Consider the following 57,671-nt stretch of genomic DNA (forward strand, 5'->3'; position numbering starts at 1 on the left):
TACGCTGATAAAATCAATATAAAAGTAAAGATTTATATAGAATGACCAAGACCATAGCCCCGATAGAAGCGGTTACCCCGCAACTTGCAGGGAATAAGCCCTGGAGTGAGGAGTAGAAGCGGAGAGCGGGAAATGGCTCCTAGAAAAAAATGAAAAAACTATAACCTAACTAGAAAAACCGCTTAATTAACAACTTGTATATATAATAGCCTAACAAACATCCTAGAGTATCTGCTACAATATCCAGAGTTTCCATTGACCTTCCCAATCCCATTTCTTCCTGGAAAATCTCGGTAAGGAATGCATATATAAGTATTATTTGAAAAAAGTAAGAAAATTTGATTTTGGGAAAAGCTGCTTTCAAACAAAAGCCTAGCATAGCAAATATGCCTAGGTGCAGCACTTTATCGATTCCATTGAACATGAACCAATATTCATGGTTTTCTTCTCCCGGCTTGAGAAGCATATAAGTAAGAAATGCCCAATAAATGGGCAAAATCTTACTAAATATTTTTGAAATATTATCCAATGATTGCTTGGTATTCTTCTGCAGATAGTAATTCTGACTGATCTGCTCCATCAGCAACTTCTAATTTAATAATCCATCCGTTTCCGTAAGGATCTGAATTTAATAATTCCGGCTGATCTTCTAAGTCTGAATTAAACTCAATAACTTTCCCAGAAATTGGCAAGAATAAATCTGAAACTGTTTTTACAGCTTCTACACTTCCGAAAACGTCTCCTCCATTAAGATCATCATCTACTGTATCTACATCTACATACACGATATCACCTAACTCTCCTTGCGCGAAGTCTGTAATGCCAATTGTAGCAACATTACCTTCAATCTTAATCCATTCGTGATCTTTAGTGTACTTTAATTCTGATGGTGTGTTCATTTTTAAATTTTTATTTTTACAAATGTATTCAAAATTCTATAAGCTTCAAATACCACCAATAAAAAAGTCTCTCAATTTTGAGAGACTCTAATTAATTTATTTTAGTTTTTAAAAACCACCTCCGGAATCACCAAAAGTAAACGTCGCAGAAATACCCGCTCTGATCGTAGACAATGGGAATGCTGTTGAGATTTTATACTTAGAAGTCATTTGCTCATAGAATACTCTCAAGTTAAGATTTTCTGATACATTGTAATCGGCAGAAACTTTAATATTCATTAATCTTTGACCTCCTGTGATTTGAGAATCATTTAAAAGAATATTGGTAATACTCGTTCTGCTATCTCTCAACGAGAAGTCTCCTCTGATATTAAGATCGCTTCCTTTTCCTTTACCTCTTCCTCTTACATTAGTCATCCCCATTCTGAAGTTTCTGATAATATATCCTACTCTTACAACATATTCACTGTTTGAATCTTCAGTAAGCGTATGATTTACCAATCCTAATAATAACATTCTGTTTCTATTGTACTGTAAACCAAACTGCATATTATTTCTCATCGTAACATCAACTCCGATAAGTGGTGAGAAAGATTCTACATAACCAACCTGAGCAAAAGTAAACGGATTGATAAAATCACCATTAACATCAAACCTCTCTTCAATAGGCTGTGACAAACTATTAAAATAATCTATACTTGATTGTATTCCCGTAGCTGTATATGTTGCTGTATAACTATGTAAGATATCAAACTTAGAGAATTGACCGTTAATAATCGGAACGTTTCTTAATCCTGAATAGGTAACCCTCCAGTTTGGCATTGGCAATCCTGCTTTTTTAGCATCACCTATTGGTTTTGCAGATTTACCTTCAACTGCTGCTCTAAATGCAGGAATTAAAACATAAGCATTTGCAATACTATTACCTTCCGTAAATCCGTCTGCACCGATCGTTCCTCCCATTTGCTGAGATATAGCTCTTGCATTTTCTCTAATAGATTTATAAATGGAAGCTCCATCTTTGAAAGCAGTTTTCAAAAGAACAACTGAGTTTGAATACGTCACAAAATCATTTGCAAAAACATAATCATGATTCGGAGTAGCCAGATTTTCTCTTAAATTATATCCTACCTGTGAAAAGTTTCGGTTATAATTATGCAAGGCATTAATATCAATTCTAAGGTCATTCATTGGTACAACCTGTAAATTTGCTCTCAACTCTTTTGTGGATGTCTGAACATAAGGATCTGTCATATATGCCGAATCACCTATCCAACCTTGTTCAATCGCCGTTCTTCTGATATCAGCCTGAGAACCTAATAAGAACCCAATAGTTGGACCTCCAACCGTTTGCCCATAACCATACCAATTCGGTGCAGAAATTAAACCTGGAAGTACTGTACCATTATTTTCAGAATAATTAATATCCAATTGTTTCAAAGAAGTCAATAGGAATGCAGCACTTTGCATAACTGTAAGCTTATTTTTAAACTTATATTTTTTATATCTAAACTTATTCTTCTCCCATTGCTGAGTATAAACATTGTTTAGTGAGTCAATTTCTTGCTTACGTTTCTGAAGTTTTGTAGAAATATTTTTGAAATATTTGAACTGACCAAAGAATTTAGGGAAATCAGCAGAAGCTGTAGCCTGAATAACATTTGTATTCTGACCAATAGAACCTAAACTTACACTCCTGTTTGTTTCAGGATCATAGAAACTACTCATTACTGTAGACCTCGCATTCCAATTATAAGTAAAACCATAACCTAATTCCGCATCAATAAAATCTAAATAAGGTAAATACTGGAACGGAAGTTTATAATTTAACTGTACTCTATGATTATATAAAACAGGACGACCAGCTCTGAATACATTTCCAAAGATTGAACTATTATCCATAGTATTCACATCAACTTGATCATTTAGCGTTCTCATCGCTGAATTAATCTCTAGTTTCAATGATTTCGTAAAGTTAAATCCTAAACCATACTGCCATCCGAAATAGAAGTTTCTATTTTTAATCGCAGCAAAATCTTCGCTATAATTACCGTTTAAAATACCTTCAATATTTCTAAACTCAAGCTCATTATAATTTCTATCAATCTCTGTTCTGAAAGATAATCTTGTAGGAACAGGATTAAAATTAAATTCTTTCACCCATCTCAAATATTTAGTAGACTTAGCCGTATCACTAATCATTTTATTGAAAGGTTTTATCACCCAAGGTTTGAAGGTATAGTTATAATCTATATATCCTCTCAGATATTGTCTCAAATTTTTCTTGGTATAAATATCTCTGTAATAATCATCGTTATAAACAGCGGTTACCGAAACGTTTTCAATATCGTAGAATTTAGGTTTCTTGTTAGGATTCATCCTTTCCTTGTGCATATTAACAACTCCTAAACTTCTTTGCTGAGTATATGTTCTGGCAACTTTTTTCAATTGTTCTTTATTCGCTGCTTTATTAAACTCAACATCTGTATCCAAAGGATTATATTTTGGATCTTCGATGGTTTGAGCATAAGAATAATTGACAGGAATCTTAACTCCACTTTTTTCAGGAAGGAATTTATCTACGTTCACAGAAGCATTGATACTAAATGCCGACTGCGTAGACTGATTTCTTTCTGCCGGTTTAGAATCAATATTTCCAAATCCTACGGAAGTATATGAAGCTGCTGTATTGATAACTGCAAAATCTCCAAGGTTGAAGTTTAAACTTGCGTTTCCGGCATAACCTCCGTCATTTTCAATTTCAGAAAGACGAATTTCGTTTATCCAAAGAACTCTACCGTTTGCCCCAAGTCTACTATCTTTGGTGTTTCTAAAACCAACCATAATAGTGGTAATAGCTCCCAGACTTGGGCGACCTTTAATATAGATATTTTTATGGTCGTCCTCATCTCCATACACAGGATCTTGATGTCTCTGAGAAATCTGATTCGGATTATTTTTGTCTCTTCTTATTTTTGCATCAACAAAATTTTGAATATCTAAATCAACTTCATTCTCCATTGGCCAAATTTCCATCGGAGTAGTTGCCGTATTTGGAGTATACTTTAATGATGCTTCATATTCATAATAGTTATCTGTTGCATCACTACCAAAACGAATGAAGAATTTTTCATTCTTATCATAATTATTAGATGAAGGAAGATCTTTATTTTCAGCATGTACAAAAAGTTTCAACTTTTTATATCTTCTCATATCTAAAGATGTATTTTTAAACACCCCTCTAGCTTCATTGGAGATATTCGAAACTTTCATATATAATGACGATTCGTTTTGTCTTTGTGCCCCTGCATTACCACTTAAAACCTGTCTGTCAATTCCCGGAGGTAAAACATAAGGAGGTTGGTTTAATGCATTCTCTTCAATATTAACACTTCCTACCTCAAAATTTGTAATATCTGTCTCTACAGAACCTTCATTTGTAGCAGGATCAGGTATAGTAGGAGGTGCAGTAGAAATATCACTATGTTTTGCAATATTCTTAGGATATCTTCTCCAGTCAGATCTTACTAAGTCCATTGTTCCGAATCTCAATGTAGAAGTTTGATCAAATCCTGTCAACATTAATCTTGCAAATCTTACATTATTTAAGACAGAAAGACTATGTTCACCCGCAGTATCATCGTATTTTGAAACCGGAATTCTGAATAGGTACCATTTTACATCTTCAGACTGACCGTTCTGAAACTGAGCTTTTACAGTTTTTACATCAACAATATTATTATCACCCAATGTTAAACTTGCCTGATCTAACTTTATTTCATACTGATTATAACTTTCAGTCTGATCTAAATTGTAATCTTTGTTAACATCTTCCGTATCCGGAGTTTGAGATGATACTTCTAAAGAATTACTTCTTGAATTCCCTTCTGGTCCTCTGAAATATTTATATCTCTGAACAAGTGAAGACGCCATACCTCCTGTGAACTTATCAGACATATAAAATACAAAGTCATCAACAGCAGGGTCAGCTAAATTTGTAACCGGGTTTACAAATGTATTCCCGAATCTCATAGATTCCTGATCTGAGCTTAAACCATCATATCCCAAATCCTGAGCTGTTCTATCTTCTCCTTCAGAAGAGAAAGCATAAAGAATCGGCGGTTGTTTTGGCTGAATCCCCCAATTTGAATTGGTAGTTGTAGGTGAAGTAGATAAAGTAGGCAATCCGTTTTCATATTGCATGTATCCATCTTTCAAAACATCTTCTGATACATTTCCTAAGTGTAATAGTAACTTCGGATCTGCTCCTAAAGTTCCACCATCAGCATACGGATCCATCATCCAAAATTCTACATATTCAATATTTGAATTTACAAAGTTGGAAACACTGATTGGTCTCATAATTCCCGCCCATCTTTGCTGAGTTGTTTCATTAGCAGGGTTTACATTGTAAGGCCCTTTTTCTTGCGGATAATATGAAATATCAAACGTGTTGGTATAGGTTTGTTCACCTGCTACAAAATCTCTGTTATTATAAATTTCAGAAAACAATACTCTTCTGGATGCATGATTAGAAACCGACTGCGGCGTAATACCTGTCGGCGCTTTACCTCCAACTCCCCAGAATCTAGGATCAATATTATACCAAGATAATAATCCTCTTCCGTAACCACTCGTAATATCATTATTACTTACCCCTGTTCCGAAAACTCCTCCAGATTTTTCAGGTCTGGAAGCTAAACTCCATGCTGTAGGTTCTTTTAATGAAATTTTGGAAGTCGTTTGTTCAAAATCATCAATATATGACTGATCATTTGTTCCTTTATTAATACCCGGAAGTAAATAAGCTGCTTCCATCTTAAAGTTTAAGTTTGATGGAGCTTCTGTTTTTACTAAAGGTATTTTGTCAGTAAGTCTTGTAAGGAAAGGTAATTGATTATTATACATCAAATTAATCCCTGCCATTGTGTTATTTACAGCTTCCTGACCATAATTTACTTTTTGTGTAAGTGGAGATTCTGAATAGTTTACAACTGTTCCTCCTAAGATAAAGTTTTCGTTAAATCTTCTCTCCAAATTCAATCCCAAGAATCTTTTTCTCTGAGTATTAAATGTCAACTGGTTTTCTAATGAGATATTAATTGCCTGTCCCGATTGTTTTACCTGCTCATTAAGAATAGTAACCGAACCAAGCATATAGTCTACGGTATAGTCTACCCCTTCTGTAAGCTGTACTCCATTCGCCATCACTTTTACAGAACCTTGAGGAACGTTTACAGCTCCTAAAGAAATACCTTGTCCCTGAGTTCCTTTGTATCGTCCTTCCAAGGTATATCGTTGAGCCAAGTTATTAGAAGTTGCCACTTGTTTCTGCTGACTATATAAATCTGAAAATACGTATTGAGGATCATTACTTCCCAAAACCTGCTGCATATGGCTACCAAAAGGCTGAACTTTTGTAAAGATCACTCTTCCTGTTTCCGGCCTTATCGTAATCCCGTTTACAAAGTCAAAAATACCATCACCTGTAGTTCCTCCATTTGATTGTAAGTCGCCATTCATATTCAAACGATCCCAATTAAATAATTTAAGTAAATTGATATCTTTTACAGCTGTATCAGGAAGATAGTTTACCTTCCCTCCCGTTTTAGGATCTTTATACAATACATTAAGAATAAATCCGTCCTGATTTACCTGACCTGCATCCAATGAATAAATATTCTTCATCATCAGCTGCCACATCGGTGAGCTTGTGTTAAGATTATTGTTAGCCCTTAAAACTTTTGTTACTAAAACAGGACTTTCCTCAGAAAATTCTCCAACTTTATAAACTTTATTATCTCCGTTGGTATATGAAAATGAAACAGCCAAAAGCTGGTTAACATTTAGCTTTTGGTTTAATGAAATATACCCTAACTGTGGCTGAAAAGTATATTCATTAGCATTTAATCTTCTTGCTTTTGTGTTATAAATAAAATGTTCACCATTTTGATAAGTTTCTGTAGCTCCAGTAGCTGTAGGGAAATTTTGTCCCTGAAAAGTGCCTGCATAGTTTGTCCCTGCATCTCTGGGAGTTCCCATAGCAGTCGTAACAGCACTGTAAAGTCCGTTTTGAGAATTATCCGGTAGCCCGGCTCCCTCTCCTAAATCTCTAATCCCCACAATAGGTTTTTGATAAGCCAAATTACTATTTCCTTGATCTAAAACCCAAACCTCTAACCTTGTGATATTAACTTTAGAGTTAATTTGAGGGTAATTGAGTAAAGCACCATCATACTTATCTAAAAAATAATGCCCCAAAAAGTAATGCTGATCCTCTTCATAATCAATAGCATTTATCTTAAAGGTATTCATTACACCTCCTCCTTGTACAACAATATTTCTAGCTTCACCTCTTTGTTGAGAAAGAACAACTGTTCCGTAAGTCTTACCCAACTGAAACTCTGTTTTAACCCCAAATAAAGACTCAGAACCTCGAATTAAACTTGTTGAAAGTGGCATATTCACATTACCAAATTCAACTCTTTTGATAATCTTATCCTCTCCTCCTGCGCTTGGTGAATTAACATCATTTAAACCTTTCGACTGAAGATCTTTCCAGCTCCCTTTCGCCTGCCAAACCAAGTTCATTCTGTTTTCAAAAGCAAAACCACTTTGTGTATCATAGTTCGCTTTTAGTTGAAGATTCTCTCCTACTTTACCCAATAATCCCAACTGGATTCTCTGGTCTATATCAAACGTGAAACTCTTCCTGTTCTGAGGAAGAATCATTGGGTTGTCTATTTTCTGATACAAACCTGCAAAATCGAAAGAAGCATATCCTGAAGGAATAATTTCAATCTTATTACTACCAAAAATTGTTTCGAATAATCTGTTTCGGATGATAAGTGACGGAATTAAGCCTTTTCTGGCTGCATCACTTTTATCTTTTCTGAAAAGTAAACTGTATTTGTCTGACTTTTCTTTATAGTAAGCCCGCGATTGGGTTGCAAGCATAAATTCTTTGTACTCTTCGGGAGACATCGCTGTAGGAGGTCCCGTTACTGTATTTCCTATTTTAGGATATACATAATACATTCCTGTTTTTATATCATAATAGGCTTCATACGTTGTAGGATCGGCCAACTGATAGTCTTTCTTAATAATTGCTGTGTCGCGCACCTGCCTCTGTTGTGCAAAAACACCACCGGAAATGCATAAGAACGACAGGAACAAAAATATATTGAGGTATTTATTATTTGCCACCAAATGTTAAATGTTTTTTAAAATTTGTTTCACCAATTCTTCTACAGAAATACTTGGTTCTTGTTTTATTATTTTATCTGCAAGTTTCTCGCTCATACGTTTAGGAATCCCTAAAACTTCTAATGCTGATAACGACTCTTCCTTAATTTTATTATCTACAAATGTAGAAATATTTTCTTCCGGATTGCTGAATTTTTGGACTTTATCTTTCAAGTCAACTATAATTCTTTCAGCGGTTTTGGCTCCAATTCCTTTAGCTTTTTGAATCAATGCACTGTTGCGCGAAAGTACTGCAGAAGCAATCTCTTCAAGACTCAATGTTGATAATAAAATAAGAGCAGAAACAGCTCCTACTCCGTTAACGCTTATTAACAGATTAAACATTTCTTTTTCTAAACGAGTGTTAAACCCAAAAAGTAAATGCGCGTCTTCTCTGATAATTTGTTGAATAAAAAGGAAGGTTTCCTTATTTAAAGTCAGTGTTTGTGAGGTCATTAAACTAATACCTACATAGTAACCAACTCCTTGTACGTTGATCACTGCGTAAGTTGGCGTAAGTTCCTGAACATTGCCTTGTAGTGAAAATATCATTATTAATTTTTAAAACTCCCAAATATAGCAAATTAAACTAATTAATATTTTTATTTCAGGTGCGAATGGTTTTTAACTTAATTTTAGTTGATACATTTAAAGATTTTCAATAAAAACAAAAGACTCCAAAATCTGGAGCCTTTATTATTGAAATATTTCTATATTTTGCTTACATTATTTTTTCTCTCTTCTTTGAGCATCAAGCACTGCAATTGTTGCCAAATTTACAATTTCATCAACACTTGAACGCATTTGCAAAACGTGAACAGGCTGTTTCAATCCCATTAATATTGGCCCAATAACTTGTGCCACTTTCATACCTCTGATGATTTTGTATGATAAATTTGCACTTTCCAAGTTCGGAAATATAAAGGTATTGGCAGGTGTTGTTCCTAATTTTGAGAAAGGATAATCACTCAAATGATCAGAATTCATTGCAAAATCCGGTTGAATTTCTCCATCTACAATCATTTTAGGATATTTTTCATGGAGAATACTTACCGCCTTTGCTACTTTTTTAGAACTATCGGAAATAGCTGCAAAATTTTCAAATCCCAACATAGCTATTCTTGGTTCGATAGCAAAAGTTTTAACGGTAATTTCCGCCATTTTAGCAATATTCACCAAATCTTCGGCTGTCGGATTTTGATTAATTGAAGTATCTGCGAAGAAAATAGGTTTCTTCTCAGACAAAATCATCATCATTGCAGCCACTTTATCTACTCCTTTTTCTTTTTCTATAATTTCTAAAACAGGTCTTAAAACCGAAGTGTAGTTTTTAGAGAAACCAACAATCAATCCATCTGTATCACCATGCTTCAACATCAACGGACCAAAATAATCTCTCTGACGAACAAACTTTTTCGCTTTATATTCGTTCATTCCTTTTCTTTGACGAAGTTTCCAAAGAGTTTCTCTGTATTTTTGTCTGTTTTCTTTCTGGTCATCATCACTTGGATCAATAATAGGAACATCTAAATTTATTCCGAAGCGTTCCATTTGTTCCTTAATGTATTTTTTCTCTCCCAAAAGACTAGGATAAGCAATACCTTCTTCGTAAAGAATTTGGGCAGCTTTCAATACATTATATTCTTCGGCATTCCCTAAAGTAATTCTCTTCGGATTAGCTTTAGCACGGCTTTGCATCATTCTTACCAACTTCTCATCTCTTCCCATTCTGTCAAGAAGCTGATTTTCGTACTCTTCAAAGTCCGTAATCGTTTTTCTTGCAACACCGCTTTCAATAGCTGCTTTTGCTACAGCACTAGATACTTTGGTAATTAATCTATTATCAAACGGTTTTGGAATAAAATATTCTCTACCAAATTGCAAATTTTGTACGTTATAAGCTAAAATTACAGCTTCAGGAACCGGTTCTTTAGCCAAATCAGCAATAGCATGAACGGCTGCCAATTTCATTTCCTCATTAATACCTTTCGCCTGAACATCCAATGCTCCACGGAAAATATACGGAAACCCTAAAACATTATTAACCTGATTAGGATAATCGCTCCTTCCTGTCGCCATGATAACATCTTTACGAGTTTCAAATGCTAAATCATAAGCAATTTCAGGATCAGGATTAGCCAAAGCAAAAACAATAGGATTTTCACTCATGCTCAACAACATTTGAGGAGTCATAACGTTTCCTTTTGATAATCCTACGAAAACATCTGCCCCATTTAAAGCATCTTCTAAAGTATCAATGTCTGTTTGAGCAATAAAATCTAGTTTTTCAGGTGTAAGGTTTTCTCTTTTGTGGTTGATAACCCCTTTACTGTCACACATTAGGACATTCTCCCTTTTCAATCCTAAAGAAATGTATAAATTGGTACAGGCAATCGCAGCAGCTCCTGCTCCGTTTACAACCATTTTTACTTCTTCTATATTTTTGTTGGCAATTTTCAGGGCATTGATTAAAGCTGCTGCAGAAATAATTGCAGTTCCGTGTTGGTCATCATGCATCAAAGGAATATCCAGCTCTTCTTTTAATCTTTGTTCAATATAAAAAGCTTCAGGAGCTTTAATATCTTCTAGGTTAATACCTCCAAAAGTTGGAGCTATACCTTTTACAATTTCAATAAATTTTTCAGGGTCTTTTTCATTAATTTCAATATCAAAAACATTGATATCAGCAAAAATCTTGAACAAAAGCCCTTTCCCTTCCATTACAGGTTTTGAAGCCTCTGCTCCGATATCACCCAAACCAAGAACCGCCGTACCATTTGAAATTACTGCTACTAAATTTCCTTTTCCTGTATAATCATAAACAGTTTCCGGCTTATCGTGAATTTCCATGCAAGGAACAGCCACTCCCGGAGAATACGCCAAAGACAAATCTCTTTGAGAAGAGTGTGGTTTTGATGGTATTACCTCTATTTTCCCTTTTGGTTCTACCTTATGATAATCTAATGCAGCCTGTTTAAAATTATTTTCGTCCCGATTTGTTTTACTAGACATAAAGATTCTTTTTTGTTAAAGTATATATTTAATATGGTAATTGACTAAACTTTCAATCGGCTTTTGTACAATGTTACCAATATTTAAATTAAATTCTGCCGCAGCAGCTCGTAATATATTTTCGTAATAATAAGCAATAGAGCCAATAAAATTGATTTCCACATCTTTCGCTTCCTCATAAGGAAGTACCTGATAACAGAAAAATTCTTTCATTTCATCAAAAACCATCTGCTGAAAATACGGATGCTCTTTTCGGTCTACTACAAATTTATTGAAGTCTGCTAAATATGCGTTAGGTCTTGTCTTATGATACATATTTTCAAGAGCCTCTTCAATAGTAAGGTTGTAAGTTTCTGTAAATTGCTGATGTAAATCCTCAGGTAATTTTTGCATGAAAAACCTGCGTACCAATTGCTTTCCGATTGCACTTCCGCTTCCTTCGTCTCCCATAAGAAAACCTAAAGATGGTAATTTTATTTTCAGACTCTTTCCATCAAAAAAACAAGAGTTGGAACCTGTACCTAAAATACAAACAATAGCTGGTTTTCCGTCAAATGCAGCGTATGCAGCTGCCATCAAATCTTCTTTAGCAACAACATTTGCACCTGTGAAAAACTTATTAATTTCACGTTCGATAATTGCACGATTTTGAGGAATACCACAGCCTGAACCATAGAAAAAAACTTTAGTAATAGAATTTTTAACTGAACTAAGACTAATATTTTTCTCTATTTCCGGTACGATAAGTTCTGCTGAGATATTATTAGGATTAAAACCAATCGTTTGCGTTTTTAAAAAGACCTTGTTAAAGTCATCCAAAATTACCCAATCGCATTTAGTAGAGCCACCATCAACAATAGCAACCATATTTTACATTTTAGTTTAAGGGTGCTAAATTATGAATTTATCTTTAAACAGCCCTTAAAAACACCTCAGAAGCTTTCTAAAATTACGAATGTTTTGTATCAGTTTTTTTTTCATTGAATTGTAGAAGCCAATCTTCTATCTCATCTTCTAAGTATGATGTCTGAAGAATCATTGCATTAATAAAATCATCTGGAACAGGTTCATTATTAGAATTTTCAAGATTCCAAAGTTCATCCGACATATTTTCGTATTCTGAATACACACGTTTGAAGCGAGAACTTTCTCTCTCAAGAGCCTCAATATTTTTCTGTTGAAGCTGAAATTTTCTGTATTTGTTTTGACGTTTCATACAAATAGACAATTATTAAGTAGCAATAAAGTGGTTACAATTTGAGGAATATGACAAGCTGTCACGCCTTACAAGATAGAAAAAACCATCAACACAAATAGTTGAAAATGAATTTATTATCAGGTTGTATCATTCAATCTCCAGTTGAATAAATTTATAAATAATTTTGATTCAAAAAAATTATTTAACATCTTTTTTTACTGTTTAACATATAGTTATAAATTTGCACATCATATAATATTGAATGAAAGAATTAATATTACGCCAGAAACAGATTTTGTTTTTCATTGTTGCAGGAGGATTGAGTGCAGTCATAGAAATAGGAAGTTTCAAAATATTCAGCATGTATCTTCCCAATATCATTTCCAATGAACAAAACTTTCATGGCATTCACTATCCTTTAAGTAATATTCTCTCTACATGTTGCGGAATTATCAGCAATTATTTTCTGAGCATTTGGTTTGTTTTTGAAAGAGGAAAACATTCTAAAAGAAGGGAGTTTGCTTATTTCATGATTGTTTCATTTATATCAACTTTACTGAGTCTTGGGTTCTTCCAAATATTCTACAGCTTTGTTTTTAAAGACAACATTAATTTGATAGTTTATACTTTAAGCCCTGAGATGATTAGTAAAATTGCAGCAATTTTATTAGTTTCGATTCTTAATTATTCTATAAAGAAGAAAATAATTTTTAACGGTTAAGCTGTGGGAAAGATTTTAAATTATCTATGGAGAGGTTGGCTTATATTGCTTGCTTTTATATTAACAGTGATTTTAGGAATTCCTGTTTATATCTTATCATTTAATAAAAAACATTACAAATACGCTTACAAATTCATTAGAATTTGGAGCTACGGAATGTTTTACGGAATGGGGCTGAGATATGAAATAACTAATCTTTCTGACCAAAAAATTGATAAGAACCAACAATATGTAATCATATCCAACCACACTTCAATTATGGACATTATGCTGACTTGCATTTTGTTTCCGCATCATCCTTTATGCTTTGTCGGAAAAAAAGAACTGGTGAAAATCCCGATTTTTGGTACAATATATAAAAGGATATGTGTGATGGTAGACCGAGGCAGCGCAAGAAGCCGTGCAGATGTCTACAGAAGATGTGCAGAGAAAATGGAAGAAGGAAATAATATTGTTATCTTCCCGGAAGGCGGTGTTCCTGACGATACTTCGATTATTTTAGATGAATTTAAAGACGGAGCGTTCACTTTATCTTCAAAACATCATTCGCCTATTGCAATTCATACATTTGTTGGTTTAAAGGAAATTTTTCCGTTTGACAATTCAAAAGGTTATCCTGGTAAAGTAAAAGTTTATTTTAACGGAATTTTAGAACCTACTGATTCTCCAAAAGAATTAAAATTGTCTTCTTTTGAGACAATAAAAAAAACATTGACAGAGCAGAGTTAAAGAGAAATGTTTATATTTGTTATTAAGAAATCTTTAACAAATATGTCAAATTATTCAAAACAAACTAATTGGGGACAATTTATACCATTAGTTACCGTGTTTTTTTTCTGGGGATTTGTGGCAGCAAGTAATGACATTCTCATCCCTGTTTTCAAAAAGGCATTCAATTTATCTCAAACCGAAAGTATGTTGGTTCAAATATGCTTCTATGTAGCATATACTGTCGGTTCTCTTATTTACATGTTCATCTCAAAAGGAATAAAACAAGATTTAATCAACAAAATAGGCTACAAAAATGGCTTAATTGTAGGTTTACTTATTTCCGCAGCAGGAACATTATTATTCTATCCGGCTGCCAACATGGGTTCATTTCCACTTATGATCTCCGGTCTTTTCATTGTAGGTCTGGGGTTCTCTTTGCAACAAATTGTTGCCAATCCTTTAGCTATTGAAATCGGACCTTCGGAAACAGGTTCTCAGAGGTTGACTATGGCAGGAGGTATTAATAACTTGGGAACAACTATCGGTCCTCTTATTGTTTCTTTTGCAATTTTTGGTTCAGCTACCGCAGCGAGTAATGATATAAGTATAGAAAGTGTAAAAACACCTTATCTAATATTAGGAGCAGCGTTTGTTTTAGTAGCACTTATGCTTAAATTTTCTTCACTTCCTACGGTTACTCCTACAAATATTGAAAGTACAGATGATTCTACTTTAGGAGAACATAGAAAATCGGCTTTCCAATATCCACAATTAATCATGGGTATGATTGCAATCTTTGTATATGTTGGAGTAGAAGTTTCCACTGCAAGTAATCTACCTGCTTATATGGAAAAAGATCTAGGTTTTGAAACTAAAGATGTAGCGCCTTATATTTCATTATATTGGGCATCTATGATGATTGGTCGTTGGACAGGAGCTGTTGATGCTTTTGATTTCAATGCTGGATTCAAAAAAATATTAAGATTTTTAGCTCCTTACTTAGCTTTTGGAGTCTTCCTTTTAGTTAACGCTATTGCAAAACATGATTTAGAGCCTTTCTATGTTTACGGATTGATTATTATTGCAATGATTATCTGTGACATCATGAGTAAAGGAAACCCTGCAAGAATGCTTTTGATTTTCTCTGTTGCAGGTATTACAGCATTATTGATAGGTATGTTCACTACAGGTATGGTATCTGTGTATGCTTTTACAAGTGTAGGTCTGTTCTGCTCTACCCTATGGCCTTGTATTTTTGCTTTGGCAATCAACGGACTTGGAAAACACACCAATCAAGGTTCAGGATTATTGATTATGATGATTATGGGAGGTGGTATTGTAAGTTTAATTCAAGGGTATGTTGCTGATTTAACAACTATTCATACAAGTTATATCGTTGGAGTAATTTGTTTTGCTTATCTTGCATTCTATGCAATTCGTGTAACAGGTATTCTAAAAGCACAAGGAATTGATTTAGATAAAATATCAAAAGGTAGTGGCCATTAATAATATAAAAATAATACATAAAAAAAGATTTTGGGCAGGTTTATTACTTGCCCAATTTCTTTTGTTTTTCATTTTCTCAAAATTAGAAATTATGATTTCATTTTTTGAGAACTTCTTTGAAATTCAGAAAAGTTTTCATCAGATTTTATTTTCTTGGACTCCTTTTTCCTTTGGAGACATTTTGTATATATTATTAGGTATTTTTCTTTTGCTTTTTATAATTAAATCTTTTAAAAAGAAAAATAGACATTCATCCATTTTAAAGATTCTAGTATTGACCAATATCTTTTATTTTAGCTATCAGTTTTTTTGGGGGATGCTATACTTTCAGACTCCCATAATAGAAAAATTACCAAAAGGAGAAATTACTTTAGATAAAAAAAAGAAATTGGCTCTAAAATATCTTGAAAAATGTAAAGAAACCAGAAAACAAGTAACTCAGGATAAAAATGGAGTTTTCATTGTAACAAACCTGAAATCACTTCAAAAAGAGATTCTTTATAAGCAATCTAAACTTCCAAACTACATTTCTGATAAAAAAGCTCCACAAATAAATTCTTTTAAACCCAGTATTTTTAAAAACATCATGAGCTTTACCGGAATTTTGGGATATTACAATCCGTTCACAGCAGAAGCTCAATACAACTCAGAACTTCCTTCTACCTATATTCCTTTTACATCGGCTCATGAAAGCTCACACCAGTTAGGATTTGCAAGAGAGCAGGAAGCAAATTTTATTGGATACTTAATTGGAATTGATTCAAATAATTTAGAACTAAGATATAGCACAGAATATTTTACACTAAAAAGCCTTTTAAATTCTATCGTAGATGAAGATGAAGATTTTGTAAAAACTGCCCTAAAAAATTATTCTCCAGAGATGAAAAAAGACAGATTATATGAAAGAGCATTTATTCATAAACATCAAGGATTTTTGGATGATTTTTTTGGATTTACCAACAACTTATTTTTGAAAAGCAATCAGCAGGAAGGCACTGTTACTTACTCCTATTTCATTGATTTGTTGATACATTACGAACAGCAAAAACAAAAAGAATCGTATCAGGCGATACGATTCTAAAAACACAAATGATGAAAAAAAATTTATTACCTTGACTTGTTCCCTCATTCAAGGCGATGTAAAAGTACAACATATTTTATAAATACAAAAACTTTTCTATTCTTTTTTTCCACTTTATGAAAACTTTAAGATTCTTTAAGTTTAGATAAATTCATTTTATCAAGTTGAGATATTAAAAAAACCTTCAATACTCAGTGAAAAACAAATAGAATCAACAATAAAACAATATTTATATTTAAAATATTGCAATTAAAAAAAATAAATCAATTCATTCCGAATAAAATATTTTTTAAATATTATCTCTCTATATAAAGATTAAATTTTGCAAAAAACATAAAGCGAAAGCTTTTTGATGTATCAAAAATGGCATTTTTAAGCAACTAAAAATTGAGTAAAATCTCCATCAATTACATATTCTGTTATGAAAGGTACAAAACATATTTTGCTCAATTTTAGCACCTAAAATACCAATAAGTCACTTATAAAAGAAAAAATTTGTTTTTTTAAAACATCTACGTATTTTAGATGAAAATATTATTATGAGATTTGACAAATTAATCCATTATTTAAAATTAGATAAGCAAGAGTTTCTTTTCCAATTCAACTCACACCCAAATTACCCTTCTGCATTAGCTTTTAGTGACACCTTAAATTTTATGGGGTTAAAAAATGATGCCTATGAGCTAGAAAAACAATATTGGGATGAGTTGCCTGATGAATTTATTGCTATAGTAAATAATTCTTTTTCTCTAGTAAAAAAAACAGGAAATAATTATTCTGTTTACTCAGACAAGGTCAAAAATTTAAATAAAAATGAGCTTCATAGTAACTCCTCTGATTTCATTCTATTATTTGAGAAAAACGAAAACACAGAAACCAAGTCAGCAAACAACATAAAACCAATAATATATATTGCTCTTGGTCTCATTATCCTTTACAGCCTCCTCAATCAGACTTGGTATGAAAGCATTTTTAATATTTTATCATTAATCGGACTTTATATCTCCCTAGAAATTTTCAGCCAAAAATTTGGAAATACATCTACTGTAATTGGAAGTATTTGTGGAGACACTTCTGCCAATCAAAATGTAAATTCCTGCAACAAAATCATTAATCAAGATAAAACCAGCATATTAGGATTAAAATTTTCAGATTTTTCATTAATTTATTTTACAGGAATTACTTTACTTGGGCTTTTTCTTCCAACAACTGCATATATCATTAAAGGTTTTACGTTGGTTTCAATTCTCGCAATCGGATACTCTTTATATGTACAGGCATTTGTAGAAAAAACATTTTGCCGAGTTTGCCTTTTAATTATTGCAATTTTGGTTGCGCAATTATTAATAAGTACAATCTTATTCGACAATCTATTTTTAGAAACAAAAACACTTTTATTAAGTTTAATTCTTTGGATAATCGTTTTTGCTTCAACTCTCTATGTAAATAATATTCTTCAGGATAAGGAAAAATTACAAAAATCTAATGCTAAAAATTTAAGGTTTAAAAGGAATTACGATCTTTTCAAAAGAGAATTAACAGAAAACGAAAAAATAAGTTTCACTGACAACCAAACCTTCTCTTTAGGTAACAAAGACGGTAAACTTCATATTGCCATCGTTTCAAATCCTTATTGTGGTTTCTGTAAAGATGCCCATAAAATACTTGAAGATATCCTGAAAAAATATCCTAATGAAATTTCTGCACAAATAAGATTCAATTATACAACTGAAAGAAGTAACGAGAAATACACTAATCTTATCTCTGATTTTGTAAATATTTATAAAAACAAATCCCAAAATAAATTCATGGAAGCTGTTGAAGATTGGTTTGAAAATAAAAGTGAAGAAAGAATCAATCAAAAATCAAACAGAGGAACTGCCACAGAAGATTTAACTCCAATTATTGAAATGTCAAAAGAAAACGCAAATTCAGGATTAAATTTCACTCCGATATTTCTTATTAACGGGCATCAGTTCCCTGAAAAATATGACCGCGATGACATTTGGTTTTTCATTGATGAGCTTTTAGAAGATGAAGAATTATAGATAAAACTTTCAAAAATTAATAGATTCAAATAATACATATATAAATTAAAGACGATATATTTAGTGTCTTTAATTTTGATTAGAATTAATGAAGAAAAAATTCCCAAATTATATTCAACCCGATTCCAAAGATTGTGGCCCTACTTGTCTCAGAATTGTAAGCAAATATTATAAAAAAAGTATTTCTTTACAGCAAATCCGGAATTTATCCGAAACAACAAGAGAAGGGAGCAGTCTTTTGGGTTTGAGTGATGCTGCTGAAAATCTTGGATTTCGCTCTTTAGGAGTACAAATCGATTTTAATACTCTCAGAGACGAAGTTCCTTTTCCATGTATTGTACACTGGAATAAAAACCATTTTGTAGTTGTTTATGATATTGATAAAAGTGACAAAGTTTTTATATCAGACCCAAGTTACGGGTTAATTACATACACAAGAGAAGAGTTTATAAAAGCCTGGATTGGTGAAAATGCCAATGAAAGCACAGAAGAAGGTATTGCACTTATTTTAGAAACCACTCCTGCATTTTTCACTACCGAGTTTGATGATGAAGAAAGTAAAGCCAGTTTTTCTTTTCTTTCAAAATATTTATTGAAATATAAATCTTTGGTCATTCAATTGGCCGTTGGTTTATTAGCAGGGAGTTTACTTTCCCTTATTTTTCCTTTTCTTACCCAAAGTATTGTAGATGTTGGTATTCAAAATCAAGATTTAAATTTCATTTATGTAGTATTATTGGCTCAAATCATGCTGTTTTTGGGCAGAATGGGTATTGAAGTCATTCGAAGCTGGATTTTACTGCACCTTTCTGCTAGAATTAATATCTCTATCATTTCCGATTTCTTTATTAAATTAATGAAACTTCCTATTAGCTTCTTTGATACAAGAATGACTGGAGATATCATGCAGAGAATCAACGACCATCACAGAATTGAGCAACTTCTTACAAGCTCATCTCTGAATACATTATTTTCGTTGGTAAACCTTATTATTTTCAGTATTATTTTACTTTTTTATGATTACCGATTATTTTTGGTGTATTTGGTAGGAGCTGTTTTATATGTAGGATGGATAAGTTTTTTCCTAAAAAAAAGAAAAGAACTCGACTACAAAAGATTCTCTCAGGTTTCTCAAGAACAGAGCAAAGTGATTGAGCTTATCAACGGAATGCAGGAAATAAAAATGCATAATGCCGAAAAGCAAAAACGTTGGGATTGGGAGTTTGTTCAGGTGAAATTATTTAAAATCAGAATAAAATCTCTTTCTTTAGAGCAATGGCAATCTGTCGGAGGAAATTTCATTAACCAAATGAAAGATATTTTGGTAAGTTTCCTTTCTGCAAAATTGGTTTTAAGCGGAAATCTCACCTTAGGAATGATGCTTTCCGTGCAATATATTATCGGGCAATTAAACAGTCCTTTATTACAACTCATAGATTTTATCAAGCAGACTCAGGATGCTAAAATTTCATTGGAAAGATTAGGTGAAATCCATGATAAAGAAGACGAGGAAAGCAAAGATGAACAGTACGTTTCTGAAATTCCGGAAAAAGACCTTGAAATTACCAATATGTCTTTCAGATATATCGGTTCTGATGTTTTTGTTTTTGAAAATCTGAATTTAACAATACCTTATCAAAAAACTACTGCAATTGTAGGAGCCAGCGGAAGCGGAAAAACCACTCTTTTGAAACTCTTAATGAAGTTTTATGAACCTAATGAAGGCGAAATTAGAATCGGAAACGCCAAATTAAGTTCTGTTTCACCAAGATTTTGGAGGGAACGTTGTGGTGTTGTAATGCAGGAAGGCTATGTTTTCAACGATACTATCGCCAACAATATTGCTATCGGAGAAGATTATATCGACAAGCAGAAATTGAGAAAAGCCGTAGAAATTGCTAATATTAAAGATTTTGTTGAAAGTTTACCTTTAAGTTACAATACAAAAATAGGAAACGAAGGATTAGGTGTAAGTGGCGGACAAAAACAAAGGCTTTTCATTGCGAGAGCCGTCTACAAATCCCCGGAATATATTTTCTTCGATGAAGCTACTTCAGCACTTGATGCCAATAACGAAAAAATTATCATGGAAAATCTTGAGCAATTCTTTAAAGGTAAAACAGCAATAGTTATTGCACACAGACTTTCGACAGTAAAACACGCAGACAAAATTATCGTTCTAGATAAAGGAAAAGTAGTAGAAGAAGGAAATCATGCTGAACTTGTTGCTTTAAAAGGTGAATATTACAGACTAGTAAAAAATCAATTAGAACTTGGAAATTAAACAAAACTAAATACATAATAGCGGAATCCGAAAAGCTTACAGAGTAGGAAAACTAACAACAAATTATTTTATTATGAAAAATTTAAAAAAAATTTCAAGAAATCAGCTTAAAGCTGTGAAAGGCAGTGGTTGCGGAGATTATTTCCCAAACCCAACCGATCCCGACCCAACAAGCTGTGATTGTAACTTATGGTATTGTGAAAAAATGGGAGCATGTATACATTCCAGTTTTTGGACAAATGAGCGTTGCGTAATTGGTGAGCTTTAAAATTTATTGTACAAATCAATAAAAGTTCACAAATTATTTAAACCAAACTTAAAAACAGTAGAATCCAGAAATTTTACAAAATAAAAAAATTAAAACAAATTATTCATTATGAAAAATCTTAAAAAAATCTCACGAGAAAATCTTAAAACATTAAAAGGAGGTGGCTATGATGAAAATGATTGGGGCGTATGTCGTATTAACGGAGAATGGATACCTACAAAGTGTTTAGACCGATGTCCAAATGGAACAGATCCAATATGCCTAGCTCCCAATATTTAGTTCTACTTTAAACAATAAAAGCGGAATCCGAAAAGCTAATAGAGTAGGAAAATCAAAACAAATTATTTTATTTTTATGAAAAATTTAAAAAAATTAACACGAAAAGATTTAAAATCATTGAAAGGAGGTGGTATTGGAGATGGATGTTTTGCACACATAGTTCCTGGAGATGAACTACCAGCTCCTGGAGATGCTTATGATTGTGGATGCAACAGACTAATGTGGTGTCCAGCAATGGCAGCTTGCATTTTTACAAGCCAGTATACTCCTGAAAGATGTGAAGGAATATTGTAAAAACAATTTTATAATTTTAGGAAACTCTCAAATGAGAGTTTCCTATTTTCAACTAAATGGAAAAAGATATTTTAGATAACATTGAACTTCGTTCTGAAAGTGTTCAGGACATTCTTACCCAACCACCACATTGGATGATTCGTTGGGGAAATACAATCATTTTTATAATCCTTTTGGTTATTTTAATCATGAGTTACATTATAAAATATCCTGAATTTGTACCCGCTCCAATTATTGTGACTTCACAGAACCCACCTGAAAAAATTGAAGCCAGAACGAATTCTAAAATCGAGAAAATTTTCATCAAAGACCATCAGGAAGTCAAAAAGAATGATGTTCTTATGGTTATGCAATCAACCGCTAATTTCAAAGATGTTTTAGAGCTAAAAAAATTGGTTGACTCAATCACTCCAAACATTCTAAGTTCCTTTCCTATTAATACCACCTCTCATTTCAAATTGGGTGAGCTACAGGGAGATTATAATAATTTTGCCAAAGCATTTCAAGACGAGCAGCTTTTTACAAGACTACAGCCTTATGCTCCGGAAAATATTGCTGCCAATCAAAGTATTTCTGAATATAGGAGTAGAATCATTACATTAAAACAGCAAAAAAGTTTAGAACAGGCAAAATATGACCTGACCAAGAAGAATTACCAACGTTCACAAGAGCTCTACAACCAGGGAGTAATTGCAGCTGTTGAATTAGAAAATGAAAAAATAAAATATCTTCAGGCTCAACAAAATCTCGAAAACATTAATATATCTCTATCTCAAATGGTAGAAGGGATTTCTAATTTTAACAGAACCAAAAGTGGAGCTGCTATCAATACCGAAAAAGATAAAATCACATATTCCTCCCAAACTCTACAATTATTTGAACAATTGAGAAAATCTTTAAAACAATGGGAACAAAATTATCTTGTTGTTTCATCAATAGATGGTATTGCTAGTTTTCAACAGTTTTTCGGAGAAAACCAGTTTGTAAAGACTGGAGATGTTATTCTATCAATTCTTCCAAAAAATAAAGAAAATTTAGTAGGAAGAATGTCTGTTCCTTCTACAAATTCAGGTAAAATTGTTCCTGGAGAAAAAGTTTTAATTAAACTAGATAACTATCAGTTCCAAGAATTTGGTATCGTTGAAGGTAAAGTTCAAAACATATCTCTATCTCCGGATAAAGACGGAAATTATTATGTAGATGTCGTTCTTCCGAAAGGTTTAAAAACATCTTATAACAAAACCCTTCCTTTTGATAAAGAGCTTAAAGGTAATGCCGAAATTGTAACTAAAGATTTAAGATTGATTGAAAGATTTTTCTATCAAATGAGAAAGCTACTCGGATATCAGAGTTAATCCCGTATTTTACTTGTCCTAAAATTAACTTTTACAACTTTGTAAGAGTTTTTTTTGTTTTTATTAAAAAACGTCCAAACTATTTGTAAGATGGCGTAAAATATATGTTAGAATCAAAACTAAATTTTATTGTAAAAAGAAAAATCCGCAAAATGTTTTATAACATAATGCGGATTTTTGTAGCGAAGACGGGATTTGAACCCGTGACCTTTGGGTTATGAATCCAACGCTCTAACCACCTGAGCTACCTCGCCGTTTTCGTGGTGCAAATATAGGAAAATATTTGCTACCACCAAATTTATTTTAAATTAAAATACTCTAAAACATTAGCAACATGTTCTGGTTTGCTGATTATCTTATTGTTAGCATCTAAAATAAAATATGTAGGAGTTGCATGAATATTGTAAGTTTCTGTATAACTACTATTCCATCCTCTCAATTCGGAATCATTAATCCATGGAAATGCGGAAATTCTCTTATTATAAGATTCTTTATCATTATCCAACGACATTCCAATGACCTGAATATTTTTGGCTTTTAAGTCGTTATATTTTTCTAACAATTTAGGCAGTTCATTTTCACAATGCGAACAAGTCGAAGACCAGAAAACAATTACTTTTTTATCTGCCTTCACATCATAAATAGATTTTGAAGTAGTATTTACTGCAGATTGGAATTTATAATTAGGAAAAGAAGCTCCTATTTCTACATTTGCATTAGATTTAAGTGTTGATGCCAATCTATCTGTGATAGTACATTTAAGGTTTTTAGCAAGACCAAGATACTTATCTTTTAAATCTTTCATTTCATATACATCAAAGATATCTATAAGCTCAGATAAAACCGTTTGTCCTCGAGGAGTTTCCACCTTTAATTTATCCAATAATTTGTCTACAGAGCCTGATACATTAGAATTTCCTCCAGCGTTCAAATAAGCCACCAATACAGGCCTTAACAACGAAGACGTTTCAAGCATGTCATTTGACTTATCTATAAAATTAACAATATCATCCGGACTCACCTTTTTAGAGGAATCATTAGAAAGAAATTTAGCATAATTAGTATTGTAATAAGAAATAAATGGATGTGAGGTAGGATTCAAATCATTGTTCGAACCAGATAACCTGTCTATTTCTATTTTCAAAGCCTTTCCAAATTCAGAATTTTCTTTATAATAATCTTTTATTTGGGTTAGTGCCGGTAAAATAAGTTCTTTCTTTTGTGAGCTTTCTTGTATTTTAAACATTAAATTATTCGCCTCATCCAAATAAGTAATGTCTTTTACTTTATTATTCTGAACCTCTAATTTGATATCAACATTTTTATTTTCAGAAATAAAACTTATTGTATTATTAGTATTCGGAAAATACACTTTCATCATCCCCAAATAATTTTTAGGATATTTAAAAGTAAATACATTATTCTTAGGAGATTCTTTAGAAACAATTATATCCTTAGAGCCATTTAAAGTATATAAAATTGCATCTTGTTCTTTGAAATCTGTCGGTACCTGAATCGCTATATTAAATTGTGCTTGCAAAGAAAAAGCAACAAGTAAAGCTGAAATTATATAAATCTTTTTCATAGCGTAAAAATAAAAAAACTCTCTGACTAAATCAGAGAGTTTAATATTATTTTAATAAAATTTATATTTTTTGAGCTTTATACTTTTTAGCAAAAAATACAGTTAACATTATCGCTACAATTGCTAATCCGATAATATACATATCAATTGGTGACGCAGGAACTCCCGGCCCTGTTGTTCCACCACCATCATCCTCTCCTGGAGGAGGCAATACAGGCGTATCAGCATACCCCAACGTAGCGATGAATAAAAAAAGAGACAATACTAGTTTATTTATAGTTTTCATATATTTTATTTTAAGATTTTAGTGTTAACAGTTTCTCCTTTATCAGAAACAATTTTTACAACATAAGAATTTTTAATTGCGCTATTCAACTCAATAACAAAATCTGTAGATGCATCAACTGCTTTCTTAGAGATAACTAGTTTACCGCTCATATCATAAACTTCAATATCTGCTTTTTTCCAGCTAGGATCAAATCTAACAATATAGTTTGTAATTTCAGGATTATAAACAACCATTGTTCTTGATGGTTTAACAGCTGGTGTTTCAACTGCTAAAACTCTTGCTGGAGCACCATAATATAAATCATAATCAGAATTAGTAACAGGAATCACTTCTCCTTGTTTTGCTTCCATTACAGAACCATTTGCAGCTTTATAATAAAAACCAATTCCAGAAGATAACAAGTGTGTTCCATCTGCAACTAAAGCAGCATTTTCTCTAATTTCAAATTTATAAGACTTAACTTTATTAAGGTCATAATTAATCAACTTAATATTTTTCCCTTGAAAGTCTGTTTCATTAGCTTCATTGATATATAACCAATAACTATTACTATAGTTAGGATCAATTCCTCCTGTAGGTGCTTCTTCGTAAGTACCAATAATATCAACAGATCTTGATGTTACCTGAGTTTTACTGTTTGTAGAATGACCTGTAGTACCATTAGGAAAAACTACATAATAAGTTCTTGCAACTTCTTTACCTGCTGCATCTAAACCAATTACGCCTAATTGTTTTACAGTACCATTAGTACTTGCGTTTTTATTAGCTGTTACACTATATCCATTATAAGAAGGGGCAACACCTAAAACTCTGCTATAGTAATTAAATCTTCTTAAGTTAGAAAAGTTTAATACATCTGTATTATTATTATCATTTAGCTTAACTACAAAAGTACTGAAAGGTCTTACCATCATGTAATCTACGTCACCTGTTGGCACTCCTGCATTAAATGTTATATACTTACCTGGAGTTGTTGTTCCCGTACCTGAAGAAGTAGTTGTAACTTCTCCCGGCTCCACTCTTACACCAATGATATTAGATAAGTTTACACCATCATTACTACCACTAGAAACAGGTTCATTATAAGCAATACCGCTTAAATCTAAATTTGTAAGGAATGGATTTGAGAATTGATAAATATTTTTTCCATAATGCCCTTGCCAAGAACCTTGTCCCGCAGCAATAGCCCATCTATCCTGAACATAACTTTTGTATGTTTCATTATATTGGTTAAGACCAAGACCATTTGTTCCAAAATTAACTCCATTTCCGGCATTTTGTAATGTTACAGCTTGACCAATATCACTTACCGGACGTCCTTTGATTGTTTTTAAAGCAGAAGACACATCTAAACCTTGAGCTCCCAGCATATAATATCCATAAACAGGAACAGTGGTTCCTAACTTATCAGCTGTATTGACATTACGACTCACTACAGCAGCGTTATTATATGTAAGAACTTCATTTTGAGATCCTCTCGCATTTGTAAAGGTTTTCCCTAACTCAGTACTTAAAGTAGAAACAGTTTTATCATAGAATGGAATACCAATCTGTTGATAAGAACCATGCTTCACGGCTCTATATTCCTGATCTACAATACCTGTAATATTAGTTTGTGGAATCCCAGAAATATAAAGCTGACCATAAGTATAAGTAGGTGCAACCGAAGAAGAATTTACATTTGGAGTTGCATAATTATCCGGTTCATTAAGCTTATTAATAAAATTAGCTATTGTAGAACCTTCTACTTTATCTGTACCTCCGGTAGTAATTGTTTTAAAGGAATCACTAGTTGAACCATCCACCATAAAATTACCATGGTTCTCAATAACTCCGTTTCCTTTCATTTGTAAGCCTCCACCGTTATAAACCAGTGTACCCTTGCTTACGTACGTAGTAGCAGCGTCATCTACATGTAATAGAACATTCTGCGCCTGAACAGAATAACCCACTGCTAACAAACCAATAGCAAATAAACTTTTTCTCATTGTATATAAATATTTGTGTGTTAATACAATCTTCACCCGCAAAGGTATGATTTTTTTCATAAATAAAAAAAATATTTTTATTTATTAACAAAAATATTATCTTCAGTTAATATTATTTCACTCTCTTCTCCAATAGAAAACATATAGTCTTCAAGAACTTTTTCTGTAGTTCCTCTTAATCCTCTTGCTCCCAATCCTTTCTCAATAGTTTCCTCTACAATTTTTTCAATTGCTCCATCTGTGAATACTAATTTCGTACCATCCATTTTGAATAATTCCACAAATTGATTCACAATTGAATTTTTAGGTTCCTTCATAATTCTTACCATTGTTTCTTTTGTGAGTTTATCAAGATAAGTAATGATTGGAAATCTTCCTAAAAGTTCCGGAATTAATCCGAATGAACGCAAATCAATCGCATTAATATTAGTTAACACATATTCATCTTCATCGGTTTTATTGATTTTCTCAGAACTAAATCCTATTGCCTGCTTGTTCATTCTTCTTTCAATGATTTCTTTAATTCCATCAAAAGCACCTCCGGCAATAAACAAAATATTCTGAGTATTTACCTGAATATATTTTTGGTCTGGATGTTTCCTTCCTCCTTGAGGCGGAACATTCACGATACTTCCTTCAAGTAATTTCAATAAGCCCTGCTGAACACCTTCCCCTGAAACATCTCTTGTAATACTAGGATTATCAGATTTTCTGGCGATTTTATCTATTTCATCAATAAATACAATTCCTTTTTCTGCCTTTTCCACATCGTAGTCTGCAACCATCAAAAGTCTTGACAAAATACTTTCAACATCCTCTCCTACATAACCTGCTTCTGTCAAAATAGTTGCATCTACAATACAAAACGGAACATTTAACTCTTTAGCAATAGTTTTTGCCAATAATGTTTTCCCCGTTCCCGTTTCGCCAATCATAATGATATTAGATTTCTCAAGCTCAACTTCTCTGTTTTCGTCCTGAGCATGAAGTAATCTCTTATAATGATTATAAACCGCTATCGAAAGTTGCTTTTTAGCCTGATCCTGTCCAATGACATATTGGTCTAAAAATTCTTTTATCTCTTTTGGCTTTTTTAATTCATCTATATTTTCTGCTGGTGAAAATCCGTCTTTTGAAGCACTGTCTTTTACAATTGCGTGTGCCTGTTCTATACAATTTTCACAAATAAAACCATTCTGACCAGAAATCAACATCTGTACTTCATTTCTTTTTCTTCCGCAGAAAGAACATTGGTTTGAATTCATTTTTATATAATAATATAAGGTATATGATTAAAGAAACTCGTAAAGGTTAATTTTACGAGTTTCTGTTGTTTTTTTTAAGAATTAATAATTGAGTTCTGAATTTCAGTATACTCTTCGTGAGATAATTTTAATCTCTCATTTCTAAAATTCATATCTTCCATTTTATTTAAAGGAATCAAATGAATATGTGCATGAGGAACTTCCAATCCTACCACTGCCACTCCTACTCTTACACAAGGAATTGCTTTTTTGATTTTTTTAGCTACTTCCTGAGAAAATCCCCAAAGGTTTTTATACTCTTCACTTTCCAAATCAAAAATCAAATCAACTTCCTTTTTAGGAACTACCAATGTATGCCCTTTTACAAGTGGCATAGCATCTAAAAACGCAATAAAGTTTTCATCTTCGGCGATTTTGTACGAAGGGATTTCGCCATTGATGATTTTTGTGAATATTGTGCTCATTTTTTCTAAAATTAGAGGTTAGAAGTATGATTACCTTTTTCTAAAATTACAAAGTAATATCTAATACTTCAAAAGATAACTTGTTACCATTCGGCAAAGTAATTTCAGCAGTTTCACCTACAACTTTACCCAAAAGCCCTTTTGCAATAGGCGTATTTACTGAAATTTTACCCGATTTCAAATCACTTTCATTATCTGGAACCAAAGTAAATACTTGCTCTTGTTTCGTTACATTATTTTTCAGCTTCACAGTCGTTAAAATGGAAACTTTTGAAGTATCTAATTGGCTTTCATCTATAATTTTTGAAGTAGCAATAACATCTTTAAGCTTAGAAATTCTCATTTCAAGCATTCCTTGAGCCTCTTTAGCCGCATCATATTCAGCATTTTCAGATAAATCACCTTTATCTCTTGCTTCTGCTATTTGCTGAGTAATTTTTGGTCTCTCTACAGTTTCCAACTGTTCCAGCTCAGCTTTCATTTTGTCTAATCCCTCCTTTGTAACATAGCTTGCCATAATTTTCAAAATTTAGTTTTAGTATAAAAAAATAATCCGACATTTGCCGGACAATGTTTTCGTGTTGTAATCGTTTAAGTTTTACAAATATATAAAAATTTAAATTGAAATGAAAAAAACTTTTTCAATACTATCTATTTTTACATTATTGACTGTCAGTATTTTACCCATACAATCATGCGGTAAGAGAGAAGACACCGTAAATTGTTTTCCAAGTTCTCCTATTAATGTTACCATAAATCTAAACCTTCCTGCCTACTTTGCTCTCAATCAGGTTGGTGGTTGGAAATATATTGATGAACAGCAATCTGGAACAAGAGGTTTAATAGTTGTAAGAGCTTCAGATACAACATTTAAAGTATACGATAGAAATGCTCCTCATATTTGTCCAGATACAAATACTACGCTAGAAGTGAAAGACAATATAAGTATAATTTGTCCGAAAGATAATGCAAAGTGGATGTTATTAACAGGACAACCAGCTGATGGAAGTTCTACAAGTCTTCCTCCTAAAACCTATCCTGCTAATTACAATCAGTCTACAAAAGATTTATATATTTATTACTAATGAAAGCTGTCATACAAAGAGTTTCCGAAGCAAACGTGAAAGTCGACGGAAAAATTGTCGGGGAAATCAATAAAGGGTTTATGCTCTTAATCGGAATTGATGAAAATGATGAAAAGTCGGATGCTGACTGGCTTGTTCAAAAAATTTTAAATCTTAGGGTTTTTGGAGATGATGAAGGAAAGCTAAACCTTTCTGTTCAGGACATAAAAGGTGAAATTTTGTGTATCAGTCAGTTTACTTTGATTGCTGATTACAAAAAAGGCAACCGACCTTCTTTCATTAAAGCAGCAAAACCGGATAAAGCCATTCCTCTTTTTGAATATTTTAAAGAAGAAATTTCAAAATCTGGATTAAAAACTGAAAGCGGAATTTTTGGGGCAGATATGAAAGTTTCATTAATTAATGACGGCCCCGTAACTATTGTGATGGATTCCATTACAAAAGCTTAAATTTACAGAAAAATAATTACATTCATAAAATGAAAAAAACCTTAATTACTTTAGTTCTCCTTACAGGATTCAACGTTGCATTCGCTCAAAACACTTATACAGACGAGCAAAAAGCATCTTATTATATTGGGCTTGATATTGCTCAAAACCTAAAAAGACAAGGATTCACTATTGATTCAAATCTTTTGGCTCAAGCCATAAAAGACGAATTTACAGATAAGCCTAAATTATTCCCCGCTGAAGAATTAGGACCTTTTTTACAAAGTTTTATGCAAAAACAAAACGAAAAAAAACAGGCTGAGGAAAAAGTAAAAGCTGAAGAAAATAAAAAGAAGGGAGCTGAATTTCTTGCCAAAAACAAACAAAACAAAAAAATAACAACTACTGCAAGTGGTTTACAATATGAAGTTTTGAAAGCAGGTGATGGTAAAACAAAACCAACAGCTTCAAGTACGGCTAATGTAACTTATACAGGAAAACTAATGGACGGAACTGTTTTTGATTCTACAGATAAAAACGGCGGGAAGCCAATTGAATTAAACCTTTCAAGTGTAATAAAAGGATGGACTGAAGGTATCCAGCTCATGACAAAAGGTGCGAAATACAGATTTTACATTCCTTCTGACTTAGCATACGGAGATAATGGAGCAGGTGGAGTAATTCCTCCGGGAGCAACTCTTATTTTTGATGTAGAGTTGGTAGATTTTAAATAATAACAAAACTCATAAAATGAAAAAGGTCTTTCTATTCTGAAAGACCTTTTTCTATTAAAATTCATAAAAACTATTGTGCCGGTACACTGCTAAAATTCAATGATACTTTTAAATTCATATCCGAACTTGTCTGATTTTTCAACTCATAAACCGTTCTTACCGTAAGTCCTGAACTTTTTACAACTTCATCCAAAAAACCTGTGTCATTCAAATCTAAGTTTAAACTTGATGAATTGGTTGATATATTTGTACGTGATGCGACCAATCTTTCGTTCGTTCCACCAGATGAAACATATACTTTTACAGATTTCAGAGCACTAAGGTTACCTCCTGTCGGAGAAACTACGGCAATTTTAGCATCAGAAATTCTTACGTCTTTAATTTTTGCATTATTATTTCCACCAAACCAAGTTTGCACATTGGAAGCCGTAGATGTAGAAGAAACTTCTTTATCCGCAGGAACACCTGTAGAGACTAAAACATTAGCAGTATAAGGAAATGTATTTTGTACCAGAGACTGTACAGTTCCACAACTCACAAGAGCTGTCGAGGCAACCGCAACACTCAAAAATATATTTTTCATAATATTAAATTTTAAAAATTAGTTTACAGAAATTATACCAAATTATTGAAATTATTCTACACTTACCGTAAAATGACCTATATCATTCCCAGAAGCCATATTACTTTTCCCGATAATAAGCCAAACTTCACCTTTTTGTTTGATATCATAGGTGATTTCTCTTCCGAAAGGGCCGTCATATTCACCGTTTGGTAATTTTATCTGATTAAATCTAATATTAAAATCTTTTTCATCCGTAGAAATTGATGCTTTAAGAGTAGGATTGGTATAATTTTCAATTTTTAAAACCAATTCCTGATTATCTTTTGTGAATACTTCTCCAAATCTAAAAGGAAGATTTTCTGCGTCTGCAATCCTGATAATCTGACCTTCTTTTTTATTTCTCATGACTCCTTTCTGCAAAACCTGCTTCGTAATTGGAGAATTATTAATTATTGAATCTCTTTTTCTAAGTGCAACAGAATCTGCTCCTGAATCAGGATTTTTTTGTTCTGCAACAATTACAGAATCCTGATTAGAGTTTTCTATTATCGGAGCTTCTTTTTTACAAGAAATAATGACAAACGGAATTAGGAATAAGATTTTTTTCATAATAATTATTTTAAAATTCGGAAAAAATACTCATGAGTATACTTTGAATGCCAAAATTGTTCCATGCCCTTTTTATTTCAAAATAATTATGTGCTTATCTAATTGTTTGATAATATATTGCTTTTGAAAGAAAACTTTCATTTTTTTGAGGTTGTACCTTTTGCAGAATTTCGTTTTTCAATTCAATATCTTGCTTTTCTTCAGCATATTTCAAAAGTTGTTTTTTATTGAAATAAAATTCTCTTTTATGATAATCTAAGTCAAAATCACTTCTCTTCATATTGTATGAAGTAATAAATCCGCCCCAATTGATATGGCTTATCACCAAAATTGTAGCATAAAAATACCAAACCATTGTATTGAACAAAAATGCATTCTTTTTCCGCTTCTGAATCTTGATGAATGTGAGAATCAAACCAATCAACGATAAAATAAGAAAAGCATAAACACCCAATCTTTTATATGTCATACCATAATTGATAATATATTCCGTATTTTTTGCCATTGCAGAGAAAACCAAAATAGCATTAAGTACAATCCAAGTTTTAGCTAAAATCTTCATTAAACCAGCTTTTGAATCGAAATTGAAATTTGATTTAAAATAAAACATTATCACCAGAATTGCCATAATGATTGAACCTATCACTGCTCCTACTCTTTCATGCGTTTCTTCTGACAATTGGTTCGGAGTTTTAGCAACTTCATAAAACTGTTCATAATTAAAAGTAATGATAAAAAATATCAATAAAATATTTAATGAAAAGAAAGAAATTACCCCACTCATTCTTTCAGAATCTAAATCAAGAAAAGAATAGGTCGGTTTTTGAATTTTATCTTTTTCCTGAAAATCATTATCCAGAATATAGTTTTGTTTGTAAATATATCTTTCAACAACGTAATTCCAATAATTAAAAGCAAGAAAAAAACCTAAAATAGAAAGACAGAGAACCTGCCAAATATTAATATCAAGTTCATAACCATAAAAAAGGTTAGCAAAATGCTCACTTCCTGCAGAATAAATTCCAAAGAAAATACTAAGGAAAACCAACGGAATCAAAATAAAAGCCAGCGTTTTCTGCCAAACTCCCGACATATTTCTTTTCGGAAGCCAATCATCAAACCTGAAAAAACGACAGATAAATGTGAAAAAATTAATAATAAAAACAGGAACAATCAGGAGTGTTTTTGTTCTTCTGTTTCTGGATTTGAAAGACAGTAATAAAAGAGAACTTACAACAGCCAAAAATGACGGAAAATCCCCGTACCAGGCAAATGCAATACTCGATAAAATACTTGTCACAAAAAGCAATAAAAAAGTTTTGGTTCGGTTTTTCTCCAAGGTTTTGTACAATGTAAGGAAAGAATAAATCAATCCTAAAATTCCAAAATTTAAGCCTATATTTTCGTTATAAAATAACACGACAAACAAGGCTGTTGTAAGAAATATATAATGATGTGTTTTCATGTGTGTAATATTATCGGTATTAAAATGTAAAAAATTGCAATAGGAATATTCATAAGAATTAATATCATTGAATTTCCATGTGGTTTATTCTTTGGAATATCTATTATAAAGCCTAAAAGTTCATAAACGAAGGCAATAACATTGACCGCAAAAGCAATTATTACGAACCAAAAACTTAGTATTAACAAGATTTCCTCTCTTATAAAAAGAATTCCTAAGTAAAGAAGAGTAGCGATGAGCCATGTGTAAAAAAAGGCGTATTTCCCTACAACACTAAATTGAATCTTACTCATAACAAACTATATTTCAATATAAAACAAGTTTATTTTTTTGCTCAATAAAACTCTTCAGATGTTCGAAATTCTGCCACAAAAGCCCTTCAAAATCCCAGTTATGAAAAGCTTTCATATTTCTGCCTTTATGATAAGCCTTCAAATAATCTTTGAAATATTCAGGAAAAACAATGGTTCCCAAGACAAGCACACTCAAAAGGTAAGCACTGCGTTTGCCATTTCCGAACAAGAGATACTGCATTGCAATTTCATCTTGCATATTTGTTCCGAAGTCTGTAATTAGATGATAGACATCATGGTTTTCCATTTTTGGAATCATCCTAAAACCATGCTTTTCGTAAAATTCTCCTAAAATTCTTCCTAAAGAATCTGTATGAAATTCCAGCAACTGTTTTTCGTTAAACTGCCATTGCCTTTTTTTCTTTTTAAAATATTTTCTATAAAGTTTCTGTGTATTGTGATAAGCAAAAACCAAAAATTGAACGCGAGTTTTTTTCATATTGTATTTAAAGTTAAATTGAAGTAATGCTAAGTCCTATCAACGCATAAGCTATTGCAATCGGGATATTGACGAGAATTATCTTGACCGACTTAAGGCAAACATCAAGTTTATCCTTCTTTATAATTCCATAAACAATTAAAAATATTATAGCCATAAAATTCATAACAGAACCGAGGCACAGTAATAAATAACCATATATCGCAAAGTCAAGATGCTTTGTAATTATATATCCAAAGAGGCAGATATTTCCTAACATAAATGAAATCCAGAAAAATGATTTTCCGATATTCAAAATAGTTTTATCATTCATAGTTTATTTTTTAGGCTTGAGTTAAAGTAAAAACAGTAATTTCCGGACGAACCATAAATCTAACCTGAAAAGAATGCCCTAAAGCACGATTGATATACAACATTCTCCCGTCTCCCAAATCATATTCTCCAGAAACATATCTTTTGTTTTTTACAGGAAGAATTGGAGTAACGACACCCGGAATTCTACATTGTCCTCCATGTGTATGACCGCTCAAAATCCAGCCTTGATAACCATTCCAAACATCTTTATCGCACACATCGGGATTATGACACAAAACAATATTAGCTTTAGACGCATCATAATCTTTCATCACATGCATCGGATTAAAATTTGGCGACCATAAATCTTCAAAACCAATGAAATTCAGTCCATGACTTTCTTGTTGAGCATTATTAAGCATCGTAACCCCAAAACTTTCTAAAATATTACAAATGTTTTCTGATGATTTGAGGTTTTCCCAACGTTCTCCATAATCATGATTGCCCAAAATCCCAAATGTTGCAAAGTTTCCAAGAACTGCCTGTTCCATCACTTTCTTTAGTTTCAAATTATCCAAAACGCTTCCATGATTCACAAAATCTCCAGTATAGACCACAAAATCAGGATTATATTTTTTAGCTTTTTGAAATGACTCAACTAGAAAATTCCAATCAAAACGGTTTCCAACATGTAAATCTGAAATTTGCATTAAAACTTTCCCTTCCAATTCTTTCGGTAAGTTTTTTATCGGCAGTTTTCTTTCTACAAATTCTAGCCAAAATGGTTCTATTTGCCATGAATACAAAGCCGGAAACGCTCCTATAACAGAGATTTGAAAAAGTTTTTTCAGAAAGTCTTTCCTTGTCATTGTCTTCATTATATTAACTTCCCGCGAAAGGACTTCCGAAAATACCTACTGCCAATTCAGCCCAAATCAAAACAAGCAACAAGAGAATCGCCGCACAAATCATCACTTTGGAAGAAAAACGTTTTTGGGACTTAACTACAAGTCTAATACTAAATGCTGTTCCGAAAAGCAAAACTCCGGCAATGACAAAGTCAAAAAATGACCAATTAAATCCTTCCATAAAAAGATTTCCGAAAAATGCAGCAACTAAAAGCAAAGTTGGAACCGCAAAAATTAAAATGTTTGTTTGTTGTGTTTTCATATTTAAAATTTATTATTTAAAGTACTTTGAATTACAAAGTTTAAAATCAAAAAAATATAGCTTTATCTCCCTAATAATTTTTCCAGAGCATTCAGATGTTCCGTGAACGCTTCTCTCCCATTTTGAGTAACACGATAAGACGTTCTTGGTTTTTTACCAACAAATTCTTTTTTAATTTCGATGTAACCAACTTTTTCCAACGCATTACTATGACTTGCCAAATTACCATCCGTAATTTCCAATAATCCTTTCATTTCAGAGAAATCAACCCAGTCGTTTACCATAAGAACGGACATAATGCCCAATCTTACACGGCTTTCGAATTCTTTATTGAGTTGATTTATTTTTATCATTTTTAATTTAATTAATCCTCTATGCGTTTATGAACAACTTTAAATACTTTTCCTTTTTTAAAATATACTTTCAAATAGTGATCAACGAAACCAAAACCACCTCCTGTTCCAGATTCATAATCCCAACTATCATTTACTTTATTTCTTAAATCCGGATTCCCAATAATTGCTTTAATCTGTAGGCTATCTTTTCCTATCAGTATTCTTTTATCGATCAAATCATCTATCATTTCATATCGGCTTAATCTTTTTTCAATATCTTCACCCGAAAGAATCCATTTTTCTCGCTCAAATTCTCTAGATTTTTCTCTAAACAAAAAGTAAAATATTGAGCATGCAAATATAATATATACAAGTATTCCTAAAAAAAATGAAATAATAATATTCACTAACATTTTATATCTATTTCTCTTTATTTTAGTTTTAAAATAATTATTTATTATTACGTAAATAATTATAGTTAAGACTACAACAATGATTATAGCAACAATATCCATTACTTATACTTCTTATGCATTATAAGACCGTATACAATATGTAAAACACCAAATCCTACAGTCCAGAAAACAAGTCCCCATCCTAAAACAAATACAGAAATAAGTCCCAAAATTATTTCGCAATAACCAAGATATTTAACATCCGTCAAAGTATATCGTTCTGCACTTACCAATGCTAATCCGTAAAAAATCAATGTTGCAGGAGCAATCCATACAAATAAATGATGATAAAGAAGCGCTAAACAGAAAATTCCTCCCGCAACTAAGGGAACTGAAAACGTTACCAAAAGACGTTTTGTAGTGGCATCCCAAATCTTAAGTCCTTTCTTTTTACTTTTTTGAGCGGTAAAAATATATCCACTAAAAACAGCAACAATTAAAATCAAAATTCCCGTTATTACCAGTTCTCTTATCAAATCTGGAGTATAAATATTCCTATCCCCATCAAAATAACTGATTTTTGCTTTTTCTAATACAAAATATACATATCCTGCTCCTATAAGTGCAGCCAAACCAGCAAAAACACCTGATAAGCCACTCAAAGAAATAAATCTTGAAGAGCGTTCCATCATAGAACGAATATGCGATAAGTCTTCGTGATAGTTTTTCGAATCCATATAAAGAACTTTGAGATACAAAGTTAAAATTAAATTTTAATCTGCAAAATATTTTTGAAATATTTTTATTTCCCATCCTAACTAATTCTTAACTTTAGGAAACAAACATAGCTATATGAATAAAGAATATTCCCGATCGTTAATTTTCAGACATTTGGACGGTATTGTAACGGCTCCCGTTGTTGCTTCATTAATCAAAAAAGATGTCATATGCTACATTATTGATCAGGATGAAGTATCTCTCTCGAAACTTACAGAGGTCTTTAATGCAAATGAGGGGTATCTTAATGTAGCTCTACGAACTTTAGCATCTCAAGGTTTTCTAAATTATATATTAAATAATGAAACCGACGAAGTAACCATTTCTAAAAACAACCTTACACAATATCTGCAAAAATATTCACCTCTCTATCTAAAGGCGGTTTCTTTTCAAAAGGAAAACACAGATATTAAACACAAAATTACCGAAAGCTCATTTATAGAAGAATTTACACAACTTGCAGATTCAATAAAAAACAATTTTGGGATCATTCTTTCTGATGAACCTGATGAAAAAAAGGTTCAGGAACAGATATTAAAACATATTGAAGGTTGTATTATTGGCCCTATCATTGTTTATCTTGGAATGACGGGTATGTTTCACAAATATTTTATGGAAACTTCGTTTCAGGCTGCTGAATTTCATAAAAATTATGAAAACTTTGAAATTATTCTGGATTTTCTCACTCACCTTGATTGGTTTAAAAAGTCTAATAACAATTATAAATTTACCGAAACTGGACTTTATTTTGCTAAACGTGCTGCTTCGTATGGAGTAACCGTTTCTTATCTTCCTTTATTAAATAAAATGGACGAGCTATTATTCGGAAATGCCACCAAAATGAGAGAGATAGCAGAAGGAGAAGACGAAATACATGTAGATAGAGCGATGAATGTTTGGGGAAGTGGTGGAGCACATTCCAATTATTTCAAAGTTGCCAATGATTTCATTATAGAGATTTTCAACCGACCTATTCATCTTCAACCAAAAGGAGTTTTAGATATGGGTTGTGGAAACGGAGCTTTCATTCAACATATTTTTGAAACCATTGAAAGACATACCATACGCGGAAAAATGCTGGAAGAATATCCTTTATTTTTGGTTGGTGCGGATTATAATCATGCAGCATTAAAGGTAACAAGAGCCAACCTTATCAATAATGATATTTGGGCAAAAGTAATTTGGGGCGATATCGGAAATCCTCAAAAATTGGCTGAAGACCTAAAGGAAAATTACGATATTAATTTATCCGACTTATTAAACATCAGAACTTTTTTGGATCACAACAGAATATGGAAAAATCCGGAAAATAAAAACCCTCAAAGAATTAGCACATCCACAGGAGCATTTGCTTTTAAAGGAAAAAGATTATCTAATAATCTGGTTGAAGAAAGTTTAAAAGAACATATTGAACTTTGGCTTCCTTACATTAAGAAAAACGGGCTTTTAATCATCGAACTTCATTCGCTTGATCCAAAACTGACAAGTGAAAATTTAGGAAAAACCGCTGCTACAGCTTATGAAGCAACACACGGCTTTTCAGACCAGTATATTTTGGAAATTGATGTATTTATAAAAGTTTGTCAGGAAACAGGGTTGCATGTTGACAAAGAGCTTTTCCGAAAATTTCCAAATTCCGAATTGGCAACGGTTTCTATTAATCTATTAAAAAACTAAAAATGACATTTGAAACTATTGAAACAGAACGTTTATTGATTCAAAAACTGGACACTGAAACAATGAACCGAATTTTTGAAATAAATAATGAACACGAAATCAAAAAGACATTAGGCATTACCAGTGAAGAAGAGTTTGCCCGACAGAAAAAAATTCATCAGCAAGGTTATGAGTCTTACAACCGAAAGATGATGAATTTTCAAATTGTAGAAAAACAATCTAATACAATTATTGGAAACTGTGGGTACCATACTTGGAATCCTCAACATCATCGTGCAGAAGTAGGATATGCCTTGAATTCTGATAAATTTAAAAATAAAGGATTTATGAAAGAAGCGCTCAAGAAAATAATTGAGTTTGGCTTTCAAAATATGGAACTCAACCGGATTGAAGCTTTGATAGGTGACGACAATATACCATCGAGAAAACTATTGGAGCATTTTGGCTTTACAAAAGAAGGTATTATGCGCGGACATTATTTAATTGATGGAGTTTTTGAAAATTCTATTTTATATTCTCTGTTAAAATCCGAATACAAAAAATAAAGCGTTGAAAATTTTCAACGCTTTTAATTTATTTTGCTCTCAATCTTTCTTTAATAGATTCAATATTTTTCTTGGCAGAATCTTCCAGAATTAAACTTGCACTCATGTGAATTCTTGCAGGCATCAACTCATTGAAATGATCTGTACCTTCCCAAGAAACTTTTTTGATTAAAGCTAAAGCATCACTGCTTCTTGATGCCAATGTCTGAAGAAATTTTTCCAATTTAGCATCCATTTCCTCAATATTTTCTGAAACAGAGTGATAAATATTGTGCTGTTCTGCCCACTCTGCCGACCTGAAATCGGCATCAATCGCCATTGCTGAAAATTGAGATTTTCCGATTTTTCTTTCAACATAAGGTCCAATTACAAATGGCCCGATTCCTAAATTGATTTCAGTAAGCGCTAATGCAGAGTCTTTAGTAGCGAAACAGTAATCTGCACCACAAGCAATACCTACCCCACCTCCGGTAGTTTTTCCCTGAACTCTTACCACTACAATTTTCCCGCAATTTCTCATCGCGTTCAAAACTTTAGCAAAACCTCCAAAAAACTTTGTAGATGCCCCCAATTCTTCTATAGCCAACAATTCATCAAAACTTGCTCCTGCACAGAAAGCCTTTTCACCTTCACTTTTAACTAAGATTGCTTTTACTTCATCTTTTGCTCCCTCTTCAAGAATCGTTTGAGCTAGTTTTTCCAGAATAGCGCCTGGTAAAGAATTACTTTTTGGTGTTCCGAATGTGATTTCGGCGATGTTATTTTTCAGTTCTGAAACTACGAATTCGTTCATTTTTAAATTTAATTGGATTTAATACAAAAATACGAAATACACAGCTTTCTAGAAAAACTAATCCAAAATAAACGCATTCAGTATTTCTACGGAATGCACAATTTGGTATTATATACTCTACTTTCCCTTTTATATATGTTGTTCCTTTGACTTGTCAATAAAAACAAGACATTAAGGCGGAATCTGAAAAGCCAAAAAAGAGTAAGAAAATTTAATAACTGAAAAAACTATTATCATGGACGAATTTATGGGCATCATCAAATTATTCGCAGGGAACTTTGCACCAAGAGGCTGGATGTTCTGCGACGGAAGCATCTTAAGTATTCAAAGTAATACTGCACTTTTTTCTCTTTTAGGAACTACTTATGGAGGAAATGGCCAAACAACTTTTGCATTACCTAATCTAAATGGTCGTTTGCCAATTGGTGCAGGAAATACATCTACTACAGGAAAAAACTATCAATTAGGAGAGATGGCAGGAACAATGCAGAACACAATCCTACAATCAAATTTACCTTCTTTTGCGAGTCAGATGAAAGTAGCTAATGCTAATGCAAGTTCAACCGCTCCAGCAGTTGGCTCAGCAATTGCTATAACAGGAACTCCAGACGGAAGAGATTTTAACGCAATTCCAAGCTATGCTCAGGCTACACCAGACACAATGCTAAATCCTTCTACAGTAACATTTATGGGGCAAAATTTACCTCTTAATAATATGCCTCCGTATTTAGGATTGAATTATATTATCTGTGTAGAAGGAATATACCCTTCAAGACCATAATACAAATTTCAATTATTTACAATTGTAACGCTTTTGTAACGCCTATTACATTACTTAAAAAGATAAAATAGCTCAACTTTGTGATAGGATTACTCTAAGTATTCAAAAAAAATATTTCACAAGTAAATAAATTATGAAAACAACTATCCTTTTTACATTATGTAGCATTTTTCTGTCAATTTTGTCTTTCGGACAAACCAGTACAGAACAGTTTGAGACTGAAAGCCATAGTAGTAGTAGTTTTACGGATAATGGTGTTATTTTTAATATCTTATCTCATGTTGGTGGATTTGATATTCAAGCTAATTATCCTGGAACCGGGTGGAACGGAACATCCATAGATAACAGATATATTGATAATTCTGGAGCGGGAAATATTGCATCAGGTGCTTCATTCAGTATAAAAACAACATCAAATTTGTTCAAAGTAAATCGATTTTGGATGTTCTTATCTGATACATCATTAAATCAAACTGTTTCAGGAACTCTCACTGTAACAGGTAAATTAAGTGGTGTTACAAAATTCACTCAAACTAAAACTACTGGATTTGCAACAAGCTTGGGTAGCACCAACGGATATACCTTGATTGACCTAACCAACCTTAATGGACAAAACTACAGTAATATTGTAATTGATCAGCTTCAAATAACTCTAGGTGGTAGCTATGTCTATGGAGGTCTTGATGCCTTTACATGGGTAAAAGATTCTAATATGGTTCTTGGTACTAATGAAATAACGATGGCAAATATTTCAAAAGAACTTAGAGTTTATCCTAATCCAACAAATGGCAATTTCTCAATAAAAGCAGAAAACAGTTCCAAAGCAGAAATCTATGATGAAGCGGGTAAAATGATAAAAGCAATTGAAATAAAGAAAGGTGAGAATTCAGCTGACATTTCAGAATTACCAAATGGAGTTTATATAATAAAAACAAACTCTCAATCAACAAAAATTATCAAAAAATAGAAATTATACCCTGAAAACTTTATATTAAGTTTGAGAAACTCTCCTGAAATCAGGAGAGTTTTCTTGTCGTTATTCCCGAAATAATCAAAAATAAAAAACTCTCTTAATTTTTATAGTAAAAAATCTTTCATATAAATAATTTTATAGATAATAGCTAAAAATATAATCAACATTTACTTTTTTAACGTAAAACAGCCATCTTTTCTCAAAAAATATTTTAATTTTACCAAAACTAATAACTATTGAACTTGTTAAAAAAAAAATTACTCTTAGTATTTTTTTTCGTTTATTCCTTTACCACTGCTCAGAAATTAACATCTACCGATTTGTTAACTTCTTGGGCTGTACAAGGTAAAATGCAAACTATTGAAGCGGAAAAAACGTATGAAGATCTCAAAAACAATATCAATAAAGACATTTTTGAAAAAAGAATTCAGGAAATAAATAACAACCTGAAACAAAATCCGAATCCACGTATAGAGGTGAGGCTTGTTTTATATGAGTTTTTCGGGAACCTATACACTCACAACCCAATAAATAATAATCTAAAATATCGGTTAAAAAATTCTATTTCAATAGCATGGATGCTAAAAGATGAGCAATTACTCTCTGAAATCTATTCGTTATACTATGAACAGGGGTTTGGAGACCCTAATGAAAAGCTTTATTATGTTTCAAAAACAGTAGAAATTCAGGAAAGAATTGGGGCAAAATATTTTCCGAAACTCTATTTAAGATACTATAACCTTTGCTTCAGTTATTATTTATCTCAAGAATATCAAGTCAGCATTAAAAACGGATTAAGAGGTTTAGAATTACTAAAAACCCCACAAAAACAACTAGATATTTATTGTTTTTTTCTTGATCTAATTGGTGTCAGTTATTATGAAACCGGTCAACATACAAAAGGACTCGAATATTACAGAAAACTAAAAAAAGCAATTGAAGAATATCGGTCAGATTACACTCAATATGAAAACCAATTTTCTAAATATAACAAGACTTTTGCAGAAATTTGGGATGGAATTTCAGATGGAGGAATCGCCAGTGGATTATTGAATGAAAAAAAATATACTGAAGCCCAACAATTACTTTATAAAAACCTAGAATCTTCAGAAAAATACAATCTTCCAAACGACATATCGAAGATTATGAACCTTCTTGGTAAAATTCAATATCAACAAGGAAACTATCAACAAGCATTGCAACTTTATGAAAAAGCTCTGAAAAATGGAAGAAAAAGCAATGATAATAAAAACACTTTAACTGCTCTAAAAGGAATGTCTGATACTTACCGAGAACTAAATAATTATAAAAACGCTTATCAATTCAACATTGATTATTATAATCTGAAAGAAAAAATGGCTCAGGAGATTAGCCGAATGAAATTCATCAGCATATCCGAAAAATTAAATCAGGAAAACCTCAAAACTTCAATAGATAATGCTGAATTAACCATAAAAAAACAAAATACAACACGAAACATAAGCCTTTTAGTTTTTACAATTATTATACTCTTGTTATTTATTTTTTACACAAGACATTCTTATAAGCAAAAACTTCGCTACAATATCTCTGAAAACAAGCGAAAAAACACAGAAATACTTTTAGAACAAAGTAAGAAAGAAGTTAATGAGGCAGAAGAACAACTGAACTTATTCAGACAAAAACTATCTCAAAACAATAAAATAATTGAAGTTCTACAAAAAGAAAATACAGACTCAACACCTACTGAGTTTTCAATGCTAAGAGAAACAACAATTTTAACTAATGATGACTGGGAAAATTTTAAAAAACAATTTGAAAGAGTATATCCTGAATTTCTTTTTGAACTAAAAGAAAATATGCCAACACTTTCACAAGCAGAATTGCGATATCTCTGCCTTGCAAAACTAGAGCTTTCACCACAAGAAATAGCATCTGCAATTGGCGTATCTCCTGCTTCTCTGCGTGTGACCCGCTATAGAATTCGTAAAAAAACAGAAGAAAACAATACTCATTTAATAAATAATTTGCTTCAACATCCAGAGCAAAACAACCAATAAAACACTACAAATTAACAAGTTACAAATTTGTAACGCTTTTGTAACACTATATTTTCGGTTTATAATGGTAAACTGTTGCAAATTTGTAATGTAACAGTTTTTAAAAACCAGAAAATTACTAAAACTAACTTCCTTGAAAACTTCAGTATAATGACTGGAAACCTCTCTTGATTTTTTTCAGAGAGGTTTAATTTTTTAATGCCAATATGTATTTATCGATATATAATTGTTTTTCCTTCGATTTATACTGCTGAATATATCTTGGATGTTCCAAAACAATCATTTTATCAAACAGTTTTGCTTCATTATTTAATTTTGAAATAAAATCAGCATTTTTCTTTCCTAAAACAAAAACCTCAGAAGTATCAAGGTTTAAAGAAATATGCTTTTTTAATGAATCAATCATAAAATCTTTCACATTATTGAAAAGCTCTTTATCATCATAATAATTGGCATTCAGCCATCCGTTTTTAGATTTTCTTACAATCGCCAAAGGAAATGGCGAATTGATATAAAAATCTTTATAAAACTCTTCCACTCCTCCATATTCTGAAATCATGTCATATATAAAAACAGAAGATATTTCATGAGTTTTGGCAGATTTCATTTTTATTCCGCACACACTTTCCAAACGTTTTGTATCAGTAAAAGGAACACCCGTTACTCCTGCTCCGTGTCGGCTTGGATTAATCCCGATGATAAATTTTCTCTGATTTGAATCGTTATAAAATTTATGATAAAACTCTTTCATTACTACCATAGTTTCCGGATTATCCAAATATGGATTTAAAACCTGAAAATCAGAAGGAAGATTACCATCATACTTCAGGTTTCTATTAAGCTCTATAACTTTGTCTCCAAAGGTTTTCATCACAACAATATTTTCTCTTCTTTTTCAAACTTAAAATTAATTACCTCACCCATTTCCTGATATGCTCTGTATACTTATTTTTCCTAATAATAGCTTGAAATCTTAATTTCAACAATAGCTTTCTTCCTTCAATAGTCCTTGTAAAAATAAGATCAATATTACCTAACTTATCTTTCCATACTTTGGTAAAATATTCTGCGGATTTTTTATTTTTCCCAAAAATTTCTGGCATTGCATAATAGTGCTTTTTTAATTTAAATAAAAAACTACCTTTCGTTGCCAAAAGATATCTAGGATTATCAATTGGTGCAAACAATTCTTCTAAAGTGAGTATAAACTGAGACTTTTCATAATTCGTTCCTCCTGCAAGGTAACAGGTTTTGTCTCCTTTCCCATCCTGCATTACAACAATTTCTAATTGTTCTAGTGGAGTTCTAATAATTTTTTCTTTGATAAGTGATGCTAAAACTACTTCTGAAATTTTAAATAAATTTTTAGAGGCGTTTTTATATCTAAGATATTGTACCCATGACCTGTAAAAACGACCTCCGTAAGCCAAGATGCCAATAAAACCAAATCCCAAAATTGCCTGAGATAAATATTGAAATGAATGAACAGATTGAAAGTGTTTCAACAAACCACTAAAAAAATCTGCTCCAAACATAAGGACTGAAGATATTATTGCTCCCGAAAAGTTTCTAATACTACTTCCTATTGATTTTAATTTTTTTTCATTAAAATTTTCCTCCGATTCAATTCTAATTTCTTCAACCAAATAATTACCTTTTGAAAGCGCTTCATTCCATTTATCCAAAAGAAGTTTCTTATTCTTACTGAACTTAAACATTCTTTGATTGTTTTCTTCAAAAGATGCAGAAGATTCCATAGTGGAAATAGCCAACCTTTCAAAATTATTCTCAATTGTGGATGATTCATAATTAGAAATTCCAACAAAAGTTTTAAATCTTTTTTGCATTCTCTGATAATCGGCTCCACCATCCTGCGCCTGATCATCAAAACATACCAAATGCCAAATATTACTCGTTTTAAAAGGATCATCTCTATCTGTCCGAATGGCTCTTCCTCTCATCTGATTTGACAAAACAAAAGAACTCACAAAACTAGCCAACACTAAAGAATTAATTTTAGGAGCGTCCCAACCTTCTCCCAATAGAGATTTTGTACCTATTAGAATTAAAATTTCACCTTTTTGAAAAAGTTCAGTCACAATTCTTACCATTTGACTTCTATTTTGGTCATTTATTGAAAGCTGAACAAAATCTGCATCAAAACTTAAAGGAGAATATGTGAAAGTAATTCCTTCTTGAAATACATTTTGTTCTACAACCGACTTAGGCACAATTACAATACTTCCTGTAAGAACTCCGATTTTTTTTTGAGCACTTGCATTCCTTCTCAGTATTTCAAAAACAGGAATAGCTCCGATTTTATTTAATTCGAGATTATTTTCTTCTTCATTTATTAAAAATTCCTTTCTGATGAAATCTGTAAGAACTACCATTCTAAGATCAGTACCAAAATTTTCAAATTCCTGACTAGCAATCCGATAACCCCCTTCTAATTTCCCTATACTTGTATTAAGAATTTGATGAATATTTTTATTATCTATAAATTGTATAAATCTATTTTCAAGGAATCCGTTTCTCTTCAATCTATTTTCAAGTTCAAGCCTTTTATCATCATATTGCTTAAAATAGCTATCATGAGAAAACAAATAAAACTCCAATAGCTCTTCCAACCAAAAAAAGTTGAATTCTGGTACATACTCCTGTTCATCTCCAATAATCTTAAAATGTATCTTAGGAATTTCCAAAAGATTATGGTTCATAAACACCAGACCAGAAGTGTAAAATGAGATATTAGAATAAATCCATTCCAAATGTTGTTCTGGATTTTGATAAACGGGATGAGAGGAAATTACTTTCAATAAAAAAGCATCCTTATTCAATTCATCCCAGAATGATTGTGCCTTTTTATAAATATTTTCAATTTTTTGATGTTCCGTTGCTGTAGGCAGAGAAAAATAAACCAAGTCTTGATGAGGACACAAATCCTTTTCAATCATTAATTCAGGAACAGAAATTTCTATATCAACAGGTCCATTTAGTTCAATATAGTTTCGCCATTCATGCGGTGAAACATCCATTGGTGGAGTTGCTGTAAGAGCTATAGTATTAGGCTCTAGTTGCTGTTTCAGTTCGATCAAACTTTTAAACCATGATTTTTTAAGATGATGAGCTTCATCAAGAACCAATGTCTTTATTTTCTTATCTTTTATATTTTTGATAAAACTTTGTGCTCTACTAAAATCCAATGAATCTTCATCCTCTGAAAAACCTGTCATTGCAGAATGGATTCCTTGATAAGTAACTACCGTTACAAAACCAAGATTTCTAATATCATAAGAAACCCAATTAGGAGTAGTTTCTGTCTGTAAAAACAATTCTGTAAAACGGTGAATCCATTGTTCTTTAATTGCAATTGTAGGAGCAACAATCAGGGTAGGTTGATTGAGTCTCAACATCACCTCTAGTCCCAAAACCGTTTTTCCTGAACCCGGAGGTGCAACAACGTGAACATGCCCATCTGAAACATAAGAATCCAGCTCGTCTAGAAGTCTTTTTTGATACTTCCTCCATGGATATTTAAAGACAATGTCTTTAGGAAAACTTTTCATCATAATGTCAATAAAAAAACCTTGTCAACAGCAAAACTTTGACAAGGTTATGAAAATATTTTTAGAAAGAAAACTTTAAATCAATCCAAATTGTTCAAAATGATGCGTGAAATGCTTTCTATGCATCAGTTCCCACATCTCTTTATTCAATTTTCCGAATACATAGTTCATGTGCTCTGCTTCTGGGTTTTCTTTGTAATAAATAATAAATCTTTTCAGATTATCCATAAATGAAATTTTAGCTGCTTCTAAATTTTTATGAACTAAAACTGGTACAGAACCATCTTCCGGCATAAACGGAGCTTTATGATCTTTCGGCATTTTTCGGTGGGTATATAAAGAATCCTGCCATTTTTCTAAATGCTCTTCAGGAGTGTAGCAAATCTCAGCTTCAGGTTCGCCTAAACTTACCAAAATGGCCTGGTCTAAATGCTCAATCATTGCCTGTGGAGACATTTTTCCCCAAGCTGGCTGAGTAGATTCTGTAAGTCCGTTAATTAATTTCTGAATCTTATTCACATTCAACTCAATAAAAGGAGATTGTTTTGCAACCAACGTTAAAATTGTAGCTACACAAACGATTTCGTCTCTCTGATTTACTACCTCAACTAACCATTTCACAACTCCGGAAGGAATATTTCTTCCTTTTACTCCTCTGTTTATTTTTTCTTTTGCCGTTAAATAAACCGTGATGGTATCTCCTGCATACACAGGTTTGAAGAATGAACAGTTTTCAAGTCCGTAATTCGCAATTACAGGACCTTTTTTACCTGAAACAAATAGTCCGGCAGCTGCAGAAAGGATGAAATATCCGTGAGCTACAGTTTTGTCAAAAATGGTTCCTGTTAAACTTGTCGCATCAGTATGAGCATAGAAATGATCCCAAGAAACATTCGAGAAGTTTACAATATCTGCATCAGTTACTGTTCTTCCTGCTGTCTCCAAAGAGTCTCCAACCTCAACTTCCTCAAAATATTTTTGGAAAGGATGTTTATCTGAATATTTTTTCTCAGCACCTTGCTGATAAATTTTAGTAATAGCCGTCAAAATATCCGGAGAACCCTGAATTGCTGTTTTTTGAAGAAAGAAATGAAGACCATTCAAACCTCCCATTTCTTCACCACCTCCAGCTCTTCCGGGACCACCGTGCATTAATGTAGGAAGCGGAGAACCATGACCTGTACTTTCTTTTGCAGAATCTCTGTTTAAAACAAAAATTCTTCCGTGCTGAGAAGCCATTTTCCAGGAAGTTTCTGCAACAAATTTATCATCGTGAGAAACGATAGAACCTACCAAACTTCCTTTCCCTTTTTTTGCCAAAGCAGCAGCTTCTTCCGCATCTTTGTACGGCATGATTGTAGAAACAGGCCCAAAGGCTTCTACATCGTGAGAGATATTTTTCTCAAAAGGTTTGTCATTTAAGAATAATTTCGGACTCATAAATGCTCCTTTCTCATAATCGGCATCTATCAATTCATGCTTTCCATCATAAATTAACTCAGTTTCAGCTTTTAAAAGGTTTACTTTTCTTAAAACTTCATCATACTGTTGTTTTCCAACCAAAGAACCCATTCTAGTCTCCCTGCTTAACGGGTTTCCGATTTTTGTCTGGTCTAAAGCCTTAGATAAAGCATTCTGAACGTCTCCAATTAAGTTTTCGGGAACGATAATTCTTCTGATTGCCGTACATTTTTGTCCGGCTTTCGTTGTCATTTCGTTTCGAACTTCTTTGATGAATAAGTCAAACTCAGGAGTTCCAGGTTTTGCATCCAATCCAAGAATTGAGCAATTCAAAGAATCTGCTTCCATATTGAAACGAACAGCATTTCCTGCCACTGAAGGTAAAGATTTTAATTTTCTACCCGTATTTGCCGAACCTGTAAACAATACAGAATCTCCGTCCTGAACATAATCTAAAATATTTCCCGGCTCACCACAAACCAACTGAATAGCTCCTTCAGGAAGAATTCCGCTTTCAACCATATCCTGAAATACAGCATTCGTTAAATAAGAACCAAAAGGAGAAGGTTTCACAATTGATGGAACACCTGCCAATAATGAAGTTGAAAGTTTTTCCAACATTCCCCAAACAGGAAAGTTGTAAGCATTAATTTGAACTGAAACACCCTCACTCGGCGTTAAAATGTGAGTTCCCAAGAAAGTTCCGTTTGCAGAAATTTTCAAAGTTTCACCATCCACCCAAAACGGAGTATTCGGAAGCATCCTTTTTGCCAATCCTGAATAGGTGAAGAAAGTACCTAAACCTCCTTCAATATCTACCCAAGAATCAACATGAGTTGCTCCCGTTTTATATGATAATTCGTAATATTTTTTCTTTCTTTCTAATAAATACAGAGCTACTTTTTTCAACATCTCACCACGGTCGTAGAAAGTCATTGAAGAAAGATTTTTATACCCTACAGTTCTTCCATAATCAAGAGCCTGTTCGTAGTTTAACCCCTCTGTGTCAGAAACAGCAACCTGCTCTCCCGTTACGGCATTGTACAAAGGAATACCGTTTCCGTTTCCTTCCACCCATTGTCCGTAAATATAATTTTTAAGTTTTTCCATATTATTTTTCACTTTTTACTTGACTGTAAAACTTTTTTAATCATAAAATAAATAACAAATAAGATCCCTGCAAAATCAATAATTAGAACCAAATCAATAAATATTGTATACAGGAAGTCTTTTGCATTCAGGTTACGAATTACTTCTTCCGAATCCACATGTTCTAAAGCATCGGAAATCCCTATCGATTCTTTAATTAAATAAAAACCTAAAAAATTGATTAAAATGAAGATAATCAAAATTAAAGGCCGGTATTTTTTTATACGTTGATTCATTAAATAAAGATATCATTAACTTATTTGATGTCATCCCAAATGCTATAATCAACAATTTTTGTAGGGATCTGCTGAACGTATTCTGTAAAAGGTTCACAAGGTAGAATTGCATCTTTCCCTTCTCTTGCCAATTCCTGATACAGTTTGGTTCCTTCCGTTTTCCAATGAATCATCTCATCGGAAACATCGCGGATGACTTTTGCTGGACTTCCTACAATGAGTTTTCGAGGTTCACATCTAAAATTTGCAGGAACAAACGCTAAAGCACCAACAATAGACTCATCTCCGATGTATGCTTTATCCATTACAACAGCATTCATTCCAACCAAACAATTTTTACCAATATGCCCGGAATGGATGATCGCTCCATGACCAATATGTGCTGATTCTTCTAAAATAGTTTCAATCCCCGGAAAAACATGAAGCGTACAATTTTCCTGAACGTTTGCTCCGTCTTTGATAATAATTTTACCCCAATCTCCACGAATAACCGCATTTGGACCTATATAAACTTCTTCGCCAATTTCTACATTCCCGATAATCACCGCTTGAGGATGAATATACGCCGAAGGTTTTATAATAGGACGAATTCCGTGGTATGAATAAATGTTCATAAAATTAATTTATTATTAAATTCTTTTGTCTTGAAACAAAAATTCAAATTTGTAAACTTTTATTCTAAAATTGAAAAATTTGCTTAACGTTAAAAGTTTAGAACTCATTTTTAGATACGTTCAATTACCATTGCATAACCCTGACCTACTCCGATACAAAGGGTACACAATGCATATTTTTTATTTTGTTTATTTAATTCTAAAGCAGCCGAACCAACGATCCTTGCGCCTGAAACTCCAAGTGGATGTCCGATGGCAATCGCTCCTCCGTTTGGATTTATTCTTGAATCATCATCTCTTAATCCTAACGTTCTTGCTACTGCCAAAGCCTGAGCTGCGAATGCTTCATTAAGTTCAATAATATCCATATCATCCAGACTTAGATTCAATCTTTTTAATAATTTGTTCGTCGCTTCTACCGGACCTATTCCCATGATTCTAGGCTCAACACCAGCAACAGCAGAACCTACAATTTTAGCAATTGGCTTTAAATTGTATTTTTTAACAGCTTCTTCACTGGCCAAAATAAGAGCAGCTGCTCCATCGTTCATTCCTGAAGCATTTCCAGCTGTAACCGTTCCTTCTTTTCTGAAAGCAGGACGAAGTTTCCCTAATCCTTCCATAGAAGAAGTAGGCTTAATGAATTCATCTGTATCGAAGATTTTTGGTTCGCCTTTCTTTTGAGGAATTTCTACGGCAACAATTTCTTCTGCTAATCTTCCGCTTTCCTGAGCCTTTGTAGCTTTTTGCTGAGACCAAAGTGCAAATTTGTCCTGGTCTTCACGGCTGATTTGGTGAATGTCTGCTAAATTTTCAGCCGTTTCTCCCATTCCGTCAATTCCATACATTTCTTTCATTTTAGGATTGATAAATCTCCATCCGAAAGTGGTATCAAACATCTGGCTGTCTCTGCCAAAAGCGGAACTAGGTTTTGACATCACATAAGGAGAACGTGTCATATGCTCTACTCCTCCTGCAATATAAATTTCACCTTCTCCCGCAGAAATTGCACGGAAAGCATTGGCAACAGCGGACATTCCAGAAGCGCAAAGACGGTTTACCGTTTCTCCACCTATTTTATATGGAAGTCCCGCTAATAAAAGTCCCATTCTAGCCACATTTCTGTTATCTTCACCTGCCTGATTGGCACATCCCATGATAACATCTTCAATTTCCTCTACAGGAACTTCAGGATTTCTTTTTATAATTTCTTTTAAAACTACCGCCGCCAAATCATCCGCACGAACCTCTGAAAGTCCTCCTGATAATTTAGAAATCGGTGTTCTTATATAATCTATGATGTATACGTTATTCATTTATTTTACTTTATGCTATAAGCAGTAAGCTTTGCCAATTTTAAGAAAAGCTTATGGCTTATCACTTATTTATAATTCTATTACTTTCTTTCCTATTTTATAAACCGTTCCGACGAATTTTGCAATCAATTCTTCATTTTGATTGGTAATTTTAATGTCATAAACAGCTGTTTTTCGGGTATCATTTACCAAAATACTTTCTGCTCTGAAAACATCCCCTTCTTTTCCTGCTTTGGTAAAATTAATAATACAATTCAAGGCAACGGCTGCATCTCCGGAATTATTAGAAGAAAATGCCAAAGCAGAATCTGCAAAAGCAAATGTAACCCCACCATGAACCGTTTTTAGCCCATTAATCATTTCTTTTTTGATGGGCATTTCTATTAAACAATAATTTTCTTTTACTTCAATCATTTTGATATTCATCCATTGGGAAAACTCATCCTGATTGAACATATATTCTGCTACTTGTCTTGGATTCATTTTAATTTACACTTGTTATTTCTACATATAATTCTTCGACAAATTTGTCATAAATATTCATTGTCTTACCAAGAATTATTTGTTCATATGATAGATTTTCAGAGTTAGACGAATTTTCAGATTGATAAGAGGCAGTCAAATCAATTCCGTTTTCCTGAGCCAATCTTTTGATAACTTCTCGATATTTTTCGTTAAACTTTGTTAGCAACCCAAGCCTTTCCTGATAATCACTTATCGACGATAACTCCTGAGCTATATATTCTTTTTCGGTGAGAAGTCTTGTTTCTAACTCTACTCGAAATCCATCTAAATCCATTTTTTTAATGTAATAATGTGAAAGTTTACTAATAAGATGCTTCGACAAGCTCAGCATAACAATAAAACTATTATCCTAGTCAACCGACACATTTACAATTTACGTAATAACGGGCTTTGTCTGTATCTTTCTTCCTGATATTCTTCGTAAAGATTTTGCAGGGTGTCTGAAATTTTATCGTACCCAATTTCTTTTCCCCAACTTAGCAAACCTTTTGGATAGTTGACTCCTTTTTGCATTGCCAATTCAATGTCTTCATCATTAGCAACACCTAGTCTTTTTGCTTCCACAGCCTCATTGATCAACATGGAGATAATTCTCATAAATATTTGTTGATACAATGCTTCATTCCTCTCCGCAACAGGTTTTTCCGCTCCTTCACTGTAATCATAGAATCCTTTTCCTGTTTTTCTACCATGAAGTTTCGCTTCAGACATTCTTTGCTGAAGTAGAGATGGTTTATATTTTGGGTCATAGAAATAATCTTTGTAAACAGTTGTTGTTACAGAGAAATTGACATCTACACCTATTAAGTCCATCAATTCAAAAGGCCCCATTTTAAAGTTTCCTAGCGTTTTCATTGCCTCATCAACCTGTTCTGGCGTTGCAATGTTTTCTTCCACAATTCTCAGTCCTTCTCCATAGTAAGGACGAGCGATTCTATTAACAATAAAGCCCGGAATATCTTTAGCTATTACCGGAGTTTTACCCCAATCTTTCATAAGATTGTAAATCTGTTCAGGTAATTTTTCTTCTGTAAGCAAACCAGGAATAACTTCAACCAAAGGCATTAATGGAGCCGGATTGAAGAAATGAATTCCGATAAAACGTTTTGGATTTTTGAGTTCTGAACTTAAAGATGTGATGGAAATTGAGGAAGTATTAGAACCTAGAACACAATCGTCTGAAATATACGATTCCAGCTCTGTGAATACTTTTGTTTTTATCTCTTTATTTTCGATAATAGCTTCAATGATAAGATTGCAATCTGCAAAATCTTTTAATTCTTTAGCTATCGAAATATTATTAAAAATTTCATCTTTTCTATCCGATGAAATTTTATTTTTTTCTACTAATTTGTTTAGCGTTTTTTCTAAACCCTGAACTGATTTTTCTGCTTGGTCAGCGTTGGCATCATATACCAAAACTTTACAGTTATTTGTTGCTGCTACCTGAGCAATCCCGATACCCATAGTTCCGGCACCGATAATTCCTACATTTTTCATGCTGTATAATGTAAAAAGTACAATGTAAAAAGTATTTTAGATGTACATGTTGTGTCTTGTACATTATACTTTCTACATTGTACAAATTTTTTATTTCCCTTTATATTCCGGTTTTCTTTTTTGTAAAAATGCGGTTACTCCTTCAGTAAAGTCAAAAGTTTCGGCTGCTTCCTGCTGTAATTCTGCTTCCATATTCAATTGCTCTTCCAAAGAGTGCTTGTAAGAATATGCAAATGCTTTTTTAGTAAGAGTGAATGCTCTGGTTGGCATATTGGCAATATTGTCTAATATTTCTAATGAAGAATTTTTAAACTCAGCTTCGTTGAATACCTCAGCTACCAAACCATAGCCTTTTGCTTCCTCAGCAGAAACTTTCTTTCCTGTGAAAGCTAAATATGTAGCCAACTGACGACCTAAAAGCTTGGGAAGATAGTAAGTACCTCCCGTATCAGGAATAAGTCCTATTTTTGAGAAGGCTTGTGAAAAATATGCTGTTTCTGATGCCAAAACAAAGTCGCAGATAAGTGCCAACATCGCTCCCGCTCCTACTGCAGGACCATTAACTAACGCAATTACAGGTTTTTTACTTCTTGTAATGGTAGTTACCATCGGATTATAATAATCTAATACGATTCTTTTGATGATATCCTTTTCATGAACATCTTTCCCAACCGTAAACGCCTCATCTAGGTTTTGACCAGAACAAAATGCTTTACCATGTCCTGAAATAGCAATACATCTCACTGTTTCATCATTGTTGCAGTCTTTCACAAAATCTGTCAATTCTTTGATGGTAATTTTGTTCAAGGCGTTCATAAACTGAGGCTGATTGAGGTAAGCTATTTTAAGTTTGCCATCAAAATGCGTTTCGATATCAAGTTGTGTATACATAATCTGTATTGGTTATTAATAAGTTAATATAAAAATGATTATTTTATAAAACTAATCATTTTTAATGACATTTAAAATAGTCAAAAGGTTCTAAACAGTCTAAACACTGATACGAAGCCTTACATAACGTAGACCCGAATCTGCTAATCTGTTTCGTATGCTCAGAACCACAACGAGGACACTTTTTAGGTTTTCCTATGTGATTTTCATCTGCTCCTTTTTCAGGAGGGGTAATTCCGTAAACACGAAGTTTTTCTCTCGCCTCATCTGTTAACCAATCTGTCGTCCAAATCGGAAACATTTTGGTTACAACCTTCACATCCCATCCGTTTTCTTTCATCAACTTTATGATATCCTCTTCTATATTGAACATAGCAGGACATGCAGAATATGTCGGCGTAATAACAACTTCACAAGTATTTTCACCTGTAATATTCGCTTCTCTTACAATGCCCAATTCCACAATATTGATTACCGGAATTTCCGGGTCTGGAATCGTTTCTAATAATTCTAAAGGATTTTTCAATCTCTTTTATTTTTTGTTTTTACCAAGTACAACCTGGATATGCTCTCTGCATATATTGCAATTCACAAAGAATATATCCGAAATATTCTGTATGATATCCCGTTCTGGATTTAGGCTGCATAAATGAATTTGTAGGATATTCTAATCCGAAATCTTGAAAATCTTTTTGAGTAATTGTTACAAATTCTTTGTACAACTCATCAACATTAGGAACGATATTTAAAGCTATTAAATCATCTTCTCCTTCTACTTTCGCAAATAAACCTTTGGTGTATTCCCAAATATTTTCAACAGCACTTACTAACCTTGTTTTACTTTCTTCGGTTCCCTGAGCAAAAATTTTCATCCAAGAATTTGCGTGAGTATAATGATACTTAACCTCTTTCAAGGATTTTTGAGCAATAGCAGCCAATTCTTCATCAGCAGAATTTGACAATGCCTGATACATCAATTTTTGATACACCGCAAAAACATAAACTTTAAGAATAGTCTGAGCATAATCTTCATTAGGAAGTTCCGTCCAATGCGCATTTACATATTCGTGTTCATATCTCAAAAATGCCAAATCATCTTCAGTTTGACCATTATCAGCAAGTCTTGAAGCATATTGATAGAAATTATTTGCCTGACCTAGTTCATCTAATGCAATATTCGTTAATGCAATATCTTCTTCCAGATATGGACCTTCACCGCACCATTCAGACAATCTTTGCCCCATGATAAGACTGTCATCTGCTAACTTTAATAAATAATTATATAGTGGATTCATTTTTATAAGAATTTAGAAATTAGAGGTTAGAAATTAGACTAAATTCTAGAATCTAACTTCTAATTTCTTTTTACATATTTTTTACATCGTTAGGAATATGATAAAAAGTTGGGTGACGATATAATTTGTCATCAGCAGGATCAAAAAACGCTTCCTGATCCATCCCTTCCGAACTTACAATATATTTACTTGGAACCACCCAAACGCAAGTTCCTTCTTTTCTTCTCGTATATACGTCTCTTGCATTCTGCAAAGCTAATTCTGCTGTTGGTGCCTGAACTGTTCCGGCGTGTTTGTGAGATAACCCTGGTTTAGTCTGAATAAACACTTCCCACATATCTAAATTTGCCATAATTAAATTTTAATTTAACAATTTATATTACTTCAGTTTGTTGTTTTTTTGCAAAAGCTACTGCTGCTTCTTTTACCCAAGCATTTTCTTGCTGAGCTTTTACTTTTGTCTGTAATCTTTTCTTATTACAAGGTCCGTTTCCTTTCAAAACTTCCATAAATTCGTCCCAAGGAAGTTCACCAAATTCATAATGACCTGTTTCTTCATTCCATTTTAAATCTTTATCCGGAACTGTTAAGCCTAAAAACTCAGCCTGAGGAACCGTAACATCAATGAAACGCTGACGTAGACTATCATTACTTTCACGCTTCACTCTATAATTCATAGAAATTTTTGAGTTTGGAGAACTATCATCATTAGGTCCGAACATCATCAAAGCCGGCCACCAAAAACGATTCAAAGCAGCCTGAGCCATTTCCTTTTGTTGTTTTGTACCTCGGCAAAGAGACATTAAGATTTCATATCCTTGTCTTTGGTGGAAAGACTCTTCTTTACAAATTCTCACCATCGCTCTGGAATAAGGACCATAAGAATTCCCCATCAACATTACCTGATTCATAATAGCGGCACCGTCTACCAACCAGCCTATAGCACCAATATCCGCCCAACTTAATGTTGGATAATTGAAAATACTTGAATATTTTGCTTTTCCAGAAAGCATATCATTATAAGTAGCATCTCTGTCTGCAGAAATAGTACCGTTTCCTAAAGTTTCAGTAGCAGCATAAAGGTATAATCCGTGCCCTGCTTCATCCTGAATTTTTGCTAAAAGAGCCATTTTTCTTCTTAGAGAAGGCGCTCTGGTAATCCAGTT

54 protein-coding genes and 1 tRNA gene (1 of these 55 running past the window's edge) are annotated in these 57,671 nt (G+C 32.7%); 18 read left to right on the forward strand and 37 right to left on the reverse strand.

Features of this window, described 5'->3' with window-relative positions:
- Positions 1-169: 169 nt before the first annotated feature.
- From OH806_RS11625 to OH806_RS11655, 7 genes are all read right to left on the reverse strand, one after another.
- Complete coding sequence (locus OH806_RS11625; RefSeq protein ID WP_264744076.1) at positions 170-529, reverse strand: VanZ family protein; 360 nt, start codon at positions 527-529, stop codon at positions 170-172.
- Positions 522-899: a glycine cleavage system protein GcvH gene (gene gcvH / locus OH806_RS11630; RefSeq protein ID WP_264743855.1), complete on the reverse strand. Its 378-nt coding sequence runs from the start codon at positions 897-899 to the stop codon at positions 522-524. Before gcvH ends, OH806_RS11625 begins: the two co-directional genes overlap by 8 nt.
- A 108-nt stretch (positions 900-1,007) precedes the next feature.
- Positions 1,008-8,105: a T9SS outer membrane translocon Sov/SprA gene (gene sov / locus OH806_RS11635; RefSeq protein ID WP_264743856.1), complete on the reverse strand. Its 7,098-nt coding sequence runs from the start codon at positions 8,103-8,105 to the stop codon at positions 1,008-1,010.
- Between the two features lie 6 nt (positions 8,106-8,111).
- Positions 8,112-8,696 (reverse strand): Holliday junction branch migration protein RuvA, encoded by a 585-nt coding sequence (ruvA, locus tag OH806_RS11640; RefSeq protein ID WP_264743857.1) that lies wholly within the window; start codon positions 8,694-8,696, stop codon positions 8,112-8,114.
- A gap of 174 nt (positions 8,697-8,870) precedes the next feature.
- Positions 8,871-11,156: an NADP-dependent malic enzyme gene (locus OH806_RS11645; protein ID WP_264743858.1), complete on the reverse strand. Its 2,286-nt coding sequence runs from the start codon at positions 11,154-11,156 to the stop codon at positions 8,871-8,873.
- Between the two features lie 15 nt (positions 11,157-11,171).
- Positions 11,172-12,023 (reverse strand): BadF/BadG/BcrA/BcrD ATPase family protein, encoded by an 852-nt coding sequence (locus OH806_RS11650; protein ID WP_264743859.1) that lies wholly within the window; start codon positions 12,021-12,023, stop codon positions 11,172-11,174.
- Between the two features lie 82 nt (positions 12,024-12,105).
- Entirely contained in the window at positions 12,106-12,372 is a 267-nt protein-coding gene (locus OH806_RS11655; RefSeq protein ID WP_264743860.1) for a hypothetical protein, read from the reverse strand.
- 244 nt (positions 12,373-12,616) lie between these two features.
- Between OH806_RS11655 and OH806_RS11660 the strand changes: the two genes are divergently transcribed.
- The 10 genes from OH806_RS11660 to OH806_RS11700 all read left to right on the forward strand — a co-directional run bounded on the left by OH806_RS11660 (position 12,617) and on the right by OH806_RS11700 (position 22,901).
- Positions 12,617-13,075, forward strand: a complete 459-nt coding sequence (locus OH806_RS11660; RefSeq protein ID WP_264743861.1) for a GtrA family protein — start codon at positions 12,617-12,619, stop codon at positions 13,073-13,075.
- Between the two features lie 3 nt (positions 13,076-13,078).
- On the forward strand, positions 13,079-13,804 hold the full coding sequence (locus tag OH806_RS11665; RefSeq protein WP_264743862.1) for a lysophospholipid acyltransferase family protein: 726 nt from the start codon (positions 13,079-13,081) through the stop codon (positions 13,802-13,804).
- A gap of 42 nt (positions 13,805-13,846) precedes the next feature.
- Positions 13,847-15,292: a sugar MFS transporter gene (locus OH806_RS11670; RefSeq protein ID WP_264743863.1), complete on the forward strand. Its 1,446-nt coding sequence runs from the start codon at positions 13,847-13,849 to the stop codon at positions 15,290-15,292.
- A gap of 91 nt (positions 15,293-15,383) precedes the next feature.
- Positions 15,384-16,373 (forward strand): DUF3810 domain-containing protein, encoded by a 990-nt coding sequence (locus OH806_RS11675; RefSeq protein ID WP_319804128.1) that lies wholly within the window; start codon positions 15,384-15,386, stop codon positions 16,371-16,373.
- A gap of 539 nt (positions 16,374-16,912) precedes the next feature.
- Positions 16,913-18,421, forward strand: coding sequence for a vitamin K epoxide reductase family protein (locus OH806_RS11680; RefSeq protein ID WP_264743864.1), 1,509 nt, complete (start codon positions 16,913-16,915; stop codon positions 18,419-18,421).
- An 88-nt stretch (positions 18,422-18,509) separates the two neighbouring features.
- The gene (locus tag OH806_RS11685; protein WP_264743865.1) at positions 18,510-20,705 is read left to right on the forward strand and encodes a peptidase domain-containing ABC transporter; all 2,196 of its coding nucleotides are present in this window, start codon (positions 18,510-18,512) and stop codon (positions 20,703-20,705) included.
- Between the two features lie 73 nt (positions 20,706-20,778).
- On the forward strand, positions 20,779-20,973 hold the full coding sequence (locus tag OH806_RS11690) for a bacteriocin-like protein (protein ID WP_264743866.1): 195 nt from the start codon (positions 20,779-20,781) through the stop codon (positions 20,971-20,973).
- A gap of 108 nt (positions 20,974-21,081) precedes the next feature.
- Positions 21,082-21,252, forward strand: a complete 171-nt coding sequence (locus tag OH806_RS16620; protein ID WP_406567627.1) for a bacteriocin-like protein — start codon at positions 21,082-21,084, stop codon at positions 21,250-21,252.
- 75 nt (positions 21,253-21,327) lie between these two features.
- A complete protein-coding gene (locus OH806_RS11695; protein ID WP_406567628.1) occupies positions 21,328-21,546 on the forward strand; it encodes a bacteriocin-like protein in 219 nt (72 codons plus the stop codon).
- Positions 21,547-21,602: 56 nt separating this feature from the next.
- On the forward strand, positions 21,603-22,901 hold the full coding sequence (locus OH806_RS11700; protein WP_264743868.1) for an HlyD family secretion protein: 1,299 nt from the start codon (positions 21,603-21,605) through the stop codon (positions 22,899-22,901).
- 180 nt (positions 22,902-23,081) lie between these two features.
- Here the strand turns inward: OH806_RS11700 and OH806_RS11705 are convergent.
- The 7 genes from OH806_RS11705 to greA form a co-directional block, all read right to left on the reverse strand.
- Positions 23,082-23,155, reverse strand: a tRNA-Met gene (locus OH806_RS11705).
- 44 nt (positions 23,156-23,199) lie between these two features.
- Positions 23,200-24,486, reverse strand: a complete 1,287-nt coding sequence (locus tag OH806_RS11710; protein ID WP_264743869.1) for a TlpA family protein disulfide reductase — start codon at positions 24,484-24,486, stop codon at positions 23,200-23,202.
- Positions 24,487-24,547: 61 nt separating this feature from the next.
- Entirely contained in the window at positions 24,548-24,772 is a 225-nt protein-coding gene (locus tag OH806_RS11715) for a signal peptidase (protein WP_264743870.1), read from the reverse strand.
- 5 nt (positions 24,773-24,777) lie between these two features.
- Positions 24,778-26,763, reverse strand: a complete 1,986-nt coding sequence (locus OH806_RS11720) for a T9SS type A sorting domain-containing protein (protein ID WP_264743871.1) — start codon at positions 26,761-26,763, stop codon at positions 24,778-24,780.
- A 77-nt stretch (positions 26,764-26,840) separates the two neighbouring features.
- The gene (gene clpX / locus OH806_RS11725; RefSeq protein ID WP_264743872.1) at positions 26,841-28,028 is read right to left on the reverse strand and encodes an ATP-dependent Clp protease ATP-binding subunit ClpX; all 1,188 of its coding nucleotides are present in this window, start codon (positions 28,026-28,028) and stop codon (positions 26,841-26,843) included.
- Between the two features lie 74 nt (positions 28,029-28,102).
- Positions 28,103-28,492, reverse strand: coding sequence for an HIT family protein (locus OH806_RS11730; protein WP_264743873.1), 390 nt, complete (start codon positions 28,490-28,492; stop codon positions 28,103-28,105).
- 46 nt (positions 28,493-28,538) lie between these two features.
- Positions 28,539-29,009: a transcription elongation factor GreA gene (greA, locus tag OH806_RS11735; protein ID WP_264743874.1), complete on the reverse strand. Its 471-nt coding sequence runs from the start codon at positions 29,007-29,009 to the stop codon at positions 28,539-28,541.
- Between the two features lie 109 nt (positions 29,010-29,118).
- On the opposite strand from greA, the gene OH806_RS11740 reads away from it, so the two are divergent.
- Genes OH806_RS11740 through OH806_RS11750 form a run of 3 tightly spaced genes read left to right on the forward strand, consistent with a single transcriptional unit; the run spans position 29,119 to position 30,739 of the window.
- On the forward strand, positions 29,119-29,577 hold the full coding sequence (locus OH806_RS11740) for a hypothetical protein (RefSeq protein WP_264743875.1): 459 nt from the start codon (positions 29,119-29,121) through the stop codon (positions 29,575-29,577).
- Complete coding sequence (gene dtd / locus OH806_RS11745; RefSeq protein ID WP_264743876.1) at positions 29,577-30,026, forward strand: D-aminoacyl-tRNA deacylase; 450 nt, start codon at positions 29,577-29,579, stop codon at positions 30,024-30,026. Before OH806_RS11740 ends, dtd begins: the two co-directional genes overlap by 1 nt.
- A gap of 29 nt (positions 30,027-30,055) precedes the next feature.
- On the forward strand, positions 30,056-30,739 hold the full coding sequence (locus tag OH806_RS11750) for an FKBP-type peptidyl-prolyl cis-trans isomerase (RefSeq protein ID WP_264743877.1): 684 nt from the start codon (positions 30,056-30,058) through the stop codon (positions 30,737-30,739).
- A 70-nt stretch (positions 30,740-30,809) separates the two neighbouring features.
- Here the strand turns inward: OH806_RS11750 and OH806_RS11755 are convergent, their stop codons facing one another.
- From OH806_RS11755 to OH806_RS11795, 9 genes are all read right to left on the reverse strand, one after another.
- A complete protein-coding gene (locus OH806_RS11755) occupies positions 30,810-31,322 on the reverse strand; it encodes a hypothetical protein (protein WP_264743878.1) in 513 nt (170 codons plus the stop codon).
- A 51-nt stretch (positions 31,323-31,373) separates the two neighbouring features.
- The gene (locus OH806_RS11760; protein WP_264743879.1) at positions 31,374-31,913 is read right to left on the reverse strand and encodes a hypothetical protein; all 540 of its coding nucleotides are present in this window, start codon (positions 31,911-31,913) and stop codon (positions 31,374-31,376) included.
- Positions 31,914-32,007: 94 nt separating this feature from the next.
- Positions 32,008-33,378, reverse strand: a complete 1,371-nt coding sequence (locus tag OH806_RS11765; RefSeq protein WP_264743880.1) for a DUF4173 domain-containing protein — start codon at positions 33,376-33,378, stop codon at positions 32,008-32,010.
- 306 nt (positions 33,379-33,684) lie between these two features.
- Positions 33,685-34,170, reverse strand: a complete 486-nt coding sequence (locus OH806_RS11770; RefSeq protein WP_264743881.1) for a ubiquinone biosynthesis protein COQ4 — start codon at positions 34,168-34,170, stop codon at positions 33,685-33,687.
- A 323-nt stretch (positions 34,171-34,493) separates the two neighbouring features.
- Positions 34,494-35,333, reverse strand: coding sequence for a metallophosphoesterase (locus tag OH806_RS11775; RefSeq protein ID WP_264743882.1), 840 nt, complete (start codon positions 35,331-35,333; stop codon positions 34,494-34,496).
- Positions 35,334-35,346: 13 nt separating this feature from the next.
- Complete coding sequence (locus OH806_RS11780) at positions 35,347-35,634, reverse strand: hypothetical protein (protein ID WP_264743883.1); 288 nt, start codon at positions 35,632-35,634, stop codon at positions 35,347-35,349.
- 62 nt (positions 35,635-35,696) lie between these two features.
- Positions 35,697-35,987 carry a winged helix-turn-helix domain-containing protein gene (locus OH806_RS11785; protein WP_264743884.1) on the reverse strand — a complete coding sequence of 97 codons (291 nt, stop codon included), beginning with the start codon at positions 35,985-35,987 and terminating at the stop codon, positions 35,697-35,699.
- Positions 35,988-35,998: 11 nt separating this feature from the next.
- On the reverse strand, positions 35,999-36,484 hold the full coding sequence (locus tag OH806_RS11790; protein ID WP_264743885.1) for a hypothetical protein: 486 nt from the start codon (positions 36,482-36,484) through the stop codon (positions 35,999-36,001).
- Positions 36,484-37,101, reverse strand: a complete 618-nt coding sequence (locus OH806_RS11795) for a hypothetical protein (RefSeq protein ID WP_264743886.1) — start codon at positions 37,099-37,101, stop codon at positions 36,484-36,486. The genes OH806_RS11790 and OH806_RS11795 overlap by 1 nt, the downstream gene beginning before the upstream one ends.
- A gap of 115 nt (positions 37,102-37,216) precedes the next feature.
- Between OH806_RS11795 and OH806_RS11800 the strand changes: the two genes are divergently transcribed.
- Positions 37,217-38,818, forward strand: a complete 1,602-nt coding sequence (locus OH806_RS11800; RefSeq protein WP_264743887.1) for a class I SAM-dependent methyltransferase — start codon at positions 37,217-37,219, stop codon at positions 38,816-38,818.
- A gap of 2 nt (positions 38,819-38,820) precedes the next feature.
- Positions 38,821-39,363 carry a GNAT family N-acetyltransferase gene (locus OH806_RS11805; RefSeq protein WP_264743888.1) on the forward strand — a complete coding sequence of 181 codons (543 nt, stop codon included), beginning with the start codon at positions 38,821-38,823 and terminating at the stop codon, positions 39,361-39,363.
- A gap of 28 nt (positions 39,364-39,391) precedes the next feature.
- On the opposite strand, the gene OH806_RS11810 is transcribed toward OH806_RS11805, so the two are convergent.
- Positions 39,392-40,156 (reverse strand): enoyl-CoA hydratase/isomerase family protein, encoded by a 765-nt coding sequence (locus OH806_RS11810; RefSeq protein ID WP_264743889.1) that lies wholly within the window; start codon positions 40,154-40,156, stop codon positions 39,392-39,394.
- Between the two features lie 235 nt (positions 40,157-40,391).
- Between OH806_RS11810 and OH806_RS11815 the strand changes: the two genes are divergently transcribed.
- From OH806_RS11815 to OH806_RS11825, 3 genes are all read left to right on the forward strand, one after another.
- Complete coding sequence (locus OH806_RS11815; RefSeq protein WP_264743890.1) at positions 40,392-40,937, forward strand: phage tail protein; 546 nt, start codon at positions 40,392-40,394, stop codon at positions 40,935-40,937.
- A gap of 133 nt (positions 40,938-41,070) precedes the next feature.
- Positions 41,071-41,904: a T9SS type A sorting domain-containing protein gene (locus OH806_RS11820; protein WP_264743891.1), complete on the forward strand. Its 834-nt coding sequence runs from the start codon at positions 41,071-41,073 to the stop codon at positions 41,902-41,904.
- 242 nt (positions 41,905-42,146) lie between these two features.
- The gene (locus OH806_RS11825; RefSeq protein WP_264743892.1) at positions 42,147-43,949 is read left to right on the forward strand and encodes a tetratricopeptide repeat protein; all 1,803 of its coding nucleotides are present in this window, start codon (positions 42,147-42,149) and stop codon (positions 43,947-43,949) included.
- Positions 43,950-44,136: 187 nt separating this feature from the next.
- Here the strand turns inward: OH806_RS11825 and OH806_RS11830 are convergent, their stop codons facing one another.
- The 13 genes from OH806_RS11830 to paaA form a co-directional block, all read right to left on the reverse strand.
- Positions 44,137-44,820 carry an SMUG2 DNA glycosylase family protein gene (locus OH806_RS11830; protein WP_264743893.1) on the reverse strand — a complete coding sequence of 228 codons (684 nt, stop codon included), beginning with the start codon at positions 44,818-44,820 and terminating at the stop codon, positions 44,137-44,139.
- 40 nt (positions 44,821-44,860) lie between these two features.
- The gene (locus tag OH806_RS11835; RefSeq protein ID WP_264743894.1) at positions 44,861-47,521 is read right to left on the reverse strand and encodes a DEAD/DEAH box helicase family protein; all 2,661 of its coding nucleotides are present in this window, start codon (positions 47,519-47,521) and stop codon (positions 44,861-44,863) included.
- Between the two features lie 72 nt (positions 47,522-47,593).
- Positions 47,594-50,089, reverse strand: a complete 2,496-nt coding sequence (gene paaZ / locus OH806_RS11840) for a phenylacetic acid degradation bifunctional protein PaaZ (protein ID WP_264743895.1) — start codon at positions 50,087-50,089, stop codon at positions 47,594-47,596.
- Positions 50,090-50,384: 295 nt separating this feature from the next.
- Entirely contained in the window at positions 50,385-50,978 is a 594-nt protein-coding gene (locus OH806_RS11845; RefSeq protein WP_264743896.1) for an acyltransferase, read from the reverse strand.
- Positions 50,979-51,088: 110 nt separating this feature from the next.
- A complete protein-coding gene (gene pcaF / locus OH806_RS11850; RefSeq protein ID WP_264743897.1) occupies positions 51,089-52,294 on the reverse strand; it encodes a 3-oxoadipyl-CoA thiolase in 1,206 nt (401 codons plus the stop codon).
- A 69-nt stretch (positions 52,295-52,363) separates the two neighbouring features.
- Positions 52,364-52,777 (reverse strand): PaaI family thioesterase, encoded by a 414-nt coding sequence (locus OH806_RS11855; RefSeq protein WP_264743898.1) that lies wholly within the window; start codon positions 52,775-52,777, stop codon positions 52,364-52,366.
- A 1-nt stretch (position 52,778) separates the two neighbouring features.
- On the reverse strand, positions 52,779-53,093 hold the full coding sequence (locus tag OH806_RS11860) for a hypothetical protein (RefSeq protein ID WP_264743899.1): 315 nt from the start codon (positions 53,091-53,093) through the stop codon (positions 52,779-52,781).
- Between the two features lie 92 nt (positions 53,094-53,185).
- Positions 53,186-54,319: a 3-hydroxyacyl-CoA dehydrogenase NAD-binding domain-containing protein gene (locus tag OH806_RS11865; RefSeq protein ID WP_264743900.1), complete on the reverse strand. Its 1,134-nt coding sequence runs from the start codon at positions 54,317-54,319 to the stop codon at positions 53,186-53,188.
- A 90-nt stretch (positions 54,320-54,409) separates the two neighbouring features.
- On the reverse strand, positions 54,410-55,210 hold the full coding sequence (locus OH806_RS11870) for an enoyl-CoA hydratase/isomerase family protein (protein WP_264743901.1): 801 nt from the start codon (positions 55,208-55,210) through the stop codon (positions 54,410-54,412).
- A gap of 61 nt (positions 55,211-55,271) precedes the next feature.
- Positions 55,272-55,736 (reverse strand): 1,2-phenylacetyl-CoA epoxidase subunit PaaD, encoded by a 465-nt coding sequence (paaD, locus tag OH806_RS11875; protein WP_264743902.1) that lies wholly within the window; start codon positions 55,734-55,736, stop codon positions 55,272-55,274.
- A 19-nt stretch (positions 55,737-55,755) separates the two neighbouring features.
- Positions 55,756-56,505, reverse strand: coding sequence for a 1,2-phenylacetyl-CoA epoxidase subunit PaaC (gene paaC / locus OH806_RS11880; protein WP_264743903.1), 750 nt, complete (start codon positions 56,503-56,505; stop codon positions 55,756-55,758).
- A gap of 70 nt (positions 56,506-56,575) precedes the next feature.
- Positions 56,576-56,857, reverse strand: coding sequence for a 1,2-phenylacetyl-CoA epoxidase subunit PaaB (paaB, locus tag OH806_RS11885; protein WP_264743904.1), 282 nt, complete (start codon positions 56,855-56,857; stop codon positions 56,576-56,578).
- A gap of 22 nt (positions 56,858-56,879) precedes the next feature.
- Positions 56,880-57,671, reverse strand: the 3' portion of a protein-coding gene (gene paaA / locus OH806_RS11890; protein ID WP_264743905.1) for a 1,2-phenylacetyl-CoA epoxidase subunit PaaA. Its footprint extends 147 nt past the window's final position; the window shows 792 of its 939 coding nt (coding positions 148-939); its start codon lies beyond the right edge, outside the window; its stop codon occupies positions 56,880-56,882.

Origin of the sequence: Chryseobacterium oryctis, from assembly GCF_025971925.1 — a bacterium.
GTDB classification, from domain to species: Bacteria; Bacteroidota; Bacteroidia; order Flavobacteriales; family Weeksellaceae; genus Chryseobacterium; species Chryseobacterium oryctis.

What these genes read in the sequence shown, in the direction of transcription:
- gcvH (WP_264743855.1), bottom strand. Translation starts at nt 899, where the DNA reads ATGAACACACCATCAGAATTAAAGTACACTAAAGATCACGAATGGATT.
- ruvA (WP_264743857.1), bottom strand. Translation starts at nt 8,696, where the DNA reads ATGATATTTTCACTACAAGGCAATGTTCAGGAACTTACGCCAACTTAC.
- OH806_RS11645 (WP_264743858.1), bottom strand. Translation starts at nt 11,156, where the DNA reads ATGTCTAGTAAAACAAATCGGGACGAAAATAATTTTAAACAGGCTGCA.
- OH806_RS11650 (WP_264743859.1), bottom strand. Translation starts at nt 12,023, where the DNA reads ATGGTTGCTATTGTTGATGGTGGCTCTACTAAATGCGATTGGGTAATT.
- OH806_RS11655 (WP_264743860.1), bottom strand. Translation starts at nt 12,372, where the DNA reads ATGAAACGTCAAAACAAATACAGAAAATTTCAGCTTCAACAGAAAAAT.
- OH806_RS11660 (WP_264743861.1), top strand. Translation starts at nt 12,617, where the DNA reads ATGAAAGAATTAATATTACGCCAGAAACAGATTTTGTTTTTCATTGTT.
- OH806_RS11670 (WP_264743863.1), top strand. Translation starts at nt 13,847, where the DNA reads ATGTCAAATTATTCAAAACAAACTAATTGGGGACAATTTATACCATTA.
- OH806_RS11675 (WP_319804128.1), top strand. Translation starts at nt 15,384, where the DNA reads ATGATTTCATTTTTTGAGAACTTCTTTGAAATTCAGAAAAGTTTTCAT.
- OH806_RS11680 (WP_264743864.1), top strand. Translation starts at nt 16,913, where the DNA reads ATGAGATTTGACAAATTAATCCATTATTTAAAATTAGATAAGCAAGAG.
- OH806_RS11685 (WP_264743865.1), top strand. Translation starts at nt 18,510, where the DNA reads ATGAAGAAAAAATTCCCAAATTATATTCAACCCGATTCCAAAGATTGT.
- OH806_RS11690 (WP_264743866.1), top strand. Translation starts at nt 20,779, where the DNA reads ATGAAAAATTTAAAAAAAATTTCAAGAAATCAGCTTAAAGCTGTGAAA.
- OH806_RS16620 (WP_406567627.1), top strand. Translation starts at nt 21,082, where the DNA reads ATGAAAAATCTTAAAAAAATCTCACGAGAAAATCTTAAAACATTAAAA.
- OH806_RS11695 (WP_406567628.1), top strand. Translation starts at nt 21,328, where the DNA reads ATGAAAAATTTAAAAAAATTAACACGAAAAGATTTAAAATCATTGAAA.
- OH806_RS11700 (WP_264743868.1), top strand. Translation starts at nt 21,603, where the DNA reads ATGGAAAAAGATATTTTAGATAACATTGAACTTCGTTCTGAAAGTGTT.
- OH806_RS11710 (WP_264743869.1), bottom strand. Translation starts at nt 24,486, where the DNA reads ATGAAAAAGATTTATATAATTTCAGCTTTACTTGTTGCTTTTTCTTTG.
- OH806_RS11715 (WP_264743870.1), bottom strand. Translation starts at nt 24,772, where the DNA reads ATGAAAACTATAAATAAACTAGTATTGTCTCTTTTTTTATTCATCGCT.
- OH806_RS11720 (WP_264743871.1), bottom strand. Translation starts at nt 26,763, where the DNA reads ATGAGAAAAAGTTTATTTGCTATTGGTTTGTTAGCAGTGGGTTATTCT.
- clpX (WP_264743872.1), bottom strand. Translation starts at nt 28,028, where the DNA reads ATGAATTCAAACCAATGTTCTTTCTGCGGAAGAAAAAGAAATGAAGTA.
- OH806_RS11730 (WP_264743873.1), bottom strand. Translation starts at nt 28,492, where the DNA reads ATGAGCACAATATTCACAAAAATCATCAATGGCGAAATCCCTTCGTAC.
- greA (WP_264743874.1), bottom strand. Translation starts at nt 29,009, where the DNA reads ATGGCAAGCTATGTTACAAAGGAGGGATTAGACAAAATGAAAGCTGAG.
- OH806_RS11740 (WP_264743875.1), top strand. Translation starts at nt 29,119, where the DNA reads ATGAAAAAAACTTTTTCAATACTATCTATTTTTACATTATTGACTGTC.
- dtd (WP_264743876.1), top strand. Translation starts at nt 29,577, where the DNA reads ATGAAAGCTGTCATACAAAGAGTTTCCGAAGCAAACGTGAAAGTCGAC.
- OH806_RS11750 (WP_264743877.1), top strand. Translation starts at nt 30,056, where the DNA reads ATGAAAAAAACCTTAATTACTTTAGTTCTCCTTACAGGATTCAACGTT.
- OH806_RS11755 (WP_264743878.1), bottom strand. Translation starts at nt 31,322, where the DNA reads ATGAAAAATATATTTTTGAGTGTTGCGGTTGCCTCGACAGCTCTTGTG.
- OH806_RS11760 (WP_264743879.1), bottom strand. Translation starts at nt 31,913, where the DNA reads ATGAAAAAAATCTTATTCCTAATTCCGTTTGTCATTATTTCTTGTAAA.
- OH806_RS11765 (WP_264743880.1), bottom strand. Translation starts at nt 33,378, where the DNA reads ATGAAAACACATCATTATATATTTCTTACAACAGCCTTGTTTGTCGTG.
- OH806_RS11770 (WP_264743881.1), bottom strand. Translation starts at nt 34,170, where the DNA reads ATGAAAAAAACTCGCGTTCAATTTTTGGTTTTTGCTTATCACAATACA.
- OH806_RS11775 (WP_264743882.1), bottom strand. Translation starts at nt 35,333, where the DNA reads ATGACAAGGAAAGACTTTCTGAAAAAACTTTTTCAAATCTCTGTTATA.
- OH806_RS11780 (WP_264743883.1), bottom strand. Translation starts at nt 35,634, where the DNA reads ATGAAAACACAACAAACAAACATTTTAATTTTTGCGGTTCCAACTTTG.
- OH806_RS11785 (WP_264743884.1), bottom strand. Translation starts at nt 35,987, where the DNA reads ATGATAAAAATAAATCAACTCAATAAAGAATTCGAAAGCCGTGTAAGA.
- OH806_RS11790 (WP_264743885.1), bottom strand. Translation starts at nt 36,484, where the DNA reads ATGGATATTGTTGCTATAATCATTGTTGTAGTCTTAACTATAATTATT.
- OH806_RS11795 (WP_264743886.1), bottom strand. Translation starts at nt 37,101, where the DNA reads ATGGATTCGAAAAACTATCACGAAGACTTATCGCATATTCGTTCTATG.
- OH806_RS11800 (WP_264743887.1), top strand. Translation starts at nt 37,217, where the DNA reads ATGAATAAAGAATATTCCCGATCGTTAATTTTCAGACATTTGGACGGT.
- OH806_RS11805 (WP_264743888.1), top strand. Translation starts at nt 38,821, where the DNA reads ATGACATTTGAAACTATTGAAACAGAACGTTTATTGATTCAAAAACTG.
- OH806_RS11810 (WP_264743889.1), bottom strand. Translation starts at nt 40,156, where the DNA reads ATGAACGAATTCGTAGTTTCAGAACTGAAAAATAACATCGCCGAAATC.
- OH806_RS11815 (WP_264743890.1), top strand. Translation starts at nt 40,392, where the DNA reads ATGGACGAATTTATGGGCATCATCAAATTATTCGCAGGGAACTTTGCA.
- OH806_RS11820 (WP_264743891.1), top strand. Translation starts at nt 41,071, where the DNA reads ATGAAAACAACTATCCTTTTTACATTATGTAGCATTTTTCTGTCAATT.
- OH806_RS11830 (WP_264743893.1), bottom strand. Translation starts at nt 44,820, where the DNA reads ATGAAAACCTTTGGAGACAAAGTTATAGAGCTTAATAGAAACCTGAAG.
- OH806_RS11835 (WP_264743894.1), bottom strand. Translation starts at nt 47,521, where the DNA reads ATGATGAAAAGTTTTCCTAAAGACATTGTCTTTAAATATCCATGGAGG.
- paaZ (WP_264743895.1), bottom strand. Translation starts at nt 50,089, where the DNA reads ATGGAAAAACTTAAAAATTATATTTACGGACAATGGGTGGAAGGAAAC.
- OH806_RS11845 (WP_264743896.1), bottom strand. Translation starts at nt 50,978, where the DNA reads ATGAACATTTATTCATACCACGGAATTCGTCCTATTATAAAACCTTCG.
- pcaF (WP_264743897.1), bottom strand. Translation starts at nt 52,294, where the DNA reads ATGAATAACGTATACATCATAGATTATATAAGAACACCGATTTCTAAA.
- OH806_RS11855 (WP_264743898.1), bottom strand. Translation starts at nt 52,777, where the DNA reads ATGAATCCAAGACAAGTAGCAGAATATATGTTCAATCAGGATGAGTTT.
- OH806_RS11860 (WP_264743899.1), bottom strand. Translation starts at nt 53,093, where the DNA reads ATGGATTTAGATGGATTTCGAGTAGAGTTAGAAACAAGACTTCTCACC.
- OH806_RS11865 (WP_264743900.1), bottom strand. Translation starts at nt 54,319, where the DNA reads ATGAAAAATGTAGGAATTATCGGTGCCGGAACTATGGGTATCGGGATT.
- OH806_RS11870 (WP_264743901.1), bottom strand. Translation starts at nt 55,210, where the DNA reads ATGTATACACAACTTGATATCGAAACGCATTTTGATGGCAAACTTAAA.
- paaC (WP_264743903.1), bottom strand. Translation starts at nt 56,505, where the DNA reads ATGAATCCACTATATAATTATTTATTAAAGTTAGCAGATGACAGTCTT.
- paaB (WP_264743904.1), bottom strand. Translation starts at nt 56,857, where the DNA reads ATGGCAAATTTAGATATGTGGGAAGTGTTTATTCAGACTAAACCAGGG.